A 57671-nucleotide genomic window follows, 5' to 3' on the forward strand; every position below is an offset into this window, starting at 1 on the left:
ACCCTGCGGCCGCGATGGAGCAGGCGGAACCACCCGCTCGAACAGCTCCCACAACTCGTCCGGCACAAAGCGCTCAACTATCACCACGCCGTGCAGACTACCCAGCACCCCAAATGAGACGACGTCTTAGATCTTGCCGGTGACTGATGCTCCGGTCAGCGGCCGCTCCGGGCCGGCAGCCGGCCGCAGTCGCCGCCGGCGCACTTGCTCAGCCAGGCGGCGAAGTCGGCGTCGTACTTGGTGCCGATGGTGTCCCGGAGCAGGCTGTGGGCCGCCTCGTACTCGCCTGCGCGGTAGTGGCCGAGCAGGGTGGCCACGTCCTCGGGGTGGGACTGGAGCAGGTAACGGACGCCCAGATAGCCCCACTGGTAGATACGGGTGGTGTCGGCGTTGTCGTAGGTGGTCTGGAAGAGCTGGCTGAGTTTGTAGGTGTTCTTGCCCGCCTCTTCGATCGCCCTGTCGTAGGTGATGCCGCGGTACGAGTAGGAGACGTACTCGGCGAGACCCTCTATCCACAGCACGGTCGGGGTGGTCTGCCCGGCCGCGAAGTCGCCGTACATGTCGAAGCGGCCGTCGAGGTAGTGGGTGTACTCGTGGTTGAGGTTCCAGATCTGGAAGGCGCCGTCCTCGGTCGGCTGCTCGTAGGCGATGAAGCGGGGCTGGTTGCCCTCGGCGGCCGGGTCGCCCTCCAGGTACATGCCGCCGTTGTTGGTGTCGATGCCGAAGACGACACCGGCGTATGTCTTGTAGTCGGTGCTGGAGTTGAAGGCGACGATCTCGATGCTGGTGTTGTTGTCGTCCTTGACCGGGCCGTTGTCCTTGACGACGGCGTGGAAGACCGGGTCCTGCTTGAGGACGCTGTCGCACGTGGCCGAGAGTTCGGACGCGGTCAGCTCCTGCGCGAGAATCCTCGCGCTCGGACCGCATGAGTGCTCGACCGTCAAAACCGCGTCGCGCACGCGCTTCTGCAGGTCACAGGTGTCGTATTCGGCGCAGTTGTCCTTGTCGAACTCGTCCGTCATCTCGGCGAGGCCGACCCAGAGCGGGGCGGTGCGCCCGGTGATCTCGCTGCGGCCGAGCAGCTCCTTGACCAACGGCTTGACGGTGTCCTTGAGCTCGGCGTGCTGCAGGAAGCGGCCGAGTTCGCGTCCGGCGTTGCTCGTCAGGTAGGACTTGTCGGTGCCGAGCAGATCGCCGTGGGCGACGGCGAAGTCACGCAGTCCGGTGAGGACGGCCGGGTCCGCCTTCACGGCTTGCGCGAACTCCGGCAGCTGGTGGCCGCGGAAGAGCACGGTGTAGGTGTTGTTGACGGCTGCGACCATCCCGTAAAACGGGTCGTACGACGAGTCGTAGTCCTTCTGCAGACGCTTGACCACGTCGAGGTAGCGGGCGTTCTCTTCGGAGCTGTCGATCAGGGTGACCGTCTCGGCCAGGGTCTCTCCGTTGGCCTCGGTGACGTCGAAGGCGTGGGACGAGCCGAAGAAGCCGTCCAGGGCGCCCTGTATGGCGCTCTTCAGCGTGGGGCCGTATTCGCCGACGTTGTCCGGCTGGTTGTACTGGATGTAGTAGCCGGCGCGCAGGTACAGCACCATCTGGGTTGCGGAAGTGCTGTTGTCCCCCGGGTAGTTGCTCGCGACATCCTCGAGCGCGTTCGCCACCGTGACCATCTGTTCCTCGCGGAAGAGGGCCTTGGAGTCCTCACCGGTCACGCTGAACAGCGTGTTGACGCAGGTGGTTTCGGACTGCTTGATCTGCTCGACCAGGGCAGCGCCGGTCTTCGAGGCGAAGTCGCTGACGTTGCAGTCCGCCGCGGCCTGCGCCGCAGAGCGGGCCTGCTTGCGCTCCGCGGCGTTCTGGGCCGCGGGGAGCGGAGGGCGTTGCGCGGGGTGCCGGCTCTTCGCAGCGGATCGCCCGGGGTCGGCGGCGTGTCCGGGTGCGAGATCGGCGTCGAGCACGGTGGTGGAGGAGGGCTGCGGGGCGAGGGCCGACCTCGGTGCGGGCTGGGGTGTCCCGGCGTCGTCCGGGGCCGCCGCGCCATTCGGGGCGAGCATCGTGAGCCCCAGGCCGGCGGCGGCCGCGGTGGATATCAGTAGGCGGGCGAGTTTCCAGGGTGTGGGGGGTTTGCGCATGGCAATGGCCTCCAGGCCGGTCGGCAGCCGTGCGTGGGGGCACGGCGGTGGGGGGTGCGGACCGTGACGGCAGCGAGACTTGAGCAGTGCGGAGCTGTCATGGCCTCGTAAAGTGTGACCGTACAATTTCACATTCCATGCCGGAGTGGGAGGGGGCTGCACGCAACAAAATGAAAATGATGTGTCGTCAAGTGGCGGAGCCGTTCGGCAACTTGGGTCAACCGGGGCGTGCTTCGAGGCGACGCCCACCTGAAGCGGGCAACCAGAACCTGCCCGGAGGCGCCGGGGTGCGCGCGGCCCCGACTGTCGCCCTCGCCTCGCCATGGCAGCCGGCGGCGGCGAAGGCCGCATCGACGGCATCCACGGCCCGGAGCTTGCGGACCATCCGCTCGGAGCTGACCCGTACCGGCGCACGGTCCGCGCCCCAGTACTGTCGCCGATCTGTTGGGGAGGGGGGTGGTCGCCGCTCCAGCAGCCGGGAGAGCAACGCGACCGCCTCCGCGTCTTGGCCGCGGCGACGCAGGTCCGCACCCGGCTTCGGCGGACCGCTTCGCCTTTCTGGGGCCGATGCCGACCATGACGCTCCGCTGGAGCCGAACAACGGACCGACAATCAGCGAACAGCACATCGGCACGCCGGTCACCGTGAGCGCGGCACCGACGGTGGTGGCGGTCAGCGCGCGGCAGACGGACCTCCACGACGATCACGATCCAGCGCGGTCCTGTTCGGCGGCGCCGCCGAACAGGGCCCGCCGGTCCGGCGAGCTCGACACGTCTCCGGTCGGTTCCCGTCAGGGTCTTGGCAAGCTTAATGCAATGTGAAATATTACTGCTGTGCCCACGAGAAACAGCTCGGACGTCATCGTCATCGGTGCCGGCGTGGTCGGCGCGGCCTGCGCCTTCTATGCCGCACGAGCCGGCCTCACCGTGACCGTAGTCGACCGCGGCTCCGTCGCGGGCGGCACGACCGGTGCAGGGGAGGGGAACCTCCTGGTCTCGGACAAGGGGCCGGGACCCGAGCTCGAACTCGCCCTTCTCTCCACCGGATTGTGGCGTGAACTCGCCGCGGACCTGCCGAAGGAGATCGAGTACGAGCCCAAGGGTGGCCTCGTCGTCGCCTCCGGCGAGGCCGCGATGTGTGCCCTGCGCGACTTCGCTGCCGGACAGGAGAAAGCGGGTGTCACCACCCAGGAGGTTCCGAAGGACCGGCTCCGCGAGCTGGAGCCTCATCTGGCCTCCGGCCTGGCCGGTGGCTTCCTTTACCCTCAGGACGCCCAGGTCATGCCCGCTCTCGCTGCCGCGCATCTGCTCCGCGCGGGCGGCGACCGGGTGCGCCTGAGACTCGGGGAGGAGGTCACCGGCGTGCTCACCGGATCCGCCGGCGAGGTGCGCGGCGTGCGTACACCGACCGGCGAGATCCACGCCCCGTACGTGGTGAACGCCGCCGGCACCTGGGGCGGTGAACTCGCGCGTCTCGCGGGAGTGGACCTTCCTGTACTGCCCCGCAGGGGCTTCGTCCTCGTCACCGAGCCGCTGCCTCGCGTGGTGCGGCACAAGGTGTACGCGGCCGACTACGTGGCCGACGTGGCCAGCGGCTCGGCGGCGCTGCAGACCTCGGCCGTGGTCGAGGGCACCCCGGCGGGCCCCGTCCTGATCGGCGCGAGCCGGGAGCGGGTCGGCTTCGACCGGACGCTGTCCACCGAGGTCCTGCGCCGCCTCGCCGCCGGAGCCACCGCGCTGTTCCCGGTCCTCGCCACCGTGCGGGCCATGCGGACCTACGCCGGCTTCCGCCCGTACCTGCCCGACCATCTTCCGGCGATCGGGCCCGACCCTCGGGTTCCCGGACTGCTGCACGCCTGCGGGCACGAAGGCGCGGGCATCGGACTGGCGCCGGCGACCGGAGTGATCGTCGCCGCCTGTCTGGCCGACGGCGAACCGCCCCTCGACATCCACCCCTTCAGGCCGGAGCGATTCGGTCCGTCCCCGCCGTGAGTCGCCGTGTCCCGCCGTGTTCCGAACATCAAACCCCCGAGGAGGCCCCGTGGCCCGCACCCCCGCCGACGTGGTCGGCGCACAGCCCGGTCCGCCGTTCGAGTTCACTTTCGACGGACGCCCTGTCGCCGCCCTGCCCGGGCAGACCCTCGCCGCCGCGCTGTGGGGGGCCGGCATCCTCGCCTGGCGCAACACCCGGGTCGGCGGCCGCCCACGCGGCGCGTTCTGCGGCATCGGCCAGTGCTACGACTGCCTCGCCACGGTCAACGGGGAACCGAACCGGCGCGCCTGCCTGGTCCCTGCCCGGCCCGGCGACGTGATCACCACACAGGAAGGACACGGTCATGACCGACTCGGCGTCGACTGAATCGTCAGGTCCGTACGATCTCGCCGTCATCGGAGCGGGCTCCGCCGGGCTCGCCGGCGCCGTCACCGCGTGGGAACTCGGGCTCTCCGTCGCCCTGCTGGACGCCTCCCCCCAGCCCGGCGGCCAGTTCTACCGGCATCCCGCACCGGCCCTGGGTGCGGTACGGCCCGAGGCGCTGCACCACGACTGGTCAGCCTTCACCGACCTGCGACGGCGCCTGGCGGACAGCGACATCGCCCACCTCACCGGCCACCACGTGTGGTCCGTCGTCCGCGAACCCGACGGCACGTGGTCGGTTAACGCCGTCACCGGCGCCGACGGCACCGCGGAACGGCCCGTCCGGACCCGCGCCCGCGCGGTCCTCCTGGCCACCGGGGCGCACGAGCGTCAACTGCCCTTCCCCGGCTGGACACTGCCCGGCGTCGTGGGCGCCGGAGGGGCCCAGGCCATGCTCAAGTCCGGTCTCGTACTCCCCGGCCGGCGCGTCGTCGTCGCGGGCAGCGGCCCCCTGCTGCTCGCCGTCGCCTCGTCGCTGGCCGCGGCGGGGGCGCGCGTGCCGGCCGTGGTGGAGGCGTCGGGATACCTGCGGTACGCCCGCCGGCCCCGGGTCCTCTTCACCAACCCGCGCAAGGCCGCCGAGGCCCTGGTCCACGGCGCCGCCCTGCTCCGCCACCGGGTCCGCGTACGCCCCCGCAGCGCGGTCACCGAGGTGCACGGCACCGACCGGGTCGAGGCCGTCACCGTCAGCCGCCTCGACCACGACTGGCGGCCCGTGCGGGGGACGGGCCGCCGCATCGCCTGCGACGCGCTTGCCGTCGGACACGGGCTGGTTCCCCAGATCGAGCTGGCCACCTCACTCGGCTGCGCCACCCGTGCGCTGCCGGACGGCACGCTGGGCCTGGCTCTGGACGACTTCCAGGAGAGCTCCGTCCCCGGCCTCTGGGCGGCGGGGGAGACCGGAGGGGTCGGCGGAGCGGAACTCGCCCGTACGGAAGGCGAGCTGGCCGGGCGGGCGGTGGCCGCGCGACTCCTCGGCCGCCCGGCCGGCACCGGCCCGACCGCGCGCCTGCGGCGTCGCCGGGACCGGATGCGCGCCTTCGCCGAGGTGATGGCCGCAGCCCACGCTCCCGGCCCCGGCTGGGTCGACTGGCTCACCGACGCCACGGACGTGTGCCGCTGCGAGGAGGTCACCGCCGGGCGCGTCCGCGAGGCCGTCGTCGCCCTCGGTGCACGGGACGCGCGGACCGTCAAGCTGCTCACCCGGGCCGGGATGGGCTGGTGCCAGGGGCGCATGTGCGGGACAGCCGTCGCCTGCCTCGCAGCCCGCGACGGCCGGGCCGAACCCCCCGCCGAGCGCCGCCCGTTCGCCGCGCCGGTCCCGCTGGCGGCGCTCGCCGCGCTCGACGCGACCACCCCGCCGGGCACCGGGGCGGGGGAGACAGGGGAGACGTGAAGCCCCGAACGCCCTGAGAGCAAGGCCCCCACAGCCCCCGCCGGGACCACGGTGGTTCCGCGCGGCACGAAGTGAAATGTCACACGTTACCGAAAGGCTCCGATCCCACATGACCACCACCGGCTGGCACAGCACCCGCCCCTGGCGCGGCATCATGGTCGCCACCACCCTTCCCTTCCGCGACGACCTGACGGTCGACCACGACGCCTATGCCGAGCACGTGGCCTGGCTCATCGCCAACGGCTGCGACGGCGTCGTCCCCAATGGCTCGCTCGGCGAGTACCAGACCCTCACCGACGAGGAGAGGGCCCAGGTCGTCCGTACCGCCGTCGAGGCGGCGGGCGACGGCGCGCGGGTCATGCCGGGCGTCGCCGCCTACGGCAGCCGCGAATCCAGGCGCTGGGCCGAGCAGGCCGCCGAGGCCGGGTGCGGCTCGGTGCTGCTCCTGCCGCCGAACGCCTACCGCGCCGACGAGGCGGCCGTACGGGCCCACTACGCGGACGTGGCCGGGGCCGGAGTCCCGGTGGTGGCGTACAACAACCCCATCGACACCAAGGTCGACCTCACTCCCGGGCTCCTCGCGCAACTGCACGCCGAGGGGAGCATCGTCGCCGTCAAGGAGTTCACCGGCGACGTCCGCAGGGCGTACGAGATCACCGAACTCGCCCCGGAGCTCGACGTGCTGATCGGCGCCGACGACGTACTCCTGGAGCTCGCCCTCGCCGGAGCGGTCGGCTGGATCGCCGGCTACCCCAACGCCTTCCCCACGAGCTGTGCCGCGCTGTACCACGCGGCGGTCGCGGGCGACCTCGACACCGCCCTGCCCCTGTACAAGTCCCTGCACTCCCTGCTGCGCTGGGATTCGAAGACCGAGTTCGTCCAGTCGATCAAGCTCTCCATGGACATCGTCGGCCGCCGTGGCGGCCCCACGCGCCCGCCCCGGCTCCCGCTCACCGGCACCATGGAGGCCGGCGTGCGGACCGCCACCGAGAAGGCCGTCGCCACCGGACACCGCTGACGCGCCCGACCGACGGACCACGCCGGCCACCCGGCCGGCGGGTCCCGCCTCCCGACCCGTCAGTTCGAGCCCGAAAGGAATCCCGTGCGTACGCGTCACGTCTTCCACGCCGTCGACTCGCACACCGAGGGCATGCCCACGCGTGTGATCACCGGGGGCGTCGGAGTGATCCCCGGCGCCACCATGGCCGAGCGCAGGCTGTACTTCACGGAGCACCTGGACCATCTCCGTACGCTCCTGATGTACGAGCCGCGCGGGCACGCCGCGATGAGCGGCGCGATCCTCCAGCCGCCCACCCGCCCCGACGCCGACTACGGCGTGGTGTACATCGAGGTCTCCGGCCTGCTCCCCATGTGCGGGCACGGCACCATCGGCGTCGCCACCGTCCTCGTCGAGACCGGCATGGTGCCGGTGACCGAACCGGTCACCACCGTCCGGCTCGACACCCCGGCCGGCCTCGTCTCCGTCGACGTACGCGTCGAGGACGGCGCGGCGAAGTCCGTCACGCTCACCAATGTGCCCGCCTTCTGCGTCGCCCTGGACCGCAAGGTGACCGTCCCCGGGTACGGCGCGGTCACCTACGACCTCGCCTTCGGCGGCAACTTCTACGCCTTCGTCCGCCTCGACGACCTGGGGCTGCCCTTCGACCGCGCGCGCAAGGACGACCTGCTCGCCGCCGGACTGGCGATCATGGAGGCGATCAACGCCTCCGCCGACCGGCCCGTCCACCCGGAGCAGCGGGAGATCGCCGGGGTCAAGCACGTCTACCTCGCCGCCCCCGGCTCCGACGCCACCCGCTCCCGGCACGCCATGGCCATCCACCCCGGCTGGTTCGACCGCTCCCCGTGCGGCACCGGCACCAGCGCCCGCATGGCCCAGCTGCACGCCCGTGGCGAACTCCCGCTCGGCGCCGACTTCGTCAACGAGTCCTTCATCGGCACCTCCTTCACCGGCCGGCTCATCGGCGAGACGGAGGTCGGCGGCCTGCCGGCCGTCGTCCCGACGGTGACCGGCCGCGCCTGGATCACCGGTACCGCTCAGTACTTCCTCGACCCGGACGACCCCTTCCCCGGAGGTTTCCTCCTGTGACCACCGCTGCTGCGCCCCTCGTCTCCCGCAACCCGGCCGACCCCTCCGACGTGGTCGTACGGATCGTGTCCGCGGGCGCCTTCGCGGCGGCCGACGCCGTCGAGCGGGCCCGCGCCGCCCAGCCGGGCTGGCTGCACGCCGGGGCCGCCGCCCGCTCGGCCGCGCTGGGCGCCATCGCCGCCGCCCTCGACGAGGCGGCCGACGAGCTGACCGCTCTCGCCGTACGCGAGGTCGGCAAGCCGATCGCCGAGGCCCGGGCCGAGATCGTGCGAGCCGCCGCGATCTGGCGCCACTACGCCCAGGCCCCCTACGAGCCCACCGGGGCCGTGCACGAGCCTGCGGCCGGCCCCGGGCTCCTCCTGACCCGCCGCCGCCCGCACGGCGTGGCCGGACTCGTCACGCCCTGGAACTTCCCCTTCGCCATCCCGAGCTGGAAGGCGGCCCCCGCCCTCGCGGCCGGCAACACCGTCGTCCTCAAGCCCGCCCCCGAGGCCACCGCCTGTGCCCAGCGCCTCGCCGAGATCGTCCAGCAGGCCGTCCCGGCGGCGGTGTTCACCGTTCTGCCCGGTGGCGCGACCGAGGGCAACGCACTCGTATCCGCCGCCGACGTGGTCTCCTTCACCGGCTCGACCCCCGTCGGGCAGGCCGTCGCGCGCACCGCGACGGCGCGGGGCGTCCCGGTCCAAACCGAGATGGGCGGCCTCAACGCGGCGATCGTCCTGCCGGACGCCGACATCGAGCGGGCGGCCGGCCACATCGCCGCCGCCATGGCCGGCTACGCGGGCCAGAAGTGCACCGCCACCAGCCGGGTGATCGCCGTCGGCGCGGCGCTCGGCCCCCTGCGCGAGGCACTCACCGAGGCGCTGCGGGCACTGCCGGTCGGTGATCCGTCCGACCCCGCGACCGTCTGCGGACCGCTGATCGCGGAGCAGGCCCGCGACCAGGCCGTCGAGGCGTGGAAGGGGCTGCCCGTCCTCGCCGGCGGCACGGCTGTGGCCGGTCCCGGCTGGTACGCGGCACCCACCCTGGTCGAGAAGGTCTCCCCGGGGCACCGGCTGCTGCGCGAGGAGGTCTTCGGCCCCGTGGCCGCCCTGCTGCCCGCCGATGACCTCGGCCACGCCGTACGGATCACCAACTCCGTGCCGTACGGCCTCGTCACCTCGGTCCACACCGCCGACCTGGGAACGGCCCTCGGTGCCCTCGACCAGGTCGACACCGGGATGATCCGGATCAACGCCCCCTCCACCGGCGTCGACTTCCACCTTCCCTTCGGCGGGACCAAGTCATCCAGCCACGGGCCGCGTGAACAGGGCCGCGCGGCCATGGAGTTCTACACCTCCACCCGCACCTACACCCTGTCCCCCACGTGAGCAACGTGACATCGTACTGTGGTGGTCCGGACCAGACGGAAGGATCACCACCACCATGGGGCACCTGACCCGCCGTGACCTCAACGCGTCCCGGGAGCGGCTGCGCGACCAGGTCGCCCACGCCCTGCGCGCCGCCCTCATCTCGGGGGAGCTGCGGCCGGGAGCGGTGTACTCCGCGCCGACCCTGGCCGAGGACTTCGGCATCTCCGCCACCCCCGTCCGCGAGGCGATGCTCGACCTGGCCCGTGAGGGCCTGGTCGAGCCCGTCCGCAACAAGGGGTTCCGCGTCACCGAGGTCGACGAGCGCGACCTCGACCAGTACACCGAGATCCGCGCGCTCATCGAGATCCCGACCGTCGGGCGCGTCACCCGCACCGCCGCCCGCGAGGAGCTGGAGGCGCTGCGTCCGGTCGCCGAGGAGATCGTGCACGCCGCCCGGGACCACGACCTCATCGGCTACCTGGAGGCCGACCGGCGCTTCCACCTCGGACTCCTCGGCCTCGCGGGCAACGAACGGCTCGTCGAGACCGTCGGTGACCTGCGCAAGCGGACCCGCCTGTACGGCCTCACCGCCCTGGACGAGCGCGGCGACCTCATCCCGTCCGCCGAGGAGCACCTGGAACTCCTCGACATCATGCTCGCGGGCGACGCCGAGGGCGCACAGGCGTGCATGGCCCGGCATCTGGGCCATGTCCGTTCCCTGTGGGCCGGGGGAGAGGGCCCGGCCGGGGCATAGCACGGGGTTATGGGCGGCTGAGGGCTCCTCGTGCCGGGTGTCGCGCACGCACACTGCAATGCAATGTCACACCTCACCCTTCCTGTGGACCGTGAAAGGGATCCATGAACCCCGCCTACGCGACCGTCGACCACACCTTCACCGTTCCCCTGGACCACCACGCCCCCGACGGCCCCGCCATCGACGTCTTCGCCCGCGAGGTCGCCGATCCCGCCCGCGCGAGCGAGGAACTGCCCTGGCTGCTCTACCTCCAGGGTGGCCCCGGCGGCAAGTCGCCCCGCCCGTCGGCCGGTTCGCCCGGCTGGCTCGACCAGGCACTGAAAACCCACCGCGTACTCCTCCTCGACCAGCGCGGCACTGGCCGCTCCAGCCCGGTCACCGCCCGCTCCGCAGCCCGCTTTCCCACGCCCGGCCGACTCGCCGCGCACCTGGCCCACTTCCGTGCCGACGCGATCGTCGCCGACGCGGAACTGATCCGCCGGCGACTCTGCGGCGACACCCCCTGGGAGACGCTCGGCCAGAGCTACGGCGGCTTCATCACCCTCACCTACCTCTCCCAGGCCCCCGAGGGCCTGCGCGCCTGCTACGTCACCGGCGGCCTGCCCGGCCTCACGGCCACCGCCGACGACGTCTACGCCCGCACCTACCCCCGCGTCCGCGACCGGGTCCTCGACTTCTACGCCCGCTACCCCGAGGACGCCGCCCGCCTGCGCAAGCTCGCCGACCACCTCGCCGCCGACATCCGCCTGCCGAACGGGGACAGGCTCACCCCGCACCGCCTGCGCACGCTCGGCCTCCTGCTCGGCATGGGGGACGGATTCGAGCGCCTGCACTGGCTGCTCGACGAAGCCCTGGACCCGGACGGCGCACCCACGGACACCTTCCTCCACCAGGCCATGACCCTGACGGGATTCACCGACAACCCGCTCTTCGCCGTCCTGCAGGAGACGCTGTACGGGCAGGGCGGCGGCCCGGCCGGCTGGGCGGCCTCCCGAGCCCTCGCCGCCTTTCCCGAGTTCGCCGCGGACGCCGACCCCCTGCTGCTCACCGGCGAGATGATCTACCCCTGGATGTTCCGGGAGATCACCGGCCTGCGCCCCTTCGCCGATGCCGCCGACCTGCTGGCCGCCCGCACCGACTGGCCGCCCCTCTACGACCCGCACCGCCTCGCCGCCAACGAGACCCCCCTCGCCGCGATCGTCTACCACGACGACATGTACGTCGACGCGGGCCTCTCGCTGCGCACGGCACGCGAGGTCGGCGCCACCCGCGTCTGGGTCACCAACGAGTGGGAGCACGACGGCGTCTCCGCCTCCGGCGGCCGTGTCCTCGCCCGCCTGATGGACCTGGCCGCGGGCCGCGCGTAACCCCCGCTCACCTTCCCCCCTCCTCCCCGACAGGAGAGACATGCCCGTCCCGAGCCCCCGACCGCGCCCGCTGGCCGCCGTCCTCGCCCTCGCCTCGTGCCTCGCCCTCGCTCCCGCGGCCAACGCCGCGCCACCTGCCTCCACGACTCCTTCGTCGCCTTCGGCCGCCCCGGCCGCCGACTGCGCGCTGCCCGGCCGGACCGGCTGGACCGACGAAGGGCACGACACCGACCGCGTCCAGTTCCAGCCCGCCACCGGAACCCGCCGTGTCCTCAACCTGTTCGTCGACTTCCCCGACGCGCCGGCCACCGACGCCACCGAGCCGTACGCCGCCCACCTCGCCCCCGCCGCCGACTGGATGCGGACGGCCAGCCACGGCCGCCTCCGCCTCTCCGTCGACTCCCTGCACCAGTGGATCCGCATGCCCGCGGACTCGACCGCGTACGGTTTCGCACGCGGCCTCACCTTCGAGACCCACGAGAGGTACGTGCGCGACGCGATCGCCGCCGCCGACCCGTTCGCGGACCTCTCGCGCTACGACATGGTCTACATCGTCCCCACCAGGACCGCGGCAGCGATCCCGTTCTCCCCCACCTACCTCTACGACCCCGCCACGCCCGGCGTGACCGCCGACGGCACCCGCCTCAAGTGGGCCGTGACTTTCGGTCAGGACATGTGGCGCTGGGGCCACAAGGTCGTCGCCCACGAGACCGGCCACACCTTCGGCCTGCCCGACCTCTACTCCTTCACCGGCCCCACGCACCAGTACGTCGGCGGCTGGGACGTCATGGGCAACATCGCGGGCGCCGCCCCGCAGTTCCTCGGCTGGCACTCGTGGAAACTGGGCTGGGTCCGCGACCACCAGGTCGCCTGCCTCGCCGGACCCGGACGCCGCACCGTACGCCTGACCCCGGTGGAACGCCCCGGCGGCACCAAGATCGCCGTACTGCGCACCGGCGAGACCACGGCCTACGTCGCCGAGTCCCGCCGCCCCCGGCGCAACGACGCCTCCGCCTGTTCGAGCGGCGTCCTCATCCACCGGATCGACTCCGCGACCCCGACCGGCGAGGGCCCGGTCCGGATCATGAACGGCAACCCCGCCGCGACCCCGCGCCCCGGCTGCACCCCGCTCGACCTCGCGGCATACCGGCCGGGCCAGACCTTCACCGACCCGGACACCGGCGTCCGCATCGAGGTCCGCGCGGGCGGCCCGGCAGGGGACGTGGTCACGCTCAACGCCACCTGAACGCGCACGGCTCGCCACCTCCGTGGTCATCGGTCGGGGGCTCGGCCCGCCGGCGGAGGATCACGGCTCGGCCGGAAGCCCAAGCACCCGGCCGGGTTCATCCGGCATGCGCTCCCCCAACACGCCGTCGTCGACGCTCAGCCGGCCGCAGACGAGCGCCGCCGCCAGGACGCCACCTGGCAGGACCGGGCCGGCCTCGCCGCCCTCCTCGCCCCGTCGAGGAACCGGCCGCCATTGATTGTCGATCCCCTCAACGACGCCTGCGACGGCCCCCGGGCCGGCGTTCCCGCCGCGATCTGGGAGGTCGTTGGCCCTGGCCGCGACCTCCGCCGGAGACGTAAGCACCACCTACGCGCCTCCTGGCAGCGCCTGATGCAGGGATGTCGTGAACGACGTGTCGGCGAGAACCGACTCCGCTGACCCTCTGACTCTTGTATCAATATGCGGGTACACATCGAATTGTGGCTCTTTAGCCCTGGAGGGGCTGTGTCACATCTGCGTACCCGCATGGCTGCTGTCATCGCAGCCGGGCTGCTCGCCGCCGCCACCGGTGTCGCTACCGGCAGCGAGGCAGTCGCCCACGAGACGTGCGCCGCCACCGTCACGTCATCCGACGAAGGCATCTGCTACCTGCCGACCACCGTCGTCAACTTGAATTCAAGTTGGAGGAACACCGGCCTCGCGGTCGAGCTCCAGCCCGGCACGTACCACCTCGACCTTGACGTCCACGGGCGACTGTGGGGTCCTGCTCCGATCAACGCCTGGATCTCCGCCCGGCTCACCGCCGACGGCGCAGTCCTGCCGGGCAGCCAGCGGATGATCGACCACCTCCAGTCCTACAACGCGGACGACGGCGCTATCGGCCACAGGGACACGACGCCCATCCAGGAGCGCATCGAGATCCAGACGCCGACCAGGATCCAACTGCAGGCCAGGAGCACCTACGACCTCCGCTACAACTCGACGACGATCGCTGAGATCCGCAGTGACTCCGCCTCCTACACCTCGATTCGCTGGGAGAAGGTCAAGGGATAGAACGCCCTGGGAGCACTTTCACCCGGGGCAGTTCAGGTACCCGGACACGCTGCAGGCCGCGGGCAGGAAATCACCCGCGTCGGCGCAGACTGATAGGTATCCGCGTACCTGGCAATGCCCGGAAGCCCCGCCCCTCACGGGACGCTGTTGGTCAATTCGGGGGCTCGCGTGACGTCGGCCTTCAAGACCTGGTTGTGGTCTTGAAGGCCGACGTTGTCGTATGGGGTGGTGCGGGTGTCGACGCAGCCGAGCAGGCCCACGCGCTGGGAGACTGACCGCGTGAGCACGATGCGCCGCCCGCTGGGCACCGGTCCCCGCCCGAACCCTGCCGCTGAAGCGGACGGCCGCGGCGGCCGCCGAGCTCGCCGCCCGGCTTGCCTTCGGCCCGGCCGAGCTTCAGCCGCACCGGTCTGCAGTCGGCCGTCGACACGGGGGCTCGGATCACGTCGATGGCGGCTGAGTCTTGGTCAGGGTGGGGGACGAGCAGCTTGCGGTTTTGGTGGCCTGAGCCTCGAGGATGACGGCTTCAGGCAGCCGGCGGCCCGTAGGAGGAAAGGTCAGGCCGCCAGGGGGATGCGGCTTCGGTGCCAGCGCGCCGGGCCCAGCAGCTGGGCCGTGGCGTGGGCGCGCTTGAAGTAGCGGTGGGCCATGTGCTCCCAGGTGAGGCCGATGCCGCCGTGAAGTTGGATCATCTCTCCGGCGACCAGCGAGAACATCTCCGAACAAGCTGACTTGGCGGCGGCGGCCAGGATGCGGTCGCCGGGGGAGACGGCGGCGGCCAGGGCGAGGGAGCGGGCGGACTCCACCGCCACGTACAGGTCGGCGAGGCGGTGCTTCACCGCCTGGAACGAGCCGATGGGCCGCCCGAACTGCACCCGCGTCTTCGCGTACTCGACGGTCGCCTGCAGTGCGTACGAGGCCGCGCCGACCTGTTCGGCGGCGAGCGCCGCGCAGCCCCGGTCCAGCACGCGGCCCAGGACGCGTTCGCCGTCTCCGTCCTCGCCGACCAGCCGGGCCGGGGCCGAGTCCAGGACCACCCGGTACAGGGGGCGCGAGTCGTCCATTGCCGGAACCGGCGTCACCCGCGCGCTCCGCGCCTCCGGTCGTATGCGGAACAGTGACACCCCGGCGGCCGTGCGGGCCGCGACCAGCAGCACCTCACCGGACGACAGGACGTGCTCCTTCACGCCCGTCACCGCCCACCCGTCGGCGTCCCGCACGGCCGTGGCCCGTACCGCGGCCGGATCCCACGACCCGTCCGCCTCCGCCCACGCCAGCGCGCCCAGCGCGGAGCCCTCCGCGAGGCCCGGCAGCAGCTCGGCGCACGCGGCCTCGTCGCCGCTCTCCAGCAGCGCGTACGTCGCCAGAACCGACGACCCGAGGAACGGCACCGGGCTCAGCACCCGCCCCAGCTCCTCCGCCACCAACAGCAGATCCATCGCACTGCCGCCCACGCCCCCGTACTCCTCCGGGACCGCGAGCGCCGCCACCCCGATCTGCTCGGCGAGCGGCCGCCACGCCGCCTCACCCTCCAGGCGGGAGAGCAATCCCCTTACCGTGCCGCGGAGTTCGTCCTGTTCCTCGGTGGTCTTCACGCCGTGGTTCCCTTCGCTCGCTCTCGCAGAGCCCCGACAAGGGGCGCCGTCCGCCGGGGGCGATCCGGGCGCTCAGGGCGCCAGGACCCGGGCCCGGCAGGCGGCCGGTGTGCCCCAGGCGGACCGCAGCGCGCGGGCCTTGCGGATCCACAGGGAGAGGGCCGGCGCCTCGGTGTAGCCGAGGGCGCCGTGGAGTTGCAGGGCGGTGCGGGCGGCGGTGTACGCGGCCTCGCACGCGCTCACCTTCGCCGCCGCGATCTCGCGCCCGGCGCCCGGAGCCGCCGACGCCAGGGCCAGGGCCGCGGCGTGGATGAGGGGCTGGGCGAACTCCAGGGCGATCAACGCGTCCGCCAGGCGGTGTTTCACCGCCTGGAACGAGCCGATGGCCACCCCGAACTGGGTGCGCTGCCGGGCGTATTCGACGGTCCGTTCCAGGAGGGTGCGGCCCAACCCGAGGGCCTGCGCCGCCGTGGCAAGCGCTGCGACATCGGCGGCGTGCGCGGCCGCTGCCGCCACCCCGGGCCCACGCGCCAGGACGGTCCCGCCGAGCGGGCGGGCCGGCCGGCGCGCCGGGTCGGCCGACGACTGGACGGGCCCGGCCGTCTCCGCCAGGCGTACGGTGTCGCCGTCCGCGACGAAGACCACGTCGGCGGCGTGGGCGTCCAGTGCGTAGGGGCTGTCGGGGGAGAGCAGGCAGAGGGTGGCGGCGGTCTTGCCGGACGCGATGCCCGGCAGCCATGCAGCGGCCGCTGCCTCGTCTCCCAGCCGGTCGAGGAAGGCCGCCGCGGCCACCGTCTCCACCAGCGGGCCCGGCACGGCGTGGCAGCCCAGTTGGGTGAACGCGACGGTGAGTTCTACGGGCAGCGGGCCGAGGCCGTCGTGCTGCTCCGGTACGGCGAGGGCGAAGACCCCCGCTTCCGCGAGCCGGGACCAGAGCGCGCGGCCGGGTGCCGTGTCCCCGGACGCCCAGGCCCGTACGACGGCGGGGGTGTCGGCCGCCGCGAGCATGCCGTCCAGGGAACGGGCGAACGCCTGCTGCTCGTCGTCGAGGAGGAACCGCATCACCGGCGACCCTTCGGCAGGCCGAGCAGCCGCTCGGCGATGATGTCGCGCTGGATCTCGTTGGTGCCGGCGTAGATGGGCCCGGCGAGGGAGAAGGTGTATCCCTCGGACCAACGCCCCTGTGCGGGTGCCTCCTCGGCGTCGTCGGCGAGTTCGCCGTACGGGCCGAGCAGGTCCAGGGCGGTCTCGTGGAGGGCGATGTCGAGCTCGGACCAGAAGACCTTGTTGAGGCTCGACTCGGCGCCGATCGAGCTTCCGGCGGCCAGGCGGGAGGCGCCCGCGTAGGTGAACAGCTGGTAGGCGCGGGCGCCGATCACCGCGTCCGCGACCCGGTCGCGCAGCGCGGTGTCGGACGGGTCCGCGGTGGAGCGCCACAGCGCGGTGAGGCGGTCGGCCGCGGCGGTGAAGCGCCCGGGGCTGCGCAGGGTCAGTCCCCGCTCGTTGCCGGCCGTGCTCATGGCGACCCGCCAGCCCTGGCCCGGTTCACCGATGACGTCCTCGTCCGGCACGAAGACGTTGTCGAGGAACAGTTCGGCGAAGGCGGGCTTGCCGTCGAGGCGGCCGATGGGCCGTACGGTCACGCCGTCCGCGTCCAGCGGGAACATCAGATACGTCAGGCCCTGGTGGGGCTTTTCCCTGTGCGGGTCGCTGCGGAAGAGGCCGAACGCGCGGTCGGCGAATGCCGCCCGGGACGACCACGTCTTCTGGCCGCTCAAGCGCCATCCGCCGTCGGTCCGTACGGCCGTGGCGCGCAGCGAGGCGAGATCCGAGCCCGACTCCGGCTCGGACCACGCCTGCGCCCAGATCACCTCGCCGCTCGCCATGGGCGGCAGGACGCGGGCGCGCTGCTCGGCCGTCCCGTGCTCGAAGAGGGTGGGAGCGAGGAGGTTGATGCCGTTCTGGCTGACGCGGCCGGGCGCACCGGCCGCGTAGTACTCCTCCTCGAAGATCAGCCACTGGAGGATCGAGCCGCCCCGCCCCCCGTACTCCTCCGGCCAGGAGACCACCGACCAGCGGTCCGCGGACAGCGTGCGCTCCCACGCGCGGTGGGCCGCGAAGCCCTCGGCGGTCTCCAGGGACGGCAGGGGAGCGGCGGGGACGTGGGCGGCGAGCCAGTCGCGGGCCTCGGCGCGGAACGCCTCCTCCTCGGCAGTGAAGTCGAGGTCCATCAGGAGGAGCCGTCCTTCGCGTCGGCCGCTTCCTGCGCGCCCGCCGCCTTCATCGCACGGATGTCCATGCCGCCGAGCGAGTCCTTCGCGGTCTCGGCGTTGTGCGCGTGTGCCAGGTGGTGCAGCCCGAAGACGGAGTCCATGCCGGTGTGCAGGCCCTGCAGGTCCTCGGCCTGGTTGACGGCTCGCTTGGTCAGGGCCAGCCCCAGGCGCGGCATCTCGGCCATCCGGTTCGCCAACTCCATGGCGGCATCCGCGAGTTCCGCCCTGGGTACGACCCGGTTGACCATCCCGACCTCGTACGCGCGCCGTGCGCTCATCCGGTCGCCGGTGTAGAGGAACTCCTTGGCGATGCGCGGCGGCATCACCCACGGGTGGGCGAAGTACTCCACGCCCGGGATGCCCATGCGCACCACGGGGTCGGCGAAGAACGCGTCATCGGAGGCGACGATCAGGTCGCAGACCCAGGCGAGCATCAGACCGCCCGCGACGCACGCGCCCTGCACCGAGGCGATCATCGGCTTGGGCAGTTCGCGCCAGCGGCGGCACATGCCCAGGTAGACCTCGGACTCGCGGGCGTAGCGGCTCTCCGCGCCCTGCTTGTCCGAGTGGTCCCACCACAGGCCCGCCTTGCGGTCGAACGGCAGATGCGCGTCCCGCTCCGGGGTGCCGATGTCGTGCCCGGACGAGAAGTGCTGCCCCGCTCCGGCGAGGACGACGACCTTGACCTCGTCGTCGTCGGCCGCACGGTAGAAGGCCGCGTCCAGGGCATAGGTCATCGCGGAGTTCTGGGCGTTGCGGAAGTCGGGCCGGTCCATGGTGACGACGGCGACGGAGCCGCGGCGTTCGTATCGGACGGGCTCAGAAGATGCGGTGTGGGCAGCGGACATCCCGCTCCTTCCCTAACAAGTGTTTGGTAGATTAACGTAGCCGCCTTCGGCCGTCGAGAAGTCGAGTCGCCCGTTCGTGAGTCGTCCGGAGCCGCCCATGAGCAGCGTCGAGGAGTTCCGCACCGAGGTCCGCGGCTGGCTGCGCGACAACCTCGCGGGGGAGTTCGCCGCCCTGCGCGGCCGGGGCGGGCCAGGCCGGGAGCACGAGGCCTTCGCCGAACGCCTTGCCTGGGAGCGGCACATGGCCGCCGCTGGCTGGACCTGCGTCGGCTGGCCGAAGGAGTACGGGGGGCGCGGTGCGACGCTTGAGGAGCAGGTCGCCTTCCATGAGGAGTACGCCCTCGCGGACGCCCCCGCGCACGTGAACCACATCGGGGAGCAGCTGCTCGGCCCCACCCTCATCGCCTTCGGCACGCCCGAGCAGCGCGAGCGCTTCCTCCCCCGCATCGTCGCCGTCGAGGAACTGTGGTGCCAGGGCTACAGCGAGCCGGACGCCGGATCGGACCTGGCGAACGTACGGACCCGGGCCGAGCTCGACGGCGAGGAGTGGGTGGTCACCGGCCAGAAGATCTGGACCTCACTCGCGCACGCATCCGACTGGTGCTTCGTCGTCGCCCGCACCGAGCCCGGGTCCACCCGCCACCACGGCCTGTCCTACCTGCTGGTCCCGCTGGACCAGCCCGGTGTCGAGGTCCGGCCGATCACCCAGCTGACCGGCACCTCCGAATTCAACGAGGTCTTCTTCGACGGCGCCCGCACGGCGGCGTCGAACATCGTCGGAGCGCCGGGCGACGGCTGGAAGATCGCCATGGCCACCCTCGGCTTCGAGCGCGGCGTGTCCACCCTCGGCCAACAGGTCGGCTTCCGCCGCGAACTGGCGTCGGTCGTCGAGCTGGCCAAGCGCAACGGCGCGGCAGAGGACCCCCTGATCCGGGACCGGATCATCCAGGCACGGATCGGCCTGGAGGCCATCCGCGGCAACGCGCTGCGCATGCTCAGTGGCGTCGCCGCCGGGGCGCCCGGGCCCGAGGCGTCCATCGGCAAGATCTTCTGGGCCACCTGGCACCGCGAGCTGGGCGAGCTCGCCATGGAGGTCCGCGGCGCCGGCGGCATGCTGGCCGCGGGGGAGCCGTACGAACTCGACGACGTGCAGCGGCTGTTCCTCTTCTCCCGCGCGGACACCGTCTACGCCGGATCGAACGAGATCCAGCGCACCATCATCGCCGAGCGGGTGCTCGGCCTGCCCAAGGAGGAACGCCCGTGACCACGCCGCCGTACGTGCCCGGACACGGCCTGCTCACCGGCCGTACCGCCGTCGTCACCGCCGCCGCGGGCGCCGGCATCGGCGGCGCGACTGCCCGACGCCTGCTGGAGGAGGGGGCGAGCGTCGTCGTCTCCGACGCCCACGCCCGTCGGCTGAAGGAGTCCGAGGCCGAGCTGGCGGCCGAGTTCGGCGCGGACCGGGTCACCGCGCTGCCGTGCGACGTGACCGACGAGGCCCAGGTCACGGCACTCTTCGACGGTGCCGAAGAGCGGCACGGACGCCTCGACATCGTCGTCAACAACGCCGGTCTCGGCGGCACGGCCGACCTCGTCGACATGGCCGACGAACAATGGGACAGGGTCCTCGACGTCACCCTGAACGGCACCTTCCGCTGTACCCGCGCCGCACTGCGGCGCATGGAGGCCGCGGGCAGCGGCGGCGTCATCGTCAACAACGCCTCGGTGATCGGCTGGCGGGCGCAGAAGGGCCAGTCCCACTACGCCGCCGCGAAGGCCGGGGTCATGGCGCTCACCCGGTGCGCCGCGCTGGAGGCCGCCGAGTACGGCGTACGCGTCAACGCCGTCTCGCCCAGCCTCGCCCTGCACCCGCACCTGGTGAAGGTCACCACGCCGGAGCTGCTGGAGGAACTGACCGCCCGCGAGGCGTTCGGCCGCTGTGCCGAGCCGTGGGAGGTGGCCAACGTCATCGTCTTCCTGGCCAGCGGCTACTCCTCGTACATGACCGGGGAGATCCTGTCCGTCAGCAGCCAGCACGCGTGAGGCGACAATGGCCGCGTGCAGAAGAACAGCAGCAGCAAGCAGGTGCCGAAAGCCGGCAGCAGCAAGAAGACCCCGATGAGCCCGTCGCCCGAGCGGCGCGAGGAACTCCTCGCCACCGCGGCCGAGGTGTTCGCCGCGCAGGGGTACAACGCCACCACCGTCCGCAAGATCGCGGACGCGGCGGGGATGCTCGCGGGCAGCCTCTACTACCACTTCGACTCCAAGGAGTCGATGCTCGATGAGATCCTCTCCACCTTCCTGGACGAGCTCTGGGCCCGGTACGACGCCGTGCTCGCCGCCGGGCTCGGCCCCAGGGAGACCATCGAGGCCCTCGTCACCGAGTCCTTCCGGGAGATCGACCGGCACCGCGCCGCCGTCGCCATCTACCAGAAGGAGTCCAAGCACCTCCGGACCCAGCCGCGCTTCGGCTATCTCACCGAATCGCAAGTGAAGTTCGAGAAGGCGTGGCTGGGCACGCTGGAGCGCGGAGTGGCGGCCAAGGTCTTCCGCGCCGACCTCGACGTCCGGCTCACCTACCGCTTCGTGCGCGACACCGTCTGGGTCGCCGCGTCCTGGTACCGGCCGGGCGGACTGCACAGCCCGGAGGAGATCGCCCGCCAGTACCTGTCGATGGTGCTGGAGGGCATCGCCCTCCGCGAATGACCGACACTGGAGACAGCGAGAAGGAGCGGCCATGGCCGAGGCATACATCGTCCAGGCGGTACGCACCCCGGTCGGCAGGCGGAACGGCGGGCTCGCCGCCGTGCACCCCGCCGACCTCGGAGCCCATGTCCTGAAGGCGCTGATGGAGCGATCCGGCGCCGACCCGGCGGCCGTCGAGGACGTCGTCTTCGGCTGCCTGGACACCGTCGGCCCCCAGGCCGGCGACATAGCCCGCACCTGCTGGCTGGCCGCCGGGCTGCCGGAGGAGGTGCCCGGTGTGACCGTCGACCGGCAGTGCGGCTCCTCGCAGCAAGCCGTGCACTTCGCCGCGCAGGGCGTGCTCTCGGGCACCCAGGACCTGGTGGTGGCGGGCGGCGTGCAGAACATGTCGCAGGTGCCGATCGCCTATGCGAGCCGGCAGGCCGCCTTGCCGCTCGGACTCGACCAGGGCCCGTACGCCGGCTCCGAGGGGTGGCGGGCCCGCTACGGCGACCGGCCGGTCAGCCAGTTCCACGGCGCCGAACTGATCGCCGAGAAGTGGGACATCTCCCGCCGGGACATGGAGGAGTTCGCGCTGCGCTCGCACCAGCGGGCGATCCGCGCCATCGACGAAGGCCGCTTCGACCGCGAGGTCGTCCCGTACGGCGACGTGACGACCGACGAGGGCCCGCGCCGCGACACCACCTTGGAGAAGATGGCGGGGCTGAAGCCGCTGGTCGAGGGCGGCCGGCTGACCGCCGCGGTCTCCTCGCAGGTGTCCGACGGCGCCTCCGCGATGCTGCTCGCGAGCGAACGCGCCGTACGGGAGCGCGGGCTGACCCCCCGCGCCCGTATCCACCACCTCTCGGTGCGCGGCGAGGACCCGATCCGGATGCTGTCCGCGCCGATACCGGCCACGGCGTACGCACTGAAGAAGACCGGGATGACGATGGACGACATCGACCTGGTCGAGATCAACGAGGCCTTCGCGCCGGTCGTGCTCGCCTGGCTGAAGGAGACCGGCGCCGACCCGGAGAAGGTCAACGTCAACGGCGGAGCCATCGCCCTCGGCCACCCGCTCGGCGCCACCGGCACCAAGCTCATGACCACGCTGCTGCACGAACTGGAGCGCACGGGCGGGCGGTACGGCCTGCAGACCATGTGCGAGGGCGGCGGCCAGGCCAACGTCACCGTCATCGAGCGCCTCTGACCGGCCCTGGTCCACGGCGGTGCCTCGCGCGTACGGCGCGGGGCACCTGCGTCGGTGACGGGTCGCCGCGCGCACGACGCCGGGCACCTGTCTCGGTGACGGGTCGGCGCGCCGCACGACGCGGGGCACCTGCGTCGGTCGGGAGGTCACGGCAGGCCATATCAGGTGCCGACGGGCAGCCCCCGAAGCGTGGCCTGTGCCTCGGCCATGACACGGTCGACGAGATCGGCGCAGGACGGCAGATCGTCGATCAGCCCGGCGACCTGGCCGGCGGCCATCACACCCAGGTCGGTACGGCCGTCGACCATCGAGGCCTTGAGCAGCATCGGGGTGGTGGCCGCCAGCAGGACCTGGCTCCACGTCAGGTCCTTGCCGTGTTTCATCGCCAGACCGTCGCGAACCATCCGGGCCCAGCTCATGCCGGTCTCGTGCCGGAAGGCCGCGGCGTGGCGGACCGCCCGCAGCAGCGCGGCGGCCCTGCCGGAACGCGCCAAGGCGTCGACCAGTTCGGTGCGCAGCATCCGGTGCGGCAGCCCGTCCACCTTGGTGGTGACGGTGACGTCCTGGACCGCCGCGGCCAGGTACGTCGCCTTGACCGCGTCGGGAACGGTGCTGTCGGAGGTCAGCAGGAAGCGGGTGCCCATGGCGATCCCGGCGGCGCCGTACGCCAGGGCGGCCACGAGACCGCGGCCGTCGTGGAAGCCGCCCGCCGCGATCACCGGGATGTCGACGGCGTCCACGACTTGGGGGAGCAGGACGGTGGTGGCGACGTCGCCGGTGTGGCCGCCGCCCTCGCTGCCCTGCACGATCACGGCGTCGGCGCCCCACGCGGCGACCTTCTCGGCGTGCCGCCTGGCGCCGATGGACGGGATGACGACGACACCAGCGTCCTTGAGCCGGGCGATCAGGTCCCGGGAGGGCGCGAGCGCGAACGAGGCGACCTTCACGCCCTCGTCGATGATGATCCCCACGCGCTCGCGGGCGTCCCCTGCGTCTGCTCGCAGATTGACGCCGAAGGGCGCGTTCGTACGGGACCTGACCTCGCGTACGGCGGAGCGGAGCTGGTCGACGGTCATGGTGGCGGAGGCGAGGATCCCGAGCGCCCCGGCGTTCGCGGCGGCCGAGACCAGACGGGGGCCGGCCACCCAGCCCATGCCGGTCTGCACCATGGGGTGGCGGACACCGACCAGTTCGGTCAGCGGGGTGCTGATCGTGACGTCGCTCATGCGGCCGGCACCTCGCGGTCGCGCAGCGCCTTCGGGTCGATGACCTCGCGGATCAGCCGCAACTCCGCGGCGGTGGGCTCGCGGGTGGGCGGCACCTCGTCGGGGACGGTGAGCGCGAAGCCGGTGGCTGCCACGGCCTGCTCGACCGTGACGCCGGGGTGCAGCGAGCGCAGCCGCATCGTGCGGTCCGGAGTCTCGAAGTCGAAGACGCCCAGGTTGCTGATGACGTTCGGGATGCGGTGGTAGCGGGTCGCGGAGGGGCCGGCCGCGGCGGCGCGGTCGTACCCCACACCCGACACCATGTCGACCCGCTCGACGAAGACCCGCCGGGAGTGCTTGGCGATCCAGTAACTCGTCGGGTTGTTCAAGGTGTTGACGGGAGCACCGCGCACGCCCAGCAGCTGCCGCGTGGGCCGGGCCCAGTCGCCGATGCAGGAGATGTTCTGGTTGCCGTACCGGTCGAGCTGGCCGGCGCCCATCATCACGTGCCGCCGCCCGGTGGTCACCATCGCCAGATGCCGGCGGTACGGCAACCAGCCCTCCACCACCTGCGCCTTCGCACCCACCGCGGGCACACCGCCGATGAGCAGCGCCTCCCCGTCGGTCAGCAGCAGGTCGGGGGAGAAGGTGAGCTTCGCCAGCCGGGCCCCGATCGTCGGGACGGTGCCCATGGGGGCGGCCAGGACCTCGCCCGCGCCTCGCCAGGCCTCGGCGCACGCCACCACGCAGTACTCGGCCCGCGTTGCCGTCACTTCTCCTCCTTGTGGAAGGCGGCCACCGCGGCCTGGTACGCGTCCTCGTCGCCGGACAGGAACCTCCCCCAGCTACCGCTGGGAGGTGCCCCCACGCCGAAGGCCCGCCAGGTCTGGGGGTCGCGCGCTGCCCGGGCGTAGGCGCGCTGGAACGCCTCGTCGCGCTCGTAGTCCGGGACGCAGGAGGTGAAGTGCGCGCCGTTCGGGGCCTCGACGACGCCGTTCACGAACGCGCGCTTGATCAGCAGCGACTGTGGAGCCGAGTCCTTGAGCAGGTCGGCGGTGTCCACGATCCGCTCGCAGGAGACGTACGCGGTGTCCGCGGCCTCGCAGAACAGGTCGTCGAAGTACGGGTCGGGACCCAGGTACTGGGCGTTGCCCTGCGCATCGGCCCGGTTGAGGTGGACGAGCGCGGCGTCCAGCCGCAGCGCCGGGACCGCGACGAGCTCCTCGCCGTCCTCGTACGGCGAGGTGACCGTGCGCAGGTACGGGTTGACGCTCAGCACGTCCGAGGCGAGACCGGCGCGGATCGGCATGAACGGCAGGCGGTTCGCGGCGGCCGTCAGGCCCCACATGACCATGGCCTCGTCCAGCTCCACCATCTCGAACGCGGCGCGCTGCCGGGCCGCCCCGAAGTTCGGTTCGAGGGCGATGGAGTCGAGTGTGGCGAACGCCGTGACCAGCTTGCGGATCTTTCCGGCGGCGGCCAGCAGCCCGACGTCCGGGCCGCCGTAGGAGACGACCGTCAGGTCGGTGACGTCCGAACGCAGCAGCGCGCGCACCAGCGCCATGGGTTTGCGCCGCGATCCCCAGCCGCCGATGCCGATCGTCGTCCCGCTTGCGAGGCGGCCGACCACCTCTTCGGCGGTCATCGTCTTGTCGCTCACCGGTGGTCCTCCCTGGACGCCACGAACGCGTCGCGGTGCTTGTCGGCGACGCCGCTGAGGTTGGCCTCGAAGGTGAATCCCTGCTCGAAGCGGTAGCTGCGGCGGACGTCCACCGGGTCGATGCCGTTGATCGCGGCCTTGGCGAGGCGGATGAGGCAGCCGTCCTTGGCGGCGATCTCGCCTGCCAACTCAAGTGCGGCGTCGTGGAGATGCTCACGGGGGGCGACCCGCCACACCGAACCGTGCCGGTGCAGCTCCTGGGCGGTGACGGTGCGGGAGGTGTAGTACAGCGTCCGCATCAGGTGCTGCGGGACCAGCCGGGCGAGGTGGGTGGCCGCGCCGAGCGCGCCCCGATCCAGCTCGGGCAGGCCGAAGGCTGCGTCCTCGCTCGCCACGATCGCGTCCGCATTGCCGACCAGGCCGATGCCGCCGCCCAGACAGAAGCCGTGCACGGCGGCGACCACCGGGACCGCGCAGTCGTAGACCGCGGCGAACGCCTCGTAGCAGCCGCGGTTGGCGCCGATCAGGACGTCGTGGCCGTCCGTGCGCTGCATTTCCTTGATGTCCACGCCGGCGTTGAAACCGCGGCCCGCGGCGGTGAGCACGACGCAGCGCACGTCCGGGTCGGCCCCGGCGGCGCGCACCTGGGCGGCGAGGTCGTACCAGCCCTGTACGGGGAGGGCGTTGACCGGGGGAAAGTCCACGGTGACGACCGCGATGCCCGCTTGCGGGACGGAGGTGGAGACACCCATGAGGAGATCAGCTACCTTTCCACCAAACGTTTGTTAGGTGACGGTAGCAGCGGTTCCCTCACCGCGGGAGGTGTCAATTGGCAGCGATCACTGATCTGTCCGGGTCGGTCGCGGTCGTCACCGGCGGAACCCGGGGCGTCGGCGCGGGGATCACCCGGGCCCTGCTCGAAGCAGGGGCGCAGGTGGTGACCTGTGCCCGACGGCCTCCGGACAAGCCCGTCGAGGCGGCGGGGCGCACGGCCCGCTTCCTTCCCCTCGACCTGCGCGACCCGGAGGCGGTCGGTAAATTCTTCGAACGTGTGCGGAACGACCACGGCCGGCTGGACACCCTGGTCAACAACGCCGGCGGAACGCCTTTTCGGATGCTCGGCGACGGCGGAGCCGAACGGCATGCCCGGGTCGTCGAGTTGAACCTCCTCGCGCCGCTGACCGCCTCCCTCGCCGGGTACGAGGTGATGCGTCATCAGCGCGGGGGCGGGTCGATCGTGATGATCGGAAGCGTCAGCGGGACCCGCCCGTCACCGGGCAGCGCGGCGTACGGCGCGGCCAAGGCAGGTCTGGAGAACCTCGCCCGCTCGATGGCCGTGGAATGGGCGCCGAAGGTGCGGGTCAACACAGTCGTCCTCGGCATGGTCCGCACCGAGCTGTCCCACCTGCACTACGGCGATGAGGAGGGCATCGCCGCCGTCGGCCGCACCGTGCCGCTCGGCCGGCTCGCCGACCCCGCCGAGATCGGCGACGCCTGCGTCTTCCTCGCCTCCGACCGGGCCGCGTACATCAGCGGGGCGAGCCTCCAAGTCCACGGCGGCGGGGAGCGCCCGGCCTTCCTCGACGCCGCCACCGGCATCGACTGATCACCTGGCCGCCTCCGGCAGGCCGTCCCTGTCGAGGGGCGGGCCGCCCCCACCGAGGCTCCGATTCGCCTACCGAAAGGGACAGACCCATGACCGGACTGTGCACCGGACGCGTCGCCGTCGTCACGGGGGCGGGCCGCGGGCTCGGCCGCGCGCACGCCCTCGCCTTCGCCGCCGAGGGAGCGAAGGTGGTCGTCAACGATCTCGGCGTCGGCCTCGACGGCACAGGAGCGGCCGCCGCGCCCGCCCAACAGGTCGTCGACGAGATCCGCGCGCTCGGCGGAGAGGCGGTCGCGCACGGCGGCGACATCGCCACCGCCGACGGCGCGGTCTCGCTGATCGCCACCGCCCTGGACGCCTTCGGCCGCCTCGACACCCTCGTCAACAACGCCGGATTCCTGCGCGACCGCATGCTCGTCAACCTCGGCGAGGACGACTGGGACGCCGTCATGCGCGTCCACCTCAAGGGGCACTTCCTGCCGCTCAAGCACGCCGCCGCACACTGGCGCTCCGAGGCGAAGGCCGGTCGTACGCCCGAGGCCCGGGTGATCAACACCAGCTCCGGGGCCGGTCTGCTCGGCAGCGTCGGACAGGTCCACTACGCCGCCGCCAAGGCAGGCATCGTCGGCCTGACCCTCGTGGCCGCCGCCGAGACGGTCCGCTACGGCGTCCAGGTCAACGCCATCGCCCCGGCCGCCCGTACCCGGATGACCGAGCAGACCTTCGCCGACACCATGGCCGCCCCCGAGGGCGGTGGCTTCGACGCCATGGCCCCGGAGAACGTCTCCCCGCTCGTCGTCTGGCTGGGCTCCGCCGCCTCCGCCGGGGTCACCGGCCGGGTCTTCGAGGCCGAGGGCGGCCGGATCACCGTCATGGAGGGCTGGCGGCCGGGGCCCACCGCCGACAAGGGCGCCCGCTGGACCCCTGCAGAGGCGGGCGAGACAGCCCTGAAGCTGCTCGCCGAGTCCGAGCCCCCGCAGCCGGTGTACGGGGCGCGCTGACCCGCCTTCCTGCCGTATTACTCCAGCGTGCCGCTGAAGAGGACCGCCGAGTTGCAGCTGTCGGGCGCCGGGCCGGAGGGCGGGCGGCCCACTGTGCGGCAAGAGAGGGTCACCGTGATCTTCTGTTCCGGGCCCGCCAGAATCGCCGATGCCCAGTGGAAGTCCTGCTCGCGGAAGTTCTCCAGCGCGGGGGCGAGGAGGACCTTGTCGTCCACCGACAGGGTGATGGTGCCCGCGTCGCCCTGAGGGTTCTCGAGGACCAGATCCGTCAGGCGCAGCACTTTGCCGTCCGGGACGGTGTACGTCGCCGCGGCCGTGCGGCCGGCCGGGGCCGAGGGAGTCAGGCGGTGCGAGAACAGGGCAGCCTGCGGGAGCGGGGCCGGGCCTGTGCCCGGAGTCGCCGAGGCCGACGGGGACGGCGCCGCACTGCCGCCCGAGCCCGGCTTGCCGCCCCCGGCGCCGGCCGACGCGGCTTCCTTGGCCTCGTCCGCCGCTTCCTTGGCCTCGGCCGCCTTGGACTCCGCCGCTTCGACCGGAACCTTCACCGCCTCCTTGGCGGCGCTGCGGACGACCGGCCGCAGCAACCCGAACCACAGACCCGCCAGCACGCCGAGGAGCACCAGCAGCGCGATCAGCAGCTTCAGCAGGCCCGCCGAGACGATCGGACGCTGCAGCAGACTGCCGTCGAGCGGCACCGGGGCCACCTCCGGCGCCCCCTCCGGCCCGGGGGCCGGGGCCGCGATCACCTGGAAGACGTGTGGCACGGCCACCCCGCGCCACATCCACCTCTTCGGTTTGACGGGCAGCTTCACGAACGCAGCCCGCCCCGGCTCCACCACTGTGGTCCCGGAAGGCAGCCCGAACTTCAGCAGATCACCTTGATCCGTGCCCGAAAGGGCAACGGACAGGGGATAGTTGCCGCGGTTGTCCAACGCCACCTGGAATCGGGCACCGGTGCGGCCCTGGCCCAGCCGCGGGGTCAGTTCCGCGGTGAAATCGGCGTACGGCCGGATGTGCAGGACGCCCTCCGGCACCGTGGCGTACTCCGGCTGCTCCTGTGGCAGCACCCGTACGCCGTAGGTGAGTGCGCCCGGCGGGACAGTGGTGTCCCGGGGCGGTCGGACCACCAGCTCCACCTGCCCGCCCGTGCCGGGGTTCAGGGACAGCGTCGCCGGCTCGACCACACTCCAGTCGGCGGCCGGACCCAGGACCTCGAAACCGTAGGCCTCGACGACGTTTCCGCCGTTGCGGATCTCGAGCGGGATCCGGGCCTCCTCGCCGGGCAGCACTGAGGCGGGGGAGGCGTCCAGAAGAGCGGAAGTGGTCATGTGGGGACGGTAGGGACTCGGGCCGGAGGGGCCTGCTCCCCTACGGACACACCTGGGGGCACGGTGCGTTGCCCGTTGAGCCGGCGTGGAGCGGCTGCTGACTGCCCGGGTGTTCACTGGACGACAGGTGAGGAAGTGCCTGGCACGACAGGCGCCGCCCTCGCATGGCGTGGGGGCGCGCCGAACTGGGGGGATGCTGAACATGCGATACCAAGGAGAAAGCGGCGCGGAGCGTATCCGGGTGCGGCTGGTGGCGCAGGACCCGATTTCGCGCGCCGGACTGGCGGGGCAGTTGAGGAACTGCCCCCAACTCGAGCTGCTGAGTGAGGAGGAGAACGACGGGCCGGTCGTGGCCGTGGTGTCTGTTGACCGGATCGGGGAGACGGAGATGCAGACGTTGCGCCGTTTCCAGCGAGGCGGTGGATTCGGCACCGTGCTCGTGGCCACCGAAATCGACGATGCCGGGCTGGTTGCCGCCGCCGAGTGCGGGGTGCTGGGTGTCGTCCGGCGCTCCGAGGCGTCCACGGACCGGCTGGTGCAGGTCATCACGGCCGCGGCGAGCGGCGAGGGCAGCGTGCCCGCGGACCTGCTGGGGCGCCTGCTGGACCAGGTGGGGCGGCTGCAGCGGCAGGTGCTCGATCCGCGCGGCCTCGCGTTCACCGGGCTGGCGCCCAGGGAGGTCGACGTGCTGCGGCTGATCGCGGAGGGCAGCGACACCGCGGAGATCGCGCGCACACTGGCGTTCTCGGAGCGTACGGTCAAGAACATTCTCCACGACGTGACGACGCGGCTGCAGCTGCGCAATCGTTCGCACGCCGTGGCGTACGCGATGCGGCAGGGCTTCATCTGAGCCGGGCCGACCGGCCCGCACGAAGGGCGAGCCCGGCCGCGGTCGATCCGATCGGTCGGGCCCGCCCGTTCGCGCAGCCCGGAGGCGTTGCCTCTTGGGGCAGTCGGGGCTACCCCGACCCGTGCCCCTTCTCGGGCTGCCTGCGGGGTGCGCTTCCGACAGGGTCGTTCTGAGGAGGGCTGTCCGGATGCTGTCGGCGCCGTCCCGGGGGCATCCCTGGGAGGCGCGGGGGAAACGTCCGGCGGACGCGCGTGCTTGAAGGTGTTTTCCGCTCCGTCCGGGGGCGGCGAGGGCTGGGTCTGCTGCTCGCCATGGTGCTCGTGAGTGCGACGCCTGCCGCGGGCACCGCCGTCACGGCTGCCGACCCCCCGCCCGCGCCGGCCGCCGACGAACTCCCGCCGGATCCGGGCCGGATCGCCTACGTCGGCGACGGCCCGCATCGCAGCGTGGCCACGATCGGGCCGCGCGGCGCCCTTGCGCCACTGCTGCCACCCGGCGCGGCGGGCAACGACTGCCAGGCATCGGCACGCGGCGACGACATGGTCTGGGTCAGCGACCGCAGCGGTACGGGCGAGGGACTGTTCCGACGCACCGGTGACGGGCCGGTGACCGCGGTCGTGTACCTGGACGGCCGGCGGCTGGCCGATCCCGTGCTGTCCCCCGACCGGCGTTGGATCGCCTTCGTGTCATGGGAGAACGACGGCGGCGAGGGCAGCCGCACGTCGGCCGATCGCTGCGACGACACCCGTGGCCGGTTCGGCGGTACGCAGCCCTCCGTGTGGGTCGTCCGCACGGACGGCACCGGGCTGCGCGAGGCCGTCAGCGACGCGGACTGGGCTGACTGGTCTCCTGACGGCACGGAGTTCGTCTTCACGCGGCAGGAGCGGGCCTACCGCAGGACCGTGGCCGCCGGCGGTGCGGAGGTCCCGGTCTCGTACGGGCGGACTCCGGCGGCCAGGCCGGTCTGGGAGCCCGCGGTCCCGGGCGGCAGGGACCGGATCGCGTACATCACCCGCACCGACGAGGACGAGCAGGCGCTCGCCACCGTCCCCGCGGCCGGCCGCGGGGAGACGCGGGCCGACATCCTGGCGGTCGGGGAGAGCCGTCAGGATGCGCGACACGGCGCCGCGTGGAAGCCCGACGGCACGGAGCTGGTGTTCCTGTCCGGTGAGCCGTACCTCGTCGACGCCAGGTCCGAGGCCTGTGGCACCTGCCGGGGCACGCCGCTGTTCGACCCGTACGAGGTCGTGGGGTACGAGACGGAGAACGTCGGCTGGCACACCCCGGCCGGGGGCGAGCCCGTCGTCATGGTGTCCGGCAAGGATCCGGAGGACTTCAACATCGAGAGCCAGCGGGCCGCCGTACCGCTGGACCGGCTCGAACTGCAGGCCGCACAGGGCGAGGAGAGCGCCCTGTCCGATCCCGCGTACGCGCCGGACGGGCGCAGGACGGCCTTCGTACGGACCACCGGGCGGCCGGACGCCCCCGACACCCAGCGGATCCTCGTGGGGGACGAGCTCGGGCTGGCCCGGGCCGTCCCGCTGAGGTACGACGGGATGGGCGCGAGCGAGCTACAGGAGCGGCCGGCCTGGTCCCCGGACGGCACCAAGCTGGCCTTCGCCCGCTCGGCGCCTCCCACCCCCCGCGACCCGTATCCGGATGCGCGAATCGTGGTCGTGGACGTCTCCCGGGGACCGCAGGACGGACAGCTGCTCCATGTCGTACCGGAGCCGACGAGGCCCGGATTCGTGTGCTACTCGGACGATCGCGACCCGACCTGGTCACCGGACGGCGGCAAGCTCGCCTTCTCGCGGTGGAGTTACTGCGGGGGGATCAACGCGGTTCCGGGACAACCGCTGAGGGGGCCCGCCCCGGGTGGCGCCAGGACGGCCGTCGACAGCGGCGGTACGTCGGACGGCAGCGGGCCTCCCGTCGGTGATGGGCCGCCTTCGCATGACGGCGCCGGAACCTCCGACGGTCCCCTCCGGCTCCAGGAGGACACCCGCGACCGCCACATCTGGACCGCCGGGGCGATGCCGAGCGGTGGCGGGCAGTTCGACGTGTCGGCCGCGCAGTGCGGCAGCCCCGCCTGCCGCGTGGTCGACGTACGGCCCGCCTACCGGCCCGGAACCGGCAGCATCGCCTTCGTCCGCCAGACCGCCGTGCCCATCGAGCCGGGCCTGCGTGCCGCACCCCTCTCGGGCTACGAAGGGCCGCGGATGGTGCTGGAGACGGGGGACGACGGCTCCCGCTGCCGGGGGCTCGTGCCCTTCGGCGACGCATGCCCTCTCGCCGTGCCCGCGCCCGACGGCGAAGGGCCGGGATACGACATGCCCGACAACCCCGCCTGGTCGCCCGACGGCCGCCGGCTGGCCGTCGACGTGGCGGTGGCCGGCGGGGACTCGGTGCCCGACCGCCGGATCAGGGTGGTCGACCCGGCGAACGGCCGGGGAGAGACGCTGCCCGGCAAGCTCGACAACGGACAGCAGCAGCCCACCTGGAAGCCGAGCGCCGACCTGCGAGTCCACCTCACCACCCACGACTCGCCGCTGATGCTGGGCGACACCGGCACGATCGTCCTCGTCGTGCGGAACCACGGCGTCGCCGACGCGCCGCGGACCAAGGTCCGCGTCGAGCTGCCGACCGGCCTGGACTTCGTCGCGCCGTCCGGTCCGGCGGGCGCCTGCGCGGCCGATCCGGCCGACGCCCGGCGCCTGGTGTGCGACATGGGCGTGCTGACGTCCGGCACCGAGATGCGGATCGAGCTGCGCGTGAAGGGCGTGGCACCGGGCGCACAGACGATCACAGCGACCGCGGAGAGCGGCCTGACGGACCATCAGCCGCAGGACAACGCCGAGGAGCTGGCCGTCCAGGTCGTGGTCCCGGACCTGGCGGTCACCGCCACGGCCACTCCACCGGTCATCACGATCCGCGAGCGGTCGACCGTCGAGTTCACGGTCCGCAACACCGGCACCGCGACCGCCGGGAACGTCCGGCTCACGCCGACCGTCCCGCCCGGCCTCACGCTCGTGTCCGGCATGCAATGCCCGGCTGCGGGCTGCGACCTGGGCAGCATCGCTCCCGGCGCGGAGAAGAAGGTCGCCCTCGTCTACACGGCCCGGAACGCCTTCTCCGGCACGATCGAGGGCAGGGCGACCGCGACCACGCCGGACATCGACCCCGACAACGACCGCGCGTCGGTGGACCTGACCGTCGTCGACCCCCGGATGCCCGACCCGGCCGTCTCCGTGACCGCGACGCCCTCCCGGATGCCGGCCGGTGACCGGTCGACCATCGTCTACACCGTACGGAACCTCGGCGACGCCCCCGCGAAGTCGGTGCTGCTGACGCCCGTACTGCCGAGCGGGCTGACCGTCGTCACCGCCACACCCGCCTGCGCCGCCACCGGCTGCCCCCTCGGGGACCTGGCGCCGGGAGCCACGGTGAGCGTGACCCGGGTGGTGACCGCGAGCAACGCCCTGCGTGGATCGGTCGCCGGTACGGTCACGACGCCCGGCCCCGACACCAACCCGGGGAACAACTCCGCCTCGGCCCCGCTGACCGTGGACGAGCGGCCGCCGCCCCCGCGGCGCTCCGCGGACCCGTCCGCGTCCGTGACCGCCGGGCCGCGCACGGCGTACTCGGGCGGCCGGATCACCGCCGAGGTGACCGTCCGAAACGGCGGGCCGGTCACCGCGACCGGGCTGACGCTGAAGGTCGTCGTGCCGCCCGGGCTCCGGATCGTGTCGGTGTCCCGGCCGCCGTGCCTCACCGTGGACGGTTGCGCCCTCGGGGACCTGGCGCCCGCGGCCCGCGCCACCGTACGGCTGCAGTTGGCGGCGGACCGGGCACTGACCGGGGTGATCACGGCGACGGTCACCACAACGGGCTCGGACAGCAACCCCGGCAACAACACGGCGAGCGCACCGCTGACCGTGCGCCGGCCCGCGCTCCGGCTCAGCCCCGAGCTGGGACCGCCCGGTGCGGTCACCCAGGCCCTCGGCAGTTCCTTCCCGCCCGGGGCGACGGTCCGGCTGCGCTGGAGCGAGGGCGTGACGGCGGCGTCCGCGCCGGTGGTGGTCCGGGCGGACGGGACCTTCTCGGCCCCGGTGCTCGTCCTCGTACAGGACGCGCTGGGGCCGCGGGAACTGCGGGCGACGCACGACGCGGTGCCCGTGCCGCTGTTCCGCGCAGTGAAGGCCGAGTACCTGGTGGTGCCCGGCGTGCTGCAGCCGTCCGACTTCCAGTGGCGCAGGTGATTCGGACATGATCCATGAAGTGGACGAGGCACTGCGGGATCTGGTGCGGGCAGAAGCGGTGGGGGAGGGTGCGGACGTCGAGGTCGTCTTCGACGCGCCCACCCGGGAGTGGGCGGCCCGGCGCAACACGCCCACCGTGAACCTGTACCTGTACGACATCCGCGAGGACCTGCGGCGACGCTCTCGCGGCCGGCAGAACATCTACGACGAGCAGGGCCGGGTCACGGCCCGGACCCTGCCGCCCCGTTACTTCAAGCTCTCGTACCTGATCAGTGCGTGGACCCAGCGGCCGGAGGACGAACACCGGCTGCTGTCCGCCCTGTTGGCGTGCCTTCTCCGGCACGACGCACTGCCGGCCGGGCGGCTGGGGCCCGAACTGACGGCGACAGGGCTGCCGGTGCCGGTTTCCATCGCGCTGCCGCCGCCCGAGGACCGGGCGTTCGCGGATGTGTGGTCGGCGCTGGGAGGGGAGCTGAAGCCTTCGCTCGACGTGGTGGTGAGCACGCCCGTCACCACGGCGCCGGTCTACCCGGCGGGGCCGCCGGTGGAGGAGGGGCTGGCACTCGACCTGTCGGACATCCATGCGCCGGTCGCGCCCCCGGCGTCCGTACCGGTCCCGGCCCCGCGTGGCCCGCGACGCGCGCGCCGCCCGGGCGACCGGACGGGAGCCTGATGGACCATCTGCTGGGACGGCTCGGGATCGTCGAGGCACGGGTACGCCGGGCAGTGCAGGCACGACGGGCCGTGGACCCGGAGGCGGACGACCCCTTCCGGGGCCTGTACCTGTCGGAGGACGCTGTCCTGCGGATCCTGGACGAGCCGCAGACCGTGCCGAGGCCGGACGACCCGGGGGACGTGCCCGAACGGGAGGCGCTGGAGCGGGCCGCCGAGTCCTCCCGGCTCACCGCGCTCCAACGGAACTTCGGCCTGACGCCGCTGGACGTGGAGCTGCTGCTGATCGCGCTGGCACCGGACCTCGACCGCCGGTTCGAGCAGCTCTACGGCTATCTCAACGATGACGTGACGCGCCGGCGGCCGACGATCGGGCTGGCCTTGGGCCTGTGCGGGGTGGCCGCGGTCTCCGCCGGGGCGCGGGCCCGGCTGGCGGCCGACGCACCGCTGGTGGAGCGTGGCCTGCTGCTCGTCGAGGAGTCGGAACGCCCCTTCCTCGGCCGGTCGTTGCGGGTCCCCGACCGGGTCACCAGCAATCTGCTGGGTGATGACGCCATGGACCCGGTACTGGCGGAGGTGATGCGCCCGGTGCCGGCCGGGGTCCTGCCCGACGGGGTCCTGGGCGATCTGCCGGAGCGGCTCGCCGGTGCCGTACGGGAGGCGATCTCGCCCGTGTATCTACGGGAGCCCGCCGGCGGCACCGCGCAGGAGCTGGCCGCCGACGCCCTGGCCGGGGCGGGGCGCAGGGCGTTCGCCCTGGACCTGGCGCGGCTGGCCCGGCAGACCGGCGCCGAGGCGCTGGTCCGCGCGGCCGGCCGGGAGGCCGCGCTGGCAGGTGCGGGCCTGATCGCCGCGCCGGTGGAAGCGCTGGCAGAGCGACTGGAGCTGCTGCGGGCCCTGGCCGGGCTGCCCGTACCGGTACTGCTGGCAGGCCAGGCGGGCTGGGACCCGCAGTGGTCGGACGGCACGCCCCTGCTGGTGGAGGTCGGACGGCTGGGTGCCGCGGCGCGGGCGGCGCTGTGGCGGCAGGTGCTGGAGGACGGGAGCACGGGGGACGCCGTGGCGGCCTTCGTCCTCACCCCCGAGCAAATGCGGCGCGCGGCGTCGGTGGCACGGCAGCAGGCGGTTCTGTGGCGCGGCCCGGTGGGCGAGGCGGAACTGCTCCACGGGGCGCGGGCCCAGAGCACCTCCGGTCTGGAGCGGCTCGCCCGCCGGATCCAGCCTGCGGTCGGCTGGGACGACCTCGTCCTCCCCCCGGGCGTACTGGGCCAGCTGCGGGAGCTGGCAGCGCGGGCCAGGCACCGGGACCGGGTGCTGGGGGACTGGGCGATGCGGCCGGGCGGCGGGCGCGGACGCGGAGTGATGGCGCTCTTCGCCGGCGACTCGGGCACCGGCAAGACGATGTCGGCGGAGGTCATCGCGGGGGCGCTGGGCCTGGACCTGTACACCGTCGATCTGGCGACGGTCGTGGACAAGTACGTGGGGGAGACGGAGAAGAACCTGGAACGGATCTTCACGGAGGCGGCGGGCGTCAACGGGGTGCTCCTCTTCGACGAGGCGGACGCGGTCTTCGGCAAGCGTTCCGAGGTGAAGGACGCACACGACCGCTACGCCAACGTGGAGAGCGCGTATCTGCTGCAGCGGATGGAGACCTTCGACGGACTGGCGGTGCTGGCGACGAACCTGCGGGCGAACCTGGACGAGGCGTTCACGCGCCGCCTGGACCTGGTGGTGGACTTTCCGCTGCCGGACGCCGAGCAGCGAGAGGCGCTGTGGGACCGCTGCCTGGGCACGGCACTCCCCCGAGCCGACGACATCGACCTGGCCTTCTGCGGCAGGGCGTTCGAGCTGGCAGGTGGCGACATCCGCTCCGCGGCCGTCACGGCGGCCTACCTGGCGGCGGAGGCTGAGCGTCCGGTCTCGATGGTGGATCTGGTGGCAGCGGTGGCGAGGGAGTACCGGAAGCTGGGCCGACTGTGCCTGGAGAGCGAGTTCGGGCCGTATGTGGGCCTTGTGCGGTAGCCGTCGCCCCGTGCTGCTTCCCGAAGGGGCAGTCGGCCCTGCCCCCGGAGGGCACCGGAGGTCCCTGTCCGACGGACGCCGTACGGCGGATGGTGACAGGTGAGCCAGGCGACCGAGCCCTCACAGCGGCACCCGGGTCAGGGGGAGAGATGCAGGGACACGAACACGGCCACGAGCACGACGCGGAGTTCGCGGCCGGTCCACGGCCGAAGGCCGAGCAGGACCAGGGGGGCGTCCCGGACGCCCTGCTGCTCAAGGCGGCGGCCGGCGGGCGGGCCGATGTGCTGGGCCCCGGCGGGATGCTGCGGCTGCAACGTGCCCTCGGCAACAGCGGTGTCGGGGCCGTCGTGCAGCGCTTCCCCGTGCACGACGTGGTGAACTCCGGTGGCGGCAGGCCCCTCGATGCCGAGGTCCGCACCGACATGGAGGCCCGGCTCGGGCACGACTTCGGCGACGTACGGGTTCACACGGACTCCGCCGCGCATGAATCGGCGAAGTCCGTCAACGCCCATGCCTACACGGTCGGTTCGCACGTCGTGTTCCAGCGGGACGCCTATGATCCCGGTTCGCATCAGGGGCGTACCACCCTGGCGCACGAGCTGACGCATGTCGTGCAGCAGCGGTCGGGTCCGGTGGACGGCACCGAGACCGCCGGGGGCATCAAGGTCAGCGATCCGTCCGACCGGTTCGAGCGGGAGGCCGTGGCCAACGCCGAGCGGGTGATGGCCGCCCCGGCTCCCGCGGCCCCCGCCGCCCCCCTGCAGCGGGAGGCCGCAGAGGGCCAGGAGGCTTCCGTGCAGGGCATGTTCGTGCAGCGCGCTGCGGCCGAGGAGGCCGAAGAGGACGAGGCCCCGGCGGAGTAGCGGTGAAGGCCACAGTGGACCGGGCCGCCGGGGACGAGCCCGCACGGGAGACCAAGGCGCCGTTGCACCGGGCTCCGGAGGCGGGCCCGGGTTCAGCCGCCCGACCCCGTGCACTGGACCCACGAGCGGTCCAGCGGCTGCAGGCCCGAGCGGGGAACGCCGCCGTGGCCCGGCTCGTGGCGAAGCCGCGGCCTGCGACCGCGCCCGTGGCAGCGCCCGTGGCAGCGCCCGCGACCGCGCCCGCGACAGTGCCGGCGACCGCGACCGCGCCCGCGACCGCGACCGCGCCCGTGCAGCGGCTGGACTCCGGTGCCGCGCTGCCCGTGGCCCCCACCGGCCTGAAGCCGGAGACGGACCCGCGCTTCCAGAAGGTCGCCGGGGACATCCGGGCCAAGAAGAACGCCCTGGCCGCCCATCCGAGCACCTCGTCCCAGGTGAAGGCCGCGAAGGACGCGGCGAAGCCACCCGGGGACGACAAGGAGGCACAGGCCAAGGCGGCGCAGGCCGGGGAGATGGGCGCGGCGAAGCCCGGCACCTTCGACAAGGAGGCCTTCGTCGCGGCCGTGTCCGCCGCGATCGCGGCGAAGGCGCCCAAGACCCTGGACGAGGCGGACACGTTCACCCAGTCGGGGAAGACCGACGAGATCAAGTCCCAGGTCTCCGGGCAGGTGAAGACCGGCAAGGAAGGCTCCGCCAAGGACATCACCGAGAAGACCGCCAAGGCTCCCGACGAGTCGAAGGCCGTCGAGAAACCGGTCACTCCGCTGCCGGGGCAGCCCGCACCGCCCACGCTCGCGGCCCCGGACCCCAAGGCCGCCGCGGTGGCCAAGGCCCCTCCCGAGCAGACCGATTTGAGCACGGGGCCCAAGGAGACCGACGCCATGATGGCGGAGGCCAAGGTCACCCCCGAGCAACTGGCCCACTCCAACGAGCCGCAGTTCAAGGAGGCGCTGGACGCCAAGAAGGAATCCGACACGCACGCGGCGACCGCCCCTGCGGAGTTCCGGACGAAGGAGGCCGTCCGTGTCGCCGCCGAACAGGGCGGCGCGGCCGCCGCCGGCCCGGTCGGGATGCAGGCCATGACGGCGGCGAAGGCGGGCGCCGCCCAGCAGGTGGCGGCGGGCCAGGGCAGCGCGCAGTCCAAGGAGGAGCAGGAGCGGGCACGCGTCGCGGCGGAGATCAAGGGGATCTTCGACGCGACGAAGAAGGAGGTCGAGGGCATCCTCGGCGCCCTCGACACCGAGGTCGAGACGGCCTTCGACAACGGACAGAAGGCGGCGAAGGCGGCCTTCGACGCCGACCACCAGACCAAGATGAAGGCCTGGAAGGACGAGCGCTACTCCGGCATCACGGGTGCGGCCCGCTGGCTCGCCGACGCGGTCCTGGACCCGCCGCCACGCGCCAACCAGATCTTCGCCGAGGCCCGACTGGTCTACGAGCGCGAGATGCGCGCGGTCATCTCGAACATCGCGGACCTGATCGGCAAGCGGCTGGCCGACGCGTCGAACGCGATCGCGCGGGGCAAGCAGAAGATCGCCGACAAGGTCGCCGAACAGCCCGCGAGTCTGCGGAGGTTCGCCCAGCAGGCGGCGAACGACATCGGCGGGGAGTTCCAGCAGCTCGAGTCCTCGGTCTCGGAGAAGTCGCAGTCGCTGGTGCAGGATCTCGCGGACAAGTATGTCGCGGCGCGAGGCGAACTCGACGAGGAGATCAAGAAGCTCCAGGAGGAGAACAAGGGCCTGCTGAGCAAGGCGAAGGACGCGGTCGCGGGCACGATCGAGACCGTCCTGAAGCTCAAGGACATGCTCCTGGGCGTGCTGGCCCGGGCCGCTGGCGCCATCGACAAGATCATCTCCAACCCGATCGGCTTCCTCGGCAATCTCGTCAACGCGGTCAAGGCGGGCGTGACCGGCTTCGCCGCCCGCATCGGCGAGCACCTCAAGAACGGCCTCAAGCAGTGGCTGTTCGGCCAGCTCTCGGCCGGCGGCATCGAGATCCCGGAGACGTTCGACGCCAAGGGCATCCTCAAGCTCATCCTCTCCATCCTCGGCCTGACCTGGGCCAACATCCGCGCCCGCATCGTGGCCCGGATCGGCGAGCGCGCGATGGGCGCGCTGGAGACCGGCTTCGAGATGGTCAAGGTCCTGGTGACGGAGGGCGTCGGCGGCCTGTGGAAGTGGATCGTCGAGAAGCTGTCCGACCTCAAGGACACGGTCATCGGCGCGATCAAGGACTTCGTGACCGAGAAGATCGTCACGGCGGGCATCACCTGGATCCTCTCGATGCTGAACCCGGCGTCGGCGTTCGTGCGGGCCTGCAAGGCGATCTACGACGTGGTGATGTTCTTCGTGAACCGCGCGGCGCAGATCAAGAGCTTCGTCGACTCCGTCCTCGACTCCATCGAGGGCATCGCACGGGGCGGCGGCGGAGGCGTCCCGGCCCTGATCGAACAGAGCCTGGCGAAGGCGGTCCCGGTCGTCCTGGACTTCCTGGCCAGTCTGCTGGGCCTGGGCGGCATCTCGGCGAAGATCAAGGAGATCCTGCAGAAGGTCCAGGCGCCGGTGATGAAGGCGGTCGACTGGGTCATCGACAAGATCGTCACCGCGGGCAAGAAGGTCCTGAGCAGCCTCAAGTCGAAGGTCCAGGGCGGCGACGACAGTCCCGAGGGCAAGAAGGCCCGCCTGGACAAGGGCCTCGCGGCGGCCCTCACGGTCGTCAACCGCTATGCCGGCCGGCCCATGCCCAGGCTGGTGGCGCGGTCGGCCTTCGGAGCGATCAAGCTCAAGTACGGCATGAAGAGCCTGGAGCTCGTGGAGGCCGGGCGTAAGTGGGCGATCCGGGGCGAGGTGAACCCCACCGAAACCGTGGTGGCGGAAGCCCTGACGGAGGAGCAGCAGGCAGCGGGCATGCTGGCCGCCGGGGATGCGAGCCTCGAGACCAAGGTCCGCACGCTCAGGGAGAAGCTCACAGCGGCCGAGACCGATCGCGACGGCAAGCAGGCCAGCTGGCACGGCCGCAAGTCGCAGATCGAGGCCGTCAAAGCGCGCAGGGACGCGCTGCCCCAGGGGGCCGAGCGGCAGGCCGCGCAGCAGGAGTACCTGGCGCTGTGCCAGAACCAGCGCGCCGATCTGACCGAGATCGAGGAACTCGAGCGGGAGGTGAAGCACTGGAAGGACGCGGTCGGTACGGCCGTGGCCGACCAGGAGAAGAACCGTGTTGCTTCCTTCTCGGCCCTCGTCGCGCGACTGCGCGCGGCCAGCGCCTTCAAGGACGCCAACACAGCGGTGAGCGAGGTGGCGGAGAAGAAGGGAGAGGACTTCCTCGGGGCCATCATGCAGAGGCCCGGCGAGCCCGCCGATCCGATGACGGCCGAGCACATCTTCCCGATGTACTGGATCTCGCGACTGGTATGGCAGCCGAGTGGCGGTGCCCTCAAACCCATCGGCTTCGTGCAACTGGACCGCGAGCACCAGCTCGCGATCTCCACGCATGCCAACAACCTCGTCCCGCTCCGGCGCAGCGTCAACAGCGCACGTCAGGAGCGCTCTTGGCGCTCGATGAAGGGTCAGATCCTGAGCACCCCCAATCTCAAGGACCTGCCGGGCATCGCCGTCAAGATCGATGACCTGATCCGCCGCGAGGGCGAGATGGAGACCTTCCTGCGCAACGAGGTGGGCCGCCTGGGCCGCCTCCAGGGTCTGGGCCGCTGACCGGCGGGGTTCGGGGCGGGCCATGGGCATCGGCCTCGGCGGAAGGCCGCAGGTTCTGCCCGAAGGGGCACCCCGGGATTCCCCCAGGGCCGTACGACAGGTCATGACCTTGAAGGGGCACGCGGCGCACGCTGGGGGCGACCGTTACGTCCCAGGGGAGGGCCAGGATGCCGTCGTACAAGTCACCAGGCGTCTACGTCGAAGAGGTCGAGGCCGGCTCGCGCCCGATCGAAGGCGTCGGGACCGCCGTGGCCGCCTTCGTCGGGCTGGCGGCCGAGGGGCCGTGCAACACGCCGACCCTGGTGACGAACTGGAGCCAGTTCACCGCCACCTACGGGGACTTCATCGAGGGGTCGTACCTGGCCCATGCCGTCTACGCCTACTTCCTCAACGGGGGCGGGACCTGTTACGTCGTACGGATCGGCGGGGACAGTGGGCCGGCCGCCCAGGAGCCGCGGCCCGCGGCCGCCGCCGGGAAGCGGGGGAAGACCGGGGCGCTCCCTGCAGGCCCGCGCACCGCCCTCGGCGGGTTCCAGGTCGCCGCCCTGGAAGGCACGGACGAGGGGATCGCCGTCGAGGTCGCGGACGCCAAGGGCGAGTCGCCGGGCGAGGACGCCTTCACGCTGAACGTGAAGCGCGCGGACCGGGTCGAGGAGACCTGGGAGGTCTCGGCCAAGCGGAGCCAGCGCAACTACGTGGTGACGGTGGTACGCGACAAGTCGCGGCTGATCACCGTGGAGGATGCCGGGCCCGCGCAGGCGCTGGGCCGGCCCGAGAACCAGACGGTCGGTCTCGCCCCGGCGCCCGCACCCGCGGCGGTGCCCGCCGTCCCCACGGCACTCAGCACTGCCGACTACGTGGGAAGTGCGGACGAACGCACCGGGTTCGGCGGTCTGCAGACCGTCGACGAGATCACCATGCTGGCCGTCCCGGACCTGATGAGCGCTTACCAGCAGGGCGCGCTGGGCGCCGAGGGGGTCAAGGCCGTCCAGCTGGAGATGATCGCCCACTGTGAGCTGATGGGGAACCGCGTCGCGATCATCGACCCGCTGCCCGACCTCTCGCCGCAGCGGGTCAAGGACTGGCGCACGACGGAGGCGGGATACGACTCCAAGTACGCTGCCCTGTACTACCCCTGGGTGAAGGTGGCCGACCCCACGGCTCCGAACCAGACGACGTTCATCCCGCCGAGCGGGGCCATGGCGGGCGTATGGGCCAGGAACGACGAGAGCCGCGGCGTGCACAAGGCCCCCGCGAACGAAGTCGTGCGCGGCACCGTGGACCTGGCCGTCCATCTCACCAAGGCCGAGCAGGCGCTGCTCAATCCGATCGGGGTGAACTGCCTCCGCAGCTTCCCGGGACGCGGAATCCGGGTGTGGGGCGCACGCACCCTGTCGTCCGACCCTGCCTGGCGGTACCTCAACGTCCGGCGGCTGTTCAACTACATCGAGGAGTCGATCCTCATCGGCACCCAGTGGGTGGTCTTCGAGCCGAATGACGACGCCCTGTGGGCCCGGATCCGGCGGACCATCTCGGCCTTCCTGGTCAACGAGTGGCGCAGGGGCGCGCTGTTCGGGCTGACGCCCGACGAGGCCTTCTACGTGAAGTGCGACCGCGAGACGAACCCGGCCGAGGGGATCGACGCCGGTGAGGTGGTCTGCGAGATCGGCATCGCGCCCGTGAAGCCGGCCGAGTTCGTGATCTTCCGGCTGGCCCAGTTCTCGGGCGGCACCAGCCTCGTCAACGAGTAGAGCAGCCAAGCAGCGGATGAGCAGGTAAGGGGCGGATGGCATGGCACTGCCGGACATGGACACCTCGGTCGGTCACTCCTTCGGGCTGGAGATCGACGGGGTCGTCATCAAGCAGATCAACGAGGTGACGGGCCTGAAGATGGAGCAGGACGTCATCGAGCTGAAGCAGAACACGGCGGACGGCAAGTACGTGATCAAGAAGCTGCCGGGTCGGCCGAAGGCGGGTGAGGTCACGCTGACGCGCGGTCTGACCGCGGACAACAACTTCGAGAAGTGGATCAAGGACGCCCGGTTCGGGAAGATGGGCACGGCCCGCAAGGGCGGCGCGATCATCGTCTTCGACTACGAAGGCCAGGCGATCAAGCGCTACACCCTGGTGAACGCCTGGCCCAAGAGCCTGGAGATCAGCTCGCTGAAGGCGGGCGACACCAGCGTCCTGACCGAGAAGCTCGTCATCACGTACGAGCAGATGGACGTGGCGTGATCGCCTGATGCGACGGAAGATTGCGCCGACGGCGGCCGCGGCCGACGAGTACGCGGAGGCGGGAGCCGGAACGTCCGAGGCGGTCCGGGCCCCCGCCGGGGTCGGGGGCGGAGCCGACTCCATGCGCACCGAGTTCACCTTCGAACTGCCCCGTGGGTACGTCGACGAGGCGGGGAGCGTGCACCGCAGCGGGGTGATGCGGCTCGCCACCGCCCGCGACGAGCTCGTGCCCCTGCGGGACGACCGGGTACGGGAGAACCCCGCGTATCTGTCGGTCGTGCTGCTCGGGCGGGTGGTGGAGCGGATCGGATCGGTGACGGACATTCATGCGGGTGTCATCGAGGATTTGTTCGCCTCGGATCTGGCGTTCCTCCAGGACTTCTACCGGAGGATCAATGCCGAGGGGCACACCCGGGCGCAGGTGACGTGCCCGTCGTGCGACACGGCCTTCGCGGTCGACCTTGCGGGTGGTGGACGCCTGGGGGAATCGTGACGTACGCGACGGAGCAGCTGTACGACGACGTCGCGTACATCGCCTACCACTTCCACTGGCCGATGGACGTGATCCTCGACCTGGAACACCTGGAGCGGCGCAGGTACGTCGACCAGATCGCCCGGCTGAACCGGTCGGCCGGGGGGCGGTGAGCAAATGGTGTTCGACGCGCTGCGGAGCTGGTGGCGTTCAAGCGCCCCGGCGCCCCAGGCCGGCCCGGCTCCGGATACGGCGCCGGCTGCCGTGCCGCCCCGCGAGACGGATGGCGGCTGGCGCGAACTGGCGGTGCAGCGGCTGACGTTCGGGGGACCGGCGTTGGTGAGTGACCCGGCAGGATTCGGTGACTCACTGGTCTCCTGGCGCGATCCGTCGCTGCAGCGCCGACTGGGGCACGCGGTGCGCGCGGATGCGCCGTCGGGGGTCGTCGGCGGGGTTCTGGAGCCGCGTCCGGGCCCTGCGTTCGTGCAGAGACGGGAGGTGTCGGCAGGGCACATGCCCTGGCACCGGCAGCCGTTGGGGGATGCGGCCGGGGACGCGACACCTGCGGCCGTCCGGCCGGCCGAGTCGGTCGGTTCCGCCGATTCGGTTGATTCGGTCGGGTCGGTCGATTCGGTCGACGAGGCTCCTTCTGTGGCCGTCACGGAGGCGGTCGCCCCCGTAACGCCGGTGGCTCCTGTGGCGGTTCCGCGCGCGCCGCAGCTGTCGCTGACCGTGGCCCGGGTGGTGCAGCCGCCGCTGCGGTCGCTTCCGGTCAGCGCATTGCCGGCGGTTTCGACGATGACGGCGCCGCGCGAGGTGGTGCCGGTACAGCGGGTGGACGGAGCACCGCAGCCGGACCCGGGGCCCGAGTCGGTGGCGGCTTCCGCGGACGTGGAGCACCCCCTGGTGGGGGAACGGCCGGCCGTCGAGGCCGGTCCGGCGGACGCGCGCGCTCCGGTCGCGCCTGTTGCGGTGCAGCGTGCACCGGACGTGGCTCCGCTCGCGGGAGGGGAGTGGCCGACGCCGACGGAGAGTCCGGCGGATCCGCCGGACGCGGGGCACCAGCGTCGGCCGGAGCTCCGGACGGTCGAGGAGGCCGCTGCTGCCGAGATGGTGGCACGGACGCCGGAGCGGCCCTTGATCGGGGAGCAGGCGATGACCTCCGTGGACGCACCGCCCCCGGTGGCACCCGGAGCTGAGGAGCCGTCGGTGCCTCAGGAGCCGGCGTCGGTGTCCCCGCATCTGCCGATGGATGGGCACGTCCAGAACGAGGTGCCTGCCGTACAGCGCTCGGAGGCGGACCCCCCGGCCGCGGTTGCCGAAACGCCGCCGGAGCGCCCGCTGGTGGGGGAGCAGCCGCTCAGCCCTGCGGGCGCTTCACTGCCGGAGACGGTGGAGCACGCTCCGGCCCGGCGGGCCGGACTGGGGGCCCCGCTGCCGTCCGTGCCGGGACCCGCACCTGTCCAGCGCCAGGAGTCACGGCCTCCTGCCCCACCGGGCGCCGCCCCTGTGCCCCGGCGGCTGGGCCTGGGGGCTCCGCTGCCCGCCGTACCCGTACCCGCCCCCGTGCCCGTGTCCCCGCACGCGGCACCGCCGCCTCCGGCCCCGGAGCCGGCGGTGACCGTGTCCGTACCACCGGACGCCCTGGCGGCGGCCGCGCAGGAACCGGCCGCGGTACCCGTGCCTGTGCAGCGCCGGGAGGAGCCGCTGACCGTCGTACGGACGGCCCCGCTTCGGCGGGCCGCCGAGGAGGTGCCCCTGGTGCCGGAGCCGCGACCGGAGCCCGTGGCCGGGCTCGTGGGGGAGCGCGGACTTCAGCTGCGGTCCGCACCCGAGCCGGCGCCGCAGACCGCCCGGACCCCGAGCCCGGAACCCACGGCCGCGCCGCCCGCGACCGTGCCGGTGACCTGGGTACCCTCGCCGCCCTCTCCCACGCCCGTGCAGCGATCGGTGCGGGCCGAGCCGATGGTGCAGTACGACGGGACGGTGGCCGTACCGCCCGCAGCGGTGCCGGTGACCTCGGCGCCCGCGTCCGCTGCTTCCGTACGGCGAGCGGAGCCCATCGCTCCGAGCCCCGTCACCCCGGGTCCCGTCATGTCCGCGGCCGTACCGTCCTGGGCACCGCCGCCCGTGGCCGCGCCGCTGCCCGTGCAGCGATCCACGACGCCCGATACGCCCGCGCTCGTGCCCTGGGAGCCCGTACCCGCGCACGTGCCGGTACAGCGCGTCCCGCTGCCCGAGCCGCCGCCCGGGCCGACCGCACCGGTGTCCTGGGCGCTCCCACCCGCGGCCGTACAGCGCGCGCCCGAGGCGGCACCGGAACCAGCCGCAGCAAGCGAATCAGCACCAGCACCAGCACCGGCACCAGAACCCGAGCCGCCCCCGCCACCTCCCGCCCAGGCGCAGCCCCAGCCACCCGGACCAGCTGCGCCCGCGCCCGCCGCTCCCGGCGGTGCTGAGTCCACCGACGAGCTCGTCCGGCGGCTCGTCGGCCCCCTCGGCCGACTGCTCCGCGCCGAGCTGCGGCTCGACCGGGAACGGGCCGGCGTACGCCTCGATCCCCGTCACTGAACGACGTCAGAACCACCGAACGCCTGAAGGGAAGCCATGGCTCAGAACCAGCAGCCGGACCCCGCCGTGAGCGTGTGCTTCATGGTCGAGATCGACAACATCAACCTCGGGGCGTTCAACAGCTGCGAGGGCCTCGGCTGCGAAGTCGTCATGGAGCAGCGCGAGGAGGGCGGCAACAACGGCTACGTCTGGCAGCTGCCGTCCCGGATCAAGTTCTCCAACATCAAGTTGAGCCGGCCCGTCACCAAGGACACCGAGAAGGTCACCGCCTGGCTGTCCGGCATGATCAACGGAGTAGCCCGCAAGACCGCGCACATCAGCGCGATGACCGTCGAGGGCACCGTCGTGGCCCGGTGGAGCCTGATGGACGTGGTCCCCGTCCGCTGGACCGGGCCGTCCCTCAGCCCGGAGAACGTCAAGGTGGCCACCGAGACCCTCGAGATCGCCCACCACGGCTTTCTCCACGCGGGGAGTTGAGACACATGGCCAACCAGCCGGTCGCGTTCATCGCCACTGCGGCCCCGTCCGGACCCGCCGACCCCAAGGGGAGCGGCGGATCCCGCCCCAAGCTCGAACGGGCCTACTTGGAGCTGCGCCAGCCCCCGGCCGACGGCGGAACGACGACCCCCGGCCCGCGTATGGGACAGATCGACTTCCAGTTCAACCCGAAGGAACTCACCCTCGCCAAGATCGCCAAGTGGGAGCGGAAGACCGCCAAGGGAGCCAAGAAGGCCGGGCCCGCGGAGTTCAAGGGCGCCGGACCGTCCAAGCTCACCCTGGAGATGTTCTTCGACGCCACCGCCAAGCAGGACGACAGCGTGGTGTCGGCCGTCGAGTCGCTGCTGTCCTGCTGTGTGCCCACCGACCAGACCCACCAGAGGCAGCAGGGTGTACCGCCGTGGGTGATCCTCCACTGGGGCGGGCTCACCGGATTCGTGGCCTACGTCAGCCAAGTGCAGGCGAAATACACCCTGTTCACGCCCGGCGGCCTGCCCATCCGGGCCACCTGCCAGGTGACCCTGGAGGAGATCAGCGGGCCCATGCCGGGCCAGAACCCCACCTCCGGCGCGCTCGCCGCCCGTCGGGTGCACCGGGTGGTCTCCGGGGACACGCTCGCGCTGCTGGCCTGGCGGGAGTACGGGGATCCGGCGGCCTGGCGGGACATCGCCGAGGCCAACGGCATCGACGATCCGATGCGCCTGGCGCCCGGGACGGAACTGCTGCTGCCCGCCGCCGAGGAGATCGGGGCCCCGCATGGCCGGTGAGAGCTTCGCCAACTCCCTGGTCGTCGAGGTGAACGGACAGCCGCTGCCCGCGCCCGTGGCCGAACTGATCGTCTCGGCCTACGTCGACGACTCCACCCAGCTGCCCGATCTGTTCGTCGTCCGTTTCCGCGACCCGCACCACCTGGTACTGCCCCGGACAGGGATCACCATCGGCACGCCCATGAGTCTGTACGCACGTGCCGGGGACGACACCCAGCGCCGGCTCCTGATCGCCGGCGAGGTCACGGCCGTCGAGATCGACCTCGACGCCACCGGCACCTTCACCGTGGTCCGCGGGCTCGACCACGCCCATCGGTGCTTCCGCGGCCGCCGCGTCGCCGGATACCGCCAGATGACCGCCTCCGACGTCGCCGTGCAGGTGGCCAAGCGGGCCGGGCTGCCCATCGGCAGGGTCGACGCCACGACCACGGTGTACGAGCACCTGGCCCAGCCGGGCATCACGGACTGGGAGTTCCTGCACCGGCTGGCGGATCTCGCGGGCACCGAAGTCGCCGTCGTCGACGGGAAGTTCACCTTCCGCGATCCGGCGAGGGCCGAGACGGCGCCGGCGACCTCCACCCGGCCGCAGGCCAGCCCCTACGTGCTGGAGTTCGGGCGGAACCTGCTGCGCTGCCATGCCGCGGTCACCGCCGCCGACCAGGTCCAGCAGGTCGAGGCGCGCGGCTGGGACGTGCAGGCCAAGGCCGCGGTCGTCGGCCGGGCTCCCGCCGACCGCAGTGAACGGCTCCAGCTCGGGCTCACCCCGGGCCAGGCCGCCGACCCCTTCGGCACGTCCGTCTTCCTGGCCACGGACACCCCGTACGGCACCCAGGCCGAGGCCGACCAGGCCGCGAAAGTACTCGCCGCCGACCTCGCCGCCTCGTTCGCGGAGCTCGACGCGATCGCCATGGGCATCCCGCAGCTGCGCGCCGGGACGGCGGTCACCCTCGCGGGCGTCGGGGCGCCCTTCGAGGGCAAGTACACGATCTCCGGCAGCCGGCACGTCTTCGACCCGGACACCGGCTACCAGACGTGGATCACGGTCGGTGGTCGCTCCAACCGCTCGCTGTACGGGCTCGCCTCGGGCGGGGGCGGCGGACTCCCGCAGGACCGCATCGGCGGGCTCGTCAACGCGACGGTGACCGACACCCGGGACCCCGAGGGGCGGGGCCGGGTGAAGCTCGCCTTCCCCTGGCTGGACGGGGATTACGTCAGCGACTGGGCCAGGACCGCGGACCTCGGCGGCAAGGGCGGCGGAGGAGTCTTCGGTCCGGAGGTCGGCGACGAAGTGCTGGTCGGCTTCGAACAGGGCCGGGTGGACCACCCCTATGTCATCGGCGGGCTCTACAACGGCCAGGACAAGCCGTCCGAGCACGACTGCGCGCTCGTCGACTCCACGAGCGGGGCCGTCAACCGCCGTTCCCTGGTGACCCGTTCCGGCAACCGGCTGGAGCTGCTCGACGCCGCCAACGGGCCCAAGGGCGTACGCCTGGCGACCGGCGACGGCAAACTCACCCTGCACCTCGACCAGAAGGCCACGTCCGTCACCGTGCACAGCGACGGGAAGGTCGAGATCACCGCGAAGGACAAGGTCACCGTCAGGGCCGAGCAGGGCATCAGCATGGACGCCGGCACCGGGAAGCTCGAACTGTCCGGTCAGTCCGTCCAGGTCACGGCCCGGACCGGGGTCGAGGTCGACGGCGGCGCGGGCGGGGTCAAGCTCCAGACCAGCGGCCAGGTCGATGTCAAGGGCACCACCGTCGGGGTCGACGGGACGGCGAGCACCGAGATCAAGGGCGGGGCCAGCTGCTCGATCAGCGCCGCCCTCGTCCGCATCAACTGAGGATCAACCAGAGATTCGCCTTGAGACCACCAAGAGGAGACAGGTCAGATGCCGCCTGCCGCACGCGTCGGTGACCCCACCGGGCACCCGGGGGTGATCGGGCCGCCCGGGGTGCCCACCGTGCTCATCGCGGGGATGCCCGCGGCCGTGGTCTCGACCCCGCACATCTGCTCGTTCCCGCCGCCGGCCGTACACCCTCCGTCCGCGATCGCCCCGCCCGGCTGCCCGACCGTTCTCATCGGCGGCATGCCCGCCGCGCGCGTGGGCGACCTGGCCGTGTGCGGGGCGCCGATCGTCATGGGCGCGCTCACCGTCCTGATCGGGGGCTGAGGGCAGTGGGAGAGCAGTTCATCGGCTCCGGCTGGGCCTTTCCGGTACGGACCGACGCGACCGGGGCCGTGGCGCTGGTCGGCGGGGACCGCGAGGTCGAGGAGAGCATGCGGCTGATCCTCGGCACCGCGCCCGGCGAGCGGCCCATGCGCCCGGAGTTCGGATGCGCGATCCACGACCACGTCTTCGCGCCCGCCGACGCGGCCACGGCCGCGCACCTCGCGTACGAGGTACGGCTGTCGCTGGAGCGGTGGGAGCCGCGGATCGACCTCGTCGACGTCGACGTCACCTTCGACGCGCAGGACGAGGGCACCCTCTACATCGACATCCGGTACGCGCCCCGGGGCACGAACGACCCCCGGAACCTGGTCTTTCCGTTCTATGTGATCCCCGCACACGAGAACGGCTCCGCGGAGGCAGGTGACCGGTGAGCCTGCCCGAGCCCCATCTCGACGACCGGCGCTTCCAGGACCTCGTCGACGAGGCCAAGCGGATGGTGCAGCAGCGCTGCCCGGAGTGGAGCGACCACAACGTCTCCGATCCGGGCGTCACGCTGATCGAGGCCTTCGCGCACATGACGGATCAGCTGATCTACCGGCTGAACCGGGTCCCGGACAAGAACCACCTGGCGTTCCTCGACCTGATCGGGCTCACCCTGCACCCGCCCACGGCCGCCCGCACCGACGTCACCTTCTGGCTCTCGGCGCCGCAGGACCAGACCGTGCAGGTGCGGGAGGGGACCGAAGTCGCCACGCACCGCACCGAGACCGAGGAGGCCGTGGTCTTCTCGACGGTCCGGGAAGTCGCCGTCGTGCCCGTGGAGTTGACCGCCCTCGCCGTCGTGACCGCGGAACCGGGCGCCGTGGCCGCCGACCGAGGGCCGGAGCTGGCCGAAGGCCGCGGGGTGCCCTGCTTCTCCGCCGTACCGCGCCCCGGCGACGCCGTGCTCTTCGGCCTCTCGCGGGCCGCACCCTCCTGCGTGGTGGCGCTGCGGCTGGACTTCCCGGTGGCCGGCCACGGCATCGACCCCGAGCACCCGCCGCTGGCCTGGGAGGCGTGGACCGCCGAGGGCTGGACCCGCTGCGACGTCGACCGCGACGGCACAGGCGGCTTCAACCGGCCGGGCGACATTCTGGTCCAGCTGCCCGCCGGGCACCTGGCCTCCGTGGAGGCCAGGCAGCGGGCCGGCTGGCTGCGGTGCGTGGTGCAGACACCCGTCGAGGGGCAGCGTACGTACTCGGCGACGCCGGAGCTGCTGTCCGCCGAGGCGTTCACCATCGGCGCGACCGCCCCGGCCGTGCACGCCGAACGGACGGGCGGGGAACTCCTCGGGGTCTCCGAAGGCGTGCCCGCCCAGACGTTCACGCTGGACCGGGCTCCCGTGGTGGCGGGCGGCCCGCCGTTCGTCGTGGAGACCGCGGCGCCCGGCGGCGACTGGACGCAGTGGACCGAGGTCGAGCACTTCGGCGAATCCGGTCCCCTCGACCGGCACATACGACTGGACCGCAGCACCGGCGAGGTGAGCTTCGGCCCGGCGGTACGGCAGGCCGACGGCACGCTCCGGCACTACGGGGCCGTTCCGGCCAAGGGCGTCCCCGTGCGGGTCCGCTCCTATCTCGCGGGCGGGGGACGGCGCGGCAACGTGGCGCGCCGCGCCCTCGCCGTGCTGCGCAGCTCGATCCCGTACATCGCCCGGGTGGAGAACCGGCGCGCGGCGAGCGGCGGGGTCGACGGCGAGGACGTGGCGAACGCCCGGGTGCGCGGCGCGTCGGCGCTGCGCACCCGGGAGCGGGCCGTGACAGCCGACGACTACGAGTACCTGACCAGGCAGGCGGCCCCGGAGATCGCCCGGGTACGGTGCGTGGACGCGGGCGCGGGCGGCGTACGGGTGCTGCTGGTCCCGGCCGCCGAGGACGACGGCCAAGGCCGCCTGGAGTTCGGGCAGATGGCCTGCCCGCCCCAGCTCCTGGCCCGGGTCGCGGCGCATCTGGACGCGCGGCGCGTGCTGGGCGCACGGCTGGTCGTCGAGCCGCCGTACTACCAGGGTGTGACGGTGGTCGCGGTGCTCCAGGCGGCGGCGGGCGTGCCGGCCGCCAGGGTGCAGCAGGCCGCGCTGGCCGCCCTGTACCGCCGGCTGAACCCGCTCACGGGCGGCCCCGACGGGAACGGCTGGCCGTTCGGGCGGGCCGTGCACAGCGGGGAGGTCTTCGCGGTGCTCCAGCAGGTCGCCGGGGTCGAGGCGGTGGAGAATGTACGGCTGTTCCCCGCGGACCTTCAGACCCGCCGGCGCGGCGACGAGGCGGAGCGGATCACGCTGGACGCGGGCTCCCTGGTCTTCGGCTACGACCACCAGGTGCGGGTGGTGTGAGACGGGTGGAGGTGACCGGTGGTGACTGAGCGCCGGATCGTGCCGGGGCTGCCGAGCAGGCATCCGCTGGGGGCCCGGTTGCCGGGCGTGTACGCGGACGACGACTTCGTCCAGCGGCTCACGGAGGCGCTCGACGACGTGCTGGCGCCCGTGCTGGGCGTGCTCGACAGCCTTCCCGCGTACTTCGACCCGCGCCTGGCCCCCGAGGACTTCCGGGCGCTGCTCGCGGCCTGGGTGGGCGCGGAGGGCGAGGTGTACGGAGCGGTACCCGGGCACGCCTCCCGGGGCACCGCGAAGGGACTTGCGGAGCAGATCCGCCGGGCCTTCGGGGTCACCGCGGAGATCGAGGAGAGCGGCGGCACGGTGTGGTCGGCGACCGCGCTGACGCCGCTCCCGGGCACGCCGCAGCCGCACCTGACCGTGCGGCTGCGGGTTCCGGACCCGGAGGCGGTGGACCGGGCGGCCGTGTCGGCGTTCGTGGCCCGCAACAGGCCGGTGCATCTGCCGTTCACCGTCGAGGTGATCGCGCAGCCGTAGCGGGGCGTACGGTCTGCGCCCCGCGGCCCCGAACGAGCGGATCGCACGGAACGCCCGGGGAAGCACGCATGTTGCACACGCAAGCCCATATGGGGTAATCAGTTACTCCGCCGGTGCGGAGAGTGAGCGCTCATCCTTGACCTCCTGTCGGGGGGAGGAGGCCTTTATGCACGAAACGGTGTGCGAGCGGCTGGTGCCGGGACTCGCTCGGGGAACGGCATCGCTGACCCTGCTCGTCGCCCCCGCCGGGTACGGCAAGACCACCCTGCTCACGCGGACCGCGGACGTCTTCCCCGGGAAGGTGCTGCACTGGCGGCCGTGCCGGGACACGCTCGGGGTGCCTTCGCTGCTGGCCAGTCTGGGACGGCAGTTGGAGCTTGCCGACACGGTCTCCGTGGAGTCCGTCCTGCTGGCCGTCGAGCACCGTGCGGATCCGGTCCTGCTGCTCGTCGACGGGGTCCACCACGTGCACGGCAGCCCGGCCGAGGCGTTACTGGAGGAACTGGCCGTGCTGGCGCCGCGGAACCTGCGGCTGATCCTGGCCGGCCGCCGGATGCCCGCGCTGAACCTCACTCGGCTGGAACTGGCCGACACCACCGTGCTCCGCGCCCCTGAACTGCGCCTGGACGAAAGGGAGATCGCGTCCGTCTTCCCGGACGCCCCGGCGGTCACCCGGGAGCTTGCCGAGCTCACTTCGGGCTGGCCCGGCGTGCTCAGACTCAGCAGGCCCGCGGTCCTGGCGGGCCGCGACCCGCTGGAGTCCGCCGGCCTGCGCACGTATCTGGACCGGGAAGTGCTGGAAGCGCTACCGCCCCGGCTCGTGGGTCTGATGGAACGGGGACCCGACGACCCCGGCGGCCACGACGGGGCCGACGCGCCGGAACTCGCCGAGGAATACGGCCTGGAGACCGACGTGCCGCTGCTGCGGGCGCACCTGGCCCGGCGCCGCGTACGGCCGGCCCGGCACACGGGCACCGTGCACCGCGCCGACGGGGCCCCGTCCGCGTCGCTGGCCCTGCGCTGCTTCCAGCGGTACGAGGCCACACTGGCGGGGCGTCCCCTGGACTGGAGCCGCACGCGGCCGCGCGTACGGGCGCTGGCCCGGCTGCTGTCCGTCCACGCGGGGCGGCCCGTCCACCGGGAGGAGCTGATGGCCGCCCTGTGGCCGCAGAGCCCGGCACATACGGCCGGCCGCGGACTGCAGGTCGCGGTCTCCGCCCTGCGGACCGTCCTGGAACCGGGCACCGGACGAGGGCGGGCCCAGGTTCTGGTGCGGTCGGGCGAGGCGTACATGCTGGTGCTGGATCCCGGGGCCAGCTGTGACGTCCAGGCGTTCGAGGCCGCGGCCGGGGAGGGCGTGCGGGCGGCGGCGCGCGGGGAGACGGACCGGGCGGCGGGGGCGCTGGGGCGGGCCCTGCGGCTCTACACCGGGGAGTTGCTGCCGGAGGACGGCCCGGCTGAGTGGGTGGTGCCGATCCGTGAGCAGTATCGCAACCAGGCGGTGCGGGCGGCCCACGCGCTGGCCGAAGTGGAACTCGGCCGCCACCGCGCGGCCGCCGCGGTGGCGGCCGCCGCGCACGCGCTGTCCCTGGACCCGTTCCAGGACGCGGTGTGGCGGCTGCTGATCGCAGCCCACCGGCAGGCCGGTGACCCGGTGGCGGCCCGGCACGCGGAGCGCCGGCACGCGCAGATGCTGGACACCCTGGGTGGCGTGTGACACCCCGCTTCGGCTGAGACCCCGTGTCAGCGCCGTCTGAAGAACTCGACCTCGGCGAGGGCGAGATACCGGCCGTCCCCGCCCCCGTACGCGCCCTGGACCGTGAGCCGGACCCGGACGGCATCGCTGACGGCGAGGTGGAAGCGCTGCCCTCCCGGCACATCGGCCAGCCGGACGGTCCTGACGGTCGTCCGGCCGTCCTTCGAGGTGACGGTGATCAGCAGGCTGCTGGGCCGCGCCTGGGTGAGGAACTTCTCGGCGACAGGGGAGCTGCCCGGATGGACGACGAGATCGAGCAGGCGAACGGGTTCGGCGAACGTGGCCTCCAGATACTCCCCTTCGGCGGCTCCGGGCAGTGCGGGTGTCCAGTACTTGTCCGTCGTCCCGTCCACGGCAAGACCGGCCGGGTGCTGCTTCCCCGCACTCGACGCCGTCACCTTCACCGCATGCATCTGCTCGGTCCTGGACGTCCGGTCCTTCACGGTCTCCAGCACTCGGCCGGCCTCACCGCGGAAGGTGTAGCCGACCGCCACGAGGACGCAGAGCACCACCAGCGGCAGGACGAATCGCGGCCGCCGCCACTGCCGGCGCGGTGGCCGCTCCCCGGCGACGGGCTTGTGCCTCGGGCGGCGGGTGAACAGTCGCCGCCACCAGGGCGGCCGGGGTACGACGGGGGAGTCCTCGAGGGAGGCGCCGCAACGCCGGCAGTAGCGCCTCGTCGGCACGTTTCCGCTGCCGCACTGACCGCAGATGAGGTCCCCGGCCTGGGGCGGCGGTTCGGCGGCGTCCCCGTGCCGCGACGGCGGCGGCACCGGACGTCCGGGCTCCTCGACCTGAGGCTGCACGGCGCGCAGGGGCGGGGCGGTGGGCCTCGGCGGGACGGCCGGCCCGCCCGCCCGGGCCGCCGGTTCCTCCCGGGGCACGGCGGCGTCCGGCTGGGCCACGGCTGACGGGGTGCCGGCCTGCGACCACTCGAGGAAGGCCCCGCAGGCACCGCAGAACTGCTCTCCGGGATCACACCGGTTCCCGCACACCGCGCAGTTGACCACGGACCCCTCACCCCTTCCGCCCCCCATGCTGCGCCGGCCGACGCTTCCCGCACACGCCCGCAAGGGCAACCACCGAACCGCCGCCCACTGCCCTTTCGGGCGCCGTACTGCGCCCTGGGGCGGGACAGCCTGCTGGGGGCGGACAGGTGCGGGGCTGCCCCCGGCCTGCTCACGGCTCAAGCCATGCTCGCTTCCCGCTGGACGCCGCTTGTGGAAAACGAGGGAATGCCCGATCCGGTGTCCATCCGCAGCACCCGGGAGACGGCAGCTGCGTGGGACATGGCGGGAGCCGGCATCGGGGCGGCCCCGAGTCGGTCACGGAGCGGACAGCACGGCGCTGGGCCCCGGCAGTGCCGGACCGGCCACGGCATCCCCGGCTGGGTGCCGAATCAGGCAGCGCCTACCCTACCGCCATGGGATACGCATTCAGGTTCGAACAGCCTGCTCCTGGCGGCACGTTCAGCTTCAACAACTGGCAAATGGGCTTTGTCCGGGAAATCATGCGGGAGGCCGGCGCTGCGGCCGGGCAGGGTCTGGAACCGGCGTCACGTACGCCAGGACTGGAACCGACGGAACAAACCGCAGACATGGAGAAGTTCCTTTCGAACGGGAACTGGCACGTCAGCGCGGAGGAGGCCGGCTTCATCGCAACGCGCTTGCGTCTGGCTGCGAGCAAGGGAGTGGTCGCTGAGGTGCTGTCGTTCTTCGACGATGCGCCCGACGACGTCCGGCAGTGGGTCAGCGACTTCGCGGACTTCAACGAGCGGTCGGTCGCTCAGGACGGTTACCGGGTGAGGTAGTCGAACGCCCGGTTCACCGGGGCTCCCGTCCCTGCCTCTCGTATCCGGCTGCCTCGAGCATCGGGCCGGCCCCGCTACGAGCACTGATCGGCAGGCGCATCACTCTGGGTTGAACAGCCATTCAAAATTGCGGGACTGTCAGTGCACCGCCGTCGGCCGCCGTTCGCCGACGGGAGCCACCCCGGAGGACGGGGAGCCAACTTGCCACGGGATCGGTCACGGTCAGTGACTTGATTCGCGCTCGTCATCCATCGTGTTCGGCGGTTCCCGCGACGGCCGGACCGAGATCGCTGGGGAGGTGGCTCACCGCCAGGGCGACGGCTTCCTCGGCTGTGGCGGCCTCGCCGAGGACGTCGTCGGAGAGCGGATGCTTCTTCAGTCGGAATGGGCTGCCATAGTGTGACGGGACGATGGCCACCTCATTGCGGAACGGATATCCAGTGCAGGAGCTGAAGCCGAGCGTCCAGTGGCTGGAGAATACATAGAGTTGTCGCAGCCGCGGTTCGGCATGAGCCGCTTCCACAAGTTCGCCGAACCCTGTGGAATCCGGTTCCTCGGTCGCCTGCTCCCGCATCGTGCGCCACTGCAGCTCCACCACCGCGGCCGGCCCGCGTTCGTGAGCTTCGGCACGCTCGCCGGCGCGCAGAAACGACAGCTCCGCCCGCAGGTCCCGCAGGCTCCTGCCCCGCCCCCACGCCGCTCCGGCCCTGACGACACCCGCCAAGTCGGGCGTGGCTCCGGTGATGAGTTCGACTCCGCGACTCCAGCCGGAGACACCGAACCAGCGGCTCTCGGCCCCGATGTGAACGGACAGCGGTTTGCGCTCGGGGACCGACGAGGCGATGCCGGCCGAAGCGAGTGGGCCCCAATCCCCGGGTACCACTGTGAGATCGACG

Annotated in this window: 50 protein-coding genes (1 of these 50 running past the window's edge); 35 read left to right on the top strand and 15 right to left on the bottom strand. The window is 72.4% G+C overall.

The window, feature by feature from the left end; genetic code table 11:
* Window positions 1-155: 155 nt before the first annotated feature.
* Window positions 156-2129 carry a collagenase gene (locus ACLB9X_RS05845; RefSeq protein WP_410359158.1) on the bottom strand — a complete coding sequence of 658 codons (1974 nt, stop codon included), beginning with the start codon at window positions 2127-2129 and terminating at the stop codon, window positions 156-158.
* 833 nt (window positions 2130-2962) lie between these two features.
* Here ACLB9X_RS05845 and ACLB9X_RS05850 point away from each other — a divergent pair.
* The 10 genes from ACLB9X_RS05850 to ACLB9X_RS05895 all read left to right on the top strand — a co-directional run bounded on the left by ACLB9X_RS05850 (window position 2963) and on the right by ACLB9X_RS05895 (window position 13801).
* Window positions 2963-4120 (top strand): NAD(P)/FAD-dependent oxidoreductase, encoded by a 1158-nt coding sequence (locus ACLB9X_RS05850; protein WP_410359159.1) that lies wholly within the window; start codon window positions 2963-2965, stop codon window positions 4118-4120.
* Window positions 4121-4169: 49 nt separating this feature from the next.
* Window positions 4170-4487, top strand: a complete 318-nt coding sequence (locus tag ACLB9X_RS05855; RefSeq protein ID WP_410359160.1) for a (2Fe-2S)-binding protein — start codon at window positions 4170-4172, stop codon at window positions 4485-4487.
* Window positions 4465-5940, top strand: a complete 1476-nt coding sequence (locus ACLB9X_RS05860) for an NAD(P)/FAD-dependent oxidoreductase (RefSeq protein WP_410359161.1) — start codon at window positions 4465-4467, stop codon at window positions 5938-5940. The genes ACLB9X_RS05855 and ACLB9X_RS05860 overlap by 23 nt, the downstream gene beginning before the upstream one ends.
* A 109-nt stretch (window positions 5941-6049) precedes the next feature.
* On the top strand, window positions 6050-6958 hold the full coding sequence (locus ACLB9X_RS05865) for a dihydrodipicolinate synthase family protein (RefSeq protein WP_410359162.1): 909 nt from the start codon (window positions 6050-6052) through the stop codon (window positions 6956-6958).
* Window positions 6959-7042: 84 nt separating this feature from the next.
* The gene (locus ACLB9X_RS05870) at window positions 7043-8047 is read left to right on the top strand and encodes a proline racemase family protein (protein ID WP_410359163.1); all 1005 of its coding nucleotides are present in this window, start codon (window positions 7043-7045) and stop codon (window positions 8045-8047) included.
* Window positions 8044-9417 carry an aldehyde dehydrogenase family protein gene (locus ACLB9X_RS05875; RefSeq protein WP_410359164.1) on the top strand — a complete coding sequence of 458 codons (1374 nt, stop codon included), beginning with the start codon at window positions 8044-8046 and terminating at the stop codon, window positions 9415-9417. The genes ACLB9X_RS05870 and ACLB9X_RS05875 overlap by 4 nt, the downstream gene beginning before the upstream one ends.
* A 55-nt stretch (window positions 9418-9472) precedes the next feature.
* Entirely contained in the window at window positions 9473-10153 is a 681-nt protein-coding gene (locus ACLB9X_RS05880) for a GntR family transcriptional regulator (RefSeq protein WP_410359165.1), read from the top strand.
* Window positions 10154-10257: 104 nt separating this feature from the next.
* Window positions 10258-11520 (top strand): alpha/beta fold hydrolase, encoded by a 1263-nt coding sequence (locus tag ACLB9X_RS05885; protein WP_410359166.1) that lies wholly within the window; start codon window positions 10258-10260, stop codon window positions 11518-11520.
* Between the two features lie 40 nt (window positions 11521-11560).
* Complete coding sequence (locus tag ACLB9X_RS05890) at window positions 11561-12766, top strand: M6 family metalloprotease domain-containing protein (RefSeq protein ID WP_410359167.1); 1206 nt, start codon at window positions 11561-11563, stop codon at window positions 12764-12766.
* A gap of 507 nt (window positions 12767-13273) precedes the next feature.
* Window positions 13274-13801: a hypothetical protein gene (locus ACLB9X_RS05895; RefSeq protein ID WP_410359168.1), complete on the top strand. Its 528-nt coding sequence runs from the start codon at window positions 13274-13276 to the stop codon at window positions 13799-13801.
* Window positions 13802-13935: 134 nt separating this feature from the next.
* Here ACLB9X_RS05895 and ACLB9X_RS05900 read toward each other — a convergent pair whose 3' ends face one another.
* The 5 genes from ACLB9X_RS05900 to ACLB9X_RS05920 form a co-directional block, all read right to left on the bottom strand.
* On the bottom strand, window positions 13936-14088 hold the full coding sequence (locus ACLB9X_RS05900; RefSeq protein ID WP_410359169.1) for a hypothetical protein: 153 nt from the start codon (window positions 14086-14088) through the stop codon (window positions 13936-13938).
* A 270-nt stretch (window positions 14089-14358) separates the two neighbouring features.
* A complete protein-coding gene (locus ACLB9X_RS05905; RefSeq protein WP_410359170.1) occupies window positions 14359-15396 on the bottom strand; it encodes an acyl-CoA dehydrogenase family protein in 1038 nt (345 codons plus the stop codon).
* A gap of 72 nt (window positions 15397-15468) precedes the next feature.
* The gene (locus ACLB9X_RS05910) at window positions 15469-16458 is read right to left on the bottom strand and encodes an acyl-CoA dehydrogenase family protein (protein ID WP_410359579.1); all 990 of its coding nucleotides are present in this window, start codon (window positions 16456-16458) and stop codon (window positions 15469-15471) included.
* Window positions 16458-17627 (bottom strand): acyl-CoA dehydrogenase family protein, encoded by a 1170-nt coding sequence (locus tag ACLB9X_RS05915; protein WP_410359171.1) that lies wholly within the window; start codon window positions 17625-17627, stop codon window positions 16458-16460. The genes ACLB9X_RS05910 and ACLB9X_RS05915 overlap by 1 nt, the downstream gene beginning before the upstream one ends.
* Complete coding sequence (locus ACLB9X_RS05920) at window positions 17627-18517, bottom strand: enoyl-CoA hydratase (RefSeq protein WP_410359172.1); 891 nt, start codon at window positions 18515-18517, stop codon at window positions 17627-17629. The genes ACLB9X_RS05915 and ACLB9X_RS05920 overlap by 1 nt, the downstream gene beginning before the upstream one ends.
* A gap of 97 nt (window positions 18518-18614) precedes the next feature.
* Here ACLB9X_RS05920 and ACLB9X_RS05925 point away from each other — a divergent pair, with 97 nt between their 5' ends.
* The 4 genes from ACLB9X_RS05925 (at window position 18615) to ACLB9X_RS05940 (ending at window position 22412) form a co-directional block, all read left to right on the top strand.
* Window positions 18615-19781: an acyl-CoA dehydrogenase family protein gene (locus ACLB9X_RS05925; protein WP_410359173.1), complete on the top strand. Its 1167-nt coding sequence runs from the start codon at window positions 18615-18617 to the stop codon at window positions 19779-19781.
* A complete protein-coding gene (locus tag ACLB9X_RS05930) occupies window positions 19778-20560 on the top strand; it encodes an SDR family oxidoreductase (protein ID WP_410359174.1) in 783 nt (260 codons plus the stop codon). The genes ACLB9X_RS05925 and ACLB9X_RS05930 overlap by 4 nt, the downstream gene beginning before the upstream one ends.
* 75 nt (window positions 20561-20635) lie before the next feature.
* Window positions 20636-21223, top strand: a complete 588-nt coding sequence (locus ACLB9X_RS05935) for a TetR/AcrR family transcriptional regulator (RefSeq protein WP_410359580.1) — start codon at window positions 20636-20638, stop codon at window positions 21221-21223.
* Between the two features lie 31 nt (window positions 21224-21254).
* Window positions 21255-22412, top strand: a complete 1158-nt coding sequence (locus ACLB9X_RS05940; protein WP_410359175.1) for an acetyl-CoA C-acetyltransferase — start codon at window positions 21255-21257, stop codon at window positions 22410-22412.
* Window positions 22413-22573: 161 nt separating this feature from the next.
* Here the strand turns inward: ACLB9X_RS05940 and ACLB9X_RS05945 are convergent, their stop codons facing one another.
* From ACLB9X_RS05945 to ACLB9X_RS05960, 4 genes are read right to left on the bottom strand one after another with little or no spacing between them, the layout of a single operon-like run.
* Window positions 22574-23623 carry an NAD(P)H-dependent flavin oxidoreductase gene (locus tag ACLB9X_RS05945; RefSeq protein ID WP_410359581.1) on the bottom strand — a complete coding sequence of 350 codons (1050 nt, stop codon included), beginning with the start codon at window positions 23621-23623 and terminating at the stop codon, window positions 22574-22576.
* Window positions 23624-23634: 11 nt separating this feature from the next.
* Window positions 23635-24390 carry a CoA-transferase subunit beta gene (locus tag ACLB9X_RS05950; RefSeq protein ID WP_410359176.1) on the bottom strand — a complete coding sequence of 252 codons (756 nt, stop codon included), beginning with the start codon at window positions 24388-24390 and terminating at the stop codon, window positions 23635-23637.
* Entirely contained in the window at window positions 24387-25277 is an 891-nt protein-coding gene (locus ACLB9X_RS05955; protein ID WP_410359177.1) for a CoA transferase subunit A, read from the bottom strand. The genes ACLB9X_RS05950 and ACLB9X_RS05955 overlap by 4 nt, the downstream gene beginning before the upstream one ends.
* Window positions 25274-26029 (bottom strand): enoyl-CoA hydratase family protein, encoded by a 756-nt coding sequence (locus ACLB9X_RS05960; RefSeq protein WP_410359178.1) that lies wholly within the window; start codon window positions 26027-26029, stop codon window positions 25274-25276. Before ACLB9X_RS05960 ends, ACLB9X_RS05955 begins: the two co-directional genes overlap by 4 nt.
* A gap of 77 nt (window positions 26030-26106) precedes the next feature.
* On the opposite strand from ACLB9X_RS05960, the gene ACLB9X_RS05965 reads away from it, so the two are divergent.
* Both ACLB9X_RS05965 and ACLB9X_RS05970 read left to right on the top strand, forming a co-directional pair.
* Window positions 26107-26883: an SDR family oxidoreductase gene (locus ACLB9X_RS05965; RefSeq protein ID WP_410359179.1), complete on the top strand. Its 777-nt coding sequence runs from the start codon at window positions 26107-26109 to the stop codon at window positions 26881-26883.
* 89 nt (window positions 26884-26972) lie between these two features.
* Complete coding sequence (locus ACLB9X_RS05970; protein ID WP_410359180.1) at window positions 26973-27884, top strand: SDR family oxidoreductase; 912 nt, start codon at window positions 26973-26975, stop codon at window positions 27882-27884.
* Between the two features lie 17 nt (window positions 27885-27901).
* On the opposite strand, the gene ACLB9X_RS05975 is transcribed toward ACLB9X_RS05970, so the two are convergent.
* A complete protein-coding gene (locus ACLB9X_RS05975) occupies window positions 27902-29212 on the bottom strand; it encodes a hypothetical protein (RefSeq protein ID WP_410359181.1) in 1311 nt (436 codons plus the stop codon).
* An 85-nt stretch (window positions 29213-29297) separates the two neighbouring features.
* Here ACLB9X_RS05975 and ACLB9X_RS05980 point away from each other — a divergent pair, with 85 nt between their 5' ends.
* From ACLB9X_RS05980 to ACLB9X_RS06025, 10 genes are all read left to right on the top strand, one after another.
* Window positions 29298-30062 (top strand): response regulator transcription factor, encoded by a 765-nt coding sequence (locus ACLB9X_RS05980; protein WP_410359182.1) that lies wholly within the window; start codon window positions 29298-29300, stop codon window positions 30060-30062.
* Between the two features lie 320 nt (window positions 30063-30382).
* Window positions 30383-34321, top strand: coding sequence for a CARDB domain-containing protein (locus ACLB9X_RS05985; protein ID WP_410359183.1), 3939 nt, complete (start codon window positions 30383-30385; stop codon window positions 34319-34321).
* 7 nt (window positions 34322-34328) lie between these two features.
* Entirely contained in the window at window positions 34329-34994 is a 666-nt protein-coding gene (locus ACLB9X_RS05990) for a DUF4255 domain-containing protein (RefSeq protein WP_410359184.1), read from the top strand.
* A complete protein-coding gene (locus ACLB9X_RS05995) occupies window positions 34994-37015 on the top strand; it encodes an ATP-binding protein (protein WP_410359185.1) in 2022 nt (673 codons plus the stop codon). Before ACLB9X_RS05990 ends, ACLB9X_RS05995 begins: the two co-directional genes overlap by 1 nt.
* Before the next feature lie 149 nt (window positions 37016-37164).
* Window positions 37165-37878, top strand: coding sequence for a DUF4157 domain-containing protein (locus ACLB9X_RS06000; protein ID WP_410359186.1), 714 nt, complete (start codon window positions 37165-37167; stop codon window positions 37876-37878).
* Window positions 37879-38084: 206 nt separating this feature from the next.
* Window positions 38085-41588, top strand: a complete 3504-nt coding sequence (locus ACLB9X_RS06005; RefSeq protein ID WP_410359187.1) for a hypothetical protein — start codon at window positions 38085-38087, stop codon at window positions 41586-41588.
* Window positions 41589-41755: 167 nt separating this feature from the next.
* Complete coding sequence (locus ACLB9X_RS06010) at window positions 41756-43339, top strand: phage tail sheath family protein (RefSeq protein ID WP_410359188.1); 1584 nt, start codon at window positions 41756-41758, stop codon at window positions 43337-43339.
* Between the two features lie 40 nt (window positions 43340-43379).
* On the top strand, window positions 43380-43823 hold the full coding sequence (locus ACLB9X_RS06015; RefSeq protein WP_100110404.1) for a phage tail protein: 444 nt from the start codon (window positions 43380-43382) through the stop codon (window positions 43821-43823).
* Window positions 43824-43830: 7 nt separating this feature from the next.
* Window positions 43831-44316: a hypothetical protein gene (locus ACLB9X_RS06020; RefSeq protein ID WP_410359189.1), complete on the top strand. Its 486-nt coding sequence runs from the start codon at window positions 43831-43833 to the stop codon at window positions 44314-44316.
* Window positions 44313-44468: a DUF6760 family protein gene (locus ACLB9X_RS06025; RefSeq protein WP_410359190.1), complete on the top strand. Its 156-nt coding sequence runs from the start codon at window positions 44313-44315 to the stop codon at window positions 44466-44468. The genes ACLB9X_RS06020 and ACLB9X_RS06025 overlap by 4 nt, the downstream gene beginning before the upstream one ends.
* 1641 nt (window positions 44469-46109) lie before the next feature.
* Here the strand turns inward: ACLB9X_RS06025 and ACLB9X_RS06030 are convergent.
* Both ACLB9X_RS06030 and ACLB9X_RS06035 read right to left on the bottom strand, forming a co-directional pair.
* Window positions 46110-46391 carry a hypothetical protein gene (locus ACLB9X_RS06030; protein WP_410359191.1) on the bottom strand — a complete coding sequence of 94 codons (282 nt, stop codon included), beginning with the start codon at window positions 46389-46391 and terminating at the stop codon, window positions 46110-46112.
* A 244-nt stretch (window positions 46392-46635) separates the two neighbouring features.
* Complete coding sequence (locus ACLB9X_RS06035) at window positions 46636-46863, bottom strand: hypothetical protein (RefSeq protein WP_410359192.1); 228 nt, start codon at window positions 46861-46863, stop codon at window positions 46636-46638.
* A 39-nt stretch (window positions 46864-46902) separates the two neighbouring features.
* On the opposite strand from ACLB9X_RS06035, the gene ACLB9X_RS06040 reads away from it, so the two are divergent.
* The 8 genes from ACLB9X_RS06040 to ACLB9X_RS06075 all read left to right on the top strand — a co-directional run bounded on the left by ACLB9X_RS06040 (window position 46903) and on the right by ACLB9X_RS06075 (window position 54926).
* On the top strand, window positions 46903-47343 hold the full coding sequence (locus ACLB9X_RS06040; RefSeq protein WP_410359193.1) for a phage tail protein: 441 nt from the start codon (window positions 46903-46905) through the stop codon (window positions 47341-47343).
* A gap of 5 nt (window positions 47344-47348) precedes the next feature.
* Window positions 47349-48131 carry a LysM peptidoglycan-binding domain-containing protein gene (locus ACLB9X_RS06045; RefSeq protein WP_410359194.1) on the top strand — a complete coding sequence of 261 codons (783 nt, stop codon included), beginning with the start codon at window positions 47349-47351 and terminating at the stop codon, window positions 48129-48131.
* Window positions 48121-49974: a VgrG-related protein gene (locus ACLB9X_RS06050; RefSeq protein ID WP_410359195.1), complete on the top strand. Its 1854-nt coding sequence runs from the start codon at window positions 48121-48123 to the stop codon at window positions 49972-49974. Before ACLB9X_RS06045 ends, ACLB9X_RS06050 begins: the two co-directional genes overlap by 11 nt.
* A gap of 48 nt (window positions 49975-50022) precedes the next feature.
* On the top strand, window positions 50023-50304 hold the full coding sequence (locus ACLB9X_RS06055; RefSeq protein WP_410359196.1) for a PAAR domain-containing protein: 282 nt from the start codon (window positions 50023-50025) through the stop codon (window positions 50302-50304).
* A gap of 5 nt (window positions 50305-50309) precedes the next feature.
* Complete coding sequence (locus ACLB9X_RS06060) at window positions 50310-50735, top strand: GPW/gp25 family protein (protein WP_410359197.1); 426 nt, start codon at window positions 50310-50312, stop codon at window positions 50733-50735.
* Window positions 50732-52672, top strand: coding sequence for a putative baseplate assembly protein (locus tag ACLB9X_RS06065; RefSeq protein ID WP_410359198.1), 1941 nt, complete (start codon window positions 50732-50734; stop codon window positions 52670-52672). Before ACLB9X_RS06060 ends, ACLB9X_RS06065 begins: the two co-directional genes overlap by 4 nt.
* A 21-nt stretch (window positions 52673-52693) precedes the next feature.
* A complete protein-coding gene (locus ACLB9X_RS06070) occupies window positions 52694-53209 on the top strand; it encodes a phage tail protein (protein ID WP_410359199.1) in 516 nt (171 codons plus the stop codon).
* A 166-nt stretch (window positions 53210-53375) separates the two neighbouring features.
* Entirely contained in the window at window positions 53376-54926 is a 1551-nt protein-coding gene (locus ACLB9X_RS06075) for a BTAD domain-containing putative transcriptional regulator (protein WP_410359200.1), read from the top strand.
* A gap of 26 nt (window positions 54927-54952) precedes the next feature.
* On the opposite strand, the gene ACLB9X_RS06080 is transcribed toward ACLB9X_RS06075, so the two are convergent.
* Window positions 54953-55870 (bottom strand): NADase-type glycan-binding domain-containing protein, encoded by a 918-nt coding sequence (locus tag ACLB9X_RS06080; RefSeq protein WP_410359201.1) that lies wholly within the window; start codon window positions 55868-55870, stop codon window positions 54953-54955.
* 518 nt (window positions 55871-56388) lie between these two features.
* Here ACLB9X_RS06080 and ACLB9X_RS06085 point away from each other — a divergent pair.
* The gene (locus ACLB9X_RS06085; protein WP_410359202.1) at window positions 56389-56775 is read left to right on the top strand and encodes a hypothetical protein; all 387 of its coding nucleotides are present in this window, start codon (window positions 56389-56391) and stop codon (window positions 56773-56775) included.
* Window positions 56776-57019: 244 nt separating this feature from the next.
* Here the strand turns inward: ACLB9X_RS06085 and ACLB9X_RS06090 are convergent, their stop codons facing one another.
* Window positions 57020-57671, bottom strand: partial view of a DUF6193 family natural product biosynthesis protein gene (locus tag ACLB9X_RS06090; RefSeq protein ID WP_410359203.1) — the 3' portion only. It continues 80 nt past the right edge of the window; the window shows 652 of its 732 coding nt (coding positions 81-732); its start codon lies beyond the right edge, outside the window; it ends in the stop codon at window positions 57020-57022.

This window comes from Streptomyces sp. 5K101 (genome assembly GCF_046506645.1).
GTDB lineage: Bacteria > Actinomycetota > Actinomycetes > Streptomycetales > Streptomycetaceae > Streptomyces.

What these genes read in the sequence shown, in the direction of transcription:
- ACLB9X_RS05845 (WP_410359158.1), bottom strand. Translation starts at nt 2,129, where the DNA reads ATGCGCAAACCCCCCACACCCTGGAAACTCGCCCGCCTACTGATATCC.
- ACLB9X_RS05860 (WP_410359161.1), top strand. Translation starts at nt 4,465, where the DNA reads ATGACCGACTCGGCGTCGACTGAATCGTCAGGTCCGTACGATCTCGCC.
- ACLB9X_RS05865 (WP_410359162.1), top strand. Translation starts at nt 6,050, where the DNA reads ATGACCACCACCGGCTGGCACAGCACCCGCCCCTGGCGCGGCATCATG.
- ACLB9X_RS05880 (WP_410359165.1), top strand. Translation starts at nt 9,473, where the DNA reads ATGGGGCACCTGACCCGCCGTGACCTCAACGCGTCCCGGGAGCGGCTG.
- ACLB9X_RS05885 (WP_410359166.1), top strand. Translation starts at nt 10,258, where the DNA reads ATGAACCCCGCCTACGCGACCGTCGACCACACCTTCACCGTTCCCCTG.
- ACLB9X_RS05890 (WP_410359167.1), top strand. Translation starts at nt 11,561, where the DNA reads ATGCCCGTCCCGAGCCCCCGACCGCGCCCGCTGGCCGCCGTCCTCGCC.
- ACLB9X_RS05895 (WP_410359168.1), top strand. Translation starts at nt 13,274, where the DNA reads ATGGCTGCTGTCATCGCAGCCGGGCTGCTCGCCGCCGCCACCGGTGTC.
- ACLB9X_RS05910 (WP_410359579.1), bottom strand. Translation starts at nt 16,458, where the DNA reads ATGCGGTTCCTCCTCGACGACGAGCAGCAGGCGTTCGCCCGTTCCCTG.
- ACLB9X_RS05915 (WP_410359171.1), bottom strand. Translation starts at nt 17,627, where the DNA reads ATGGACCTCGACTTCACTGCCGAGGAGGAGGCGTTCCGCGCCGAGGCC.
- ACLB9X_RS05920 (WP_410359172.1), bottom strand. Translation starts at nt 18,517, where the DNA reads ATGTCCGCTGCCCACACCGCATCTTCTGAGCCCGTCCGATACGAACGC.
- ACLB9X_RS05925 (WP_410359173.1), top strand. Translation starts at nt 18,615, where the DNA reads ATGAGCAGCGTCGAGGAGTTCCGCACCGAGGTCCGCGGCTGGCTGCGC.
- ACLB9X_RS05935 (WP_410359580.1), top strand. Translation starts at nt 20,636, where the DNA reads ATGAGCCCGTCGCCCGAGCGGCGCGAGGAACTCCTCGCCACCGCGGCC.
- ACLB9X_RS05940 (WP_410359175.1), top strand. Translation starts at nt 21,255, where the DNA reads ATGGCCGAGGCATACATCGTCCAGGCGGTACGCACCCCGGTCGGCAGG.
- ACLB9X_RS05960 (WP_410359178.1), bottom strand. Translation starts at nt 26,029, where the DNA reads ATGGGTGTCTCCACCTCCGTCCCGCAAGCGGGCATCGCGGTCGTCACC.
- ACLB9X_RS05970 (WP_410359180.1), top strand. Translation starts at nt 26,973, where the DNA reads ATGACCGGACTGTGCACCGGACGCGTCGCCGTCGTCACGGGGGCGGGC.
- ACLB9X_RS05975 (WP_410359181.1), bottom strand. Translation starts at nt 29,212, where the DNA reads ATGACCACTTCCGCTCTTCTGGACGCCTCCCCCGCCTCAGTGCTGCCC.
- ACLB9X_RS05990 (WP_410359184.1), top strand. Translation starts at nt 34,329, where the DNA reads ATGATCCATGAAGTGGACGAGGCACTGCGGGATCTGGTGCGGGCAGAA.
- ACLB9X_RS05995 (WP_410359185.1), top strand. Translation starts at nt 34,994, where the DNA reads ATGGACCATCTGCTGGGACGGCTCGGGATCGTCGAGGCACGGGTACGC.
- ACLB9X_RS06000 (WP_410359186.1), top strand. Translation starts at nt 37,165, where the DNA reads ATGCAGGGACACGAACACGGCCACGAGCACGACGCGGAGTTCGCGGCC.
- ACLB9X_RS06010 (WP_410359188.1), top strand. Translation starts at nt 41,756, where the DNA reads ATGCCGTCGTACAAGTCACCAGGCGTCTACGTCGAAGAGGTCGAGGCC.
- ACLB9X_RS06015 (WP_100110404.1), top strand. Translation starts at nt 43,380, where the DNA reads ATGGCACTGCCGGACATGGACACCTCGGTCGGTCACTCCTTCGGGCTG.
- ACLB9X_RS06020 (WP_410359189.1), top strand. Translation starts at nt 43,831, where the DNA reads ATGCGACGGAAGATTGCGCCGACGGCGGCCGCGGCCGACGAGTACGCG.
- ACLB9X_RS06030 (WP_410359191.1), bottom strand. Translation starts at nt 46,391, where the DNA reads ATGACGGGACCCGGGGTGACGGGGCTCGGAGCGATGGGCTCCGCTCGC.
- ACLB9X_RS06040 (WP_410359193.1), top strand. Translation starts at nt 46,903, where the DNA reads ATGGCTCAGAACCAGCAGCCGGACCCCGCCGTGAGCGTGTGCTTCATG.
- ACLB9X_RS06045 (WP_410359194.1), top strand. Translation starts at nt 47,349, where the DNA reads ATGGCCAACCAGCCGGTCGCGTTCATCGCCACTGCGGCCCCGTCCGGA.
- ACLB9X_RS06050 (WP_410359195.1), top strand. Translation starts at nt 48,121, where the DNA reads ATGGCCGGTGAGAGCTTCGCCAACTCCCTGGTCGTCGAGGTGAACGGA.
- ACLB9X_RS06055 (WP_410359196.1), top strand. Translation starts at nt 50,023, where the DNA reads ATGCCGCCTGCCGCACGCGTCGGTGACCCCACCGGGCACCCGGGGGTG.
- ACLB9X_RS06075 (WP_410359200.1), top strand. Translation starts at nt 53,376, where the DNA reads ATGCACGAAACGGTGTGCGAGCGGCTGGTGCCGGGACTCGCTCGGGGA.
- ACLB9X_RS06085 (WP_410359202.1), top strand. Translation starts at nt 56,389, where the DNA reads ATGGGATACGCATTCAGGTTCGAACAGCCTGCTCCTGGCGGCACGTTC.